Consider the following 57671-nt stretch of genomic DNA (forward strand, 5'->3'; position numbering starts at 1 on the left):
GAGTAAGCAGCATTAGGTTTCACCCAAAATTCAATCGTAAAATCCTGATTAGCTCCAAAATTAAAAGGAATCTGGCTTGCTGGCTTTGCATAAGTTCCTGCCGGGAAATTCAATTGATTGAATGTTTTATTGGATTCCAGAACAGTTTTGCTGATCTGCTGAGGAGTAAATCCAGGATTGGAATATACCGTAAAAATATTTCTTTCAGAAAGATTTCCTCCTCCATGAGAACTTTCAATAGCACCGTGATCTGTTGTCAATACTACCAGCCAGTCTTCGTTGTTATAAGAAGGCCTGTTTTTCATAGCTGCAACAATTTCTCCAATATAAGAGTCCGTAGTCTTAATAGAATTGACATATTGAGAAACAGTAGATGAGAATCCATAAGAATGTCCGGCATGGTCTACATCATCAAAATCTACAAAGAGAATATCCGGATTATCATTCTGTAAAGCTGTAACAGCTGCGTTTTTCACTGCAAGATCCGTTGCGAAATTACTTTTTACATCAGCGGTTTGAATGATGTTGTCGTTAATAGGCGACCAATGAGCCAGAGAGATAGTTCTTAAGCCAGGGTTGTAATTTTCTGCTCTTGTCAGAAAATCAGGGTAATTGACATAGTTCGGGCTTGTGAAATTATTGTCCTGAACATTATGTTTGGTGTGCCATACGCCGGTCAGCATGGTGCTCCATCCGTTTCCGCTCCAGGTTGTAGCAGCACAAAGCCCGTCGGTAGAATAGATCGATTGGCTGATAAGGTTTTGAATGTTGGGAGTAGGTGTAGACATCATGACATCTGCACGGCATCCGTCAATACCAATAAAAAGAACTTTTTTAGTCTGAGCTCCAAGGAAACAGCTCATTACAACAGCCATTGAGAATAGTTTTGTTTTCATGGGGAAAAGGGTTTTTAGAATTGTGAAAGTTTACAAATAGTAATTTATTTTTAATTATTGTAAAATTAGTTTACTATTTGTAAACATTCGTGAACTGAAAGTTAATTAATTGATAATTAAAAAGATCACCGAAAAAAGCTTAGATATTAACCACAAAAGCCACAAAAGAAAAATGACTCTGTTTATTTTAAGTTACATGCTTTGTGAATAGAAGATCAAAAAAGGTTTCTGGAAATATTGGTTATAACAAATACCTAATGATCCGTACTACATTCCCCTCCTCCGGAGGGGTGTCAAATTGGAAATTTGACGGGGTGGTAAAAACACAAACATTTCCAATAGAAAAACCATGAAAACATTTGTGTCAAGAAGTATTTAAAAATAATCTGAAAAAATGGATTAAAGGATTCCCTCAGCTTCAGAAATCGTATTCAGAATATAATCAGGAGCTGCCTTTTCAAGTTCTGATTGGGTCTGAGCTCCGGAAAGAACCGCCACTGTTAATCCGCAACCAGCATTTTTGCCCTCTTCAATATCAATCACAGAATCCCCTGCTTTTAATACTTTATGAGCTTCAGTGATATTGAATTTCTTCATGGCAAGATGAATCATTTCAGGGCTCGGGCGGCTTTCTGAAACATCATCAGCGGTAATTAAAGCATCAAAATGAATACTTTCTTTCCAGTTGAGTTTATCTAAAAGCTGATGGGCTATTTCTGAAGTATAGCCTGTATTCAAAACGATTTTCTTGTTTTGAGCTTTCATATTCAATAAGAAATCTTCCGTTCCGTTGATGGGTTTTACATCCAGATTTTGATAAGATTCTTTCAGTTGTTCAGAAAAATTCTCAAAAATAGCAGAAGCATCTTCTTCGTTCCCATTGATTTCTTTTAAAAGACTTGTGATGGCTTCCAGTTTTTCCATTCCGGCACAGCTGGATAATACTTTTTCCAGGCTTACCACATAGCCATAATCATTCACAGCGTTGGTAAGTGTTTTGTAAACTACATTATCCTCATCAATTGTTGTTCCGGCCATATCCAGAACGAGTAATTCTATATTTTTCATGTAAATGTTATGCGTAAATTTTTTCAATATTAAATTTGGAAAAGCCACCGCTTCCCGTCATTCCTTTTCCTCCGATCCCTGTTACAATATGAATATTGGCAGAAGGGCTGTGCTCAAAAATATCTTTCGTTTTGCACTGAGAATAGATTCCGAACCATCTTCTCTGAATTTCATACGTAGGAAGATCAATAATTTTCTTAGCCTCATGAATCATGAATTCATCAATCTCCATATTAAGATCATACCCCAAATCATCTGCATTTTTGGCATCTGCATATTCGTGAGAATCTCCTATAATGACAGAACCATCCAGAGTCTGTTTGAATAAAATATGAACTCCGTATTTCTTCTCAAACGAATTAGGATCTTCTAAAGCCTTGATTTTCTGAAAAGAAGGACATTCGCTGAAAGATTCATACCTTCTTACAGAAAGTCCAGTAAGGATATTTCCCTGAAGTGAATAGATTCCTTGTGGTTTGGTCTGAAGCATCTGCAGCTTACTCACTTCCAGATCACTGTCATTGAATACTTTAGTATATAAAGTTTTAAACTCGTGTCCACCGCAGATTATGATTTTGGAAGCGTTAAATTCCGTTCCATCAGCCGTTACCGCTGTACATTTCTGATCATCTTCATGGGTTTCCAGTACAGATGTATTGTAGAAGATCTGTAATCCCATTTTTTCCTGAAGCAGCTTGTGAAGCTTTACAATCATATCTGCAGAATCTACGGAAAGTTCCTGTGGGAAAAACAGACCTCCTTTGCAATAGTCTGAACGAAGACCATCAAACTTCTTGATGCAGTCGTTTTTAGATAATAAAACAGATTCATAATCATTATTTCTGTTGATTTCATATAGCTCTTCAATCAATTGAAGCTCTTCATCATTGGAAGCAATATAGATGGAGCCATTTTGCCTGATGGTAAGGTCTGCCTGATTATGAAGTTCATTGTATATGGCAAGACTTTCCCTTCCGAAATTCTGCCATTTAAGATCCATTCCGGAAGGTACTACCTGTCCGAAATTTCTTACCGTGGCACCCTGGGGAATAGAATTTCTTTCCAGTAAAGCTACCTTAAGATTTTTCTTCAGCGCATGATAAGCATGGAATGTTCCTAAAATTCCGCCTCCTACAACGAGTAAATCAAATTTTGTTGTCATTTTGCAAATATTTATAAGATTTTCGACGTATCGAAATTGATGAATTGATTAGATTTAGATTTGGGTTTTGACTTTTTTCTGAAAGCCAGAAGAGCAATCACGGAAAGAACGAAAACCGTTATGGTGATGATATAATTTAAGTTAATATAAAAATGTAACCACGAAGTTTTGGCCGAGCCAAAGTTTTTATACAGAAGAATCAAAACACTTCCCAGGTAACCAAAAGAATCTACAATATAGATCAGAAAACCTACATTTCCTTTGATTTCAAAGGCGGCGATCATCCGGTCAAAATAAATTCCGTTGAAAGGAATATAGCAGATATACATTCCGAAGCCGGAAATTGTCATCCATAAAAAAGGCGACAGAGAACCCTGCTGAAACAGATACGTAGAAAGTCCTACCGTAAGAATTCCTGCAAAAAGAATGTAATGATAATAGGCAAATGCCTTTTTATTATTCTTTACTTTTACCATAAAGCTTAAAATCACCAGAACCATTACGGCGATAGGAATTTCCGTTAAAGTGAAAATAGAACTGTCAAAAGTAAAGTTCAGTCCGTCCCAGATTTCACGATTAAAATTATCTCTGAAATCCCTTAAAACGGTTAAACTGATATATAAAAATATGATGCACACAATTGGAACAAAAAACTGTTGGATCAGGGCTTTTCTTTCTTTACCATTCAACGGCTGTCTCTTGTTTTTAAGCAAAATATCTTCTTCTGAAGGTTTGGGAATTCTTTCAAGAAGCAGCCCGAAAAGAACCAATGGAATTATGAAAACAAGTCCTGCTGAAAATGGCATCCAGAATTCTGAAATGGAGAAAGTATCCATTAGAAATTTTCCTACTGATTTTGTAAACCCTGAAGAAACCACAAAGCTTGAACATAAAAACAATCCGATGATTTCAGTGGCTTTCCGTCCTTCAATATACGAGAAAACAATTCCCCAGATCATTCCCAGTGGAATACCGTTGATAAACATAAACAGAATATTGTAAGGAGCAGGAACGGCTGCAAATCCTAACAATGCAAGCTCTGCAACAGTAATAAAAATAAAAAGATAAGTAAGTCTTTTCTGGGGTTTCAGCTCGGAAATAAATTTGATCCCGATGAATTTGGAAACAAAGTAGCCTACGGCCTGTGCAATGATAATCAGAATCTTATAATCTACCCCAAAATAAGAAAGTCCTGCGAAGGAAGTTACGGTAAAAGGTTTCCTGAAACCGTACATGCAGAAGTAAACACCGAAAGCAGCAAAAGCAGCCTTCAGTGTTACCAGTGTTTTTTGATTGATGGTTCTGGCCATGGTTCTGGTTTAGAAATTCAGTTTTACTCCAAGATTGAATCGGACTCCATAATATTCCACCTGTTCCGGACGGTCTTCGCTTTTACCGAAGTGATAGATCAGTGGTTTGTTCAGGATATTATTCACATCCGCATATAAAGTCAGGTATTTGGTAAACTGGTAAGAACCTCCGAAGTCCAGATTACTATACTTGCCATAGTAAGAATCATTGGTATCTTCCTCGGCATATTCTACAGCATATTTTCCTTTATAATTGTAAGCCAGCCTTGCATTGAATCCTTTTTTCTCAAAGAAAAGCTGCGCGTTGTACAACTCCTTTGCCTGATAGGGAAGGGCTACCGTTCTTCCGCTTGGCTTTTCCATTTCGGAAGTCATGAATGTGGCATTCAGCTGTACTCCGAAATACTGTAAAAACCCTGGAAGGAAATCGAATCTCTTATTAATTCCAAGCTCAATACCTCCCAGCCATGCAGCTTTTCCGTTATTGGGAGCGGTAAACTGTACTCCGTTGTTTCCGTTATAGTTTCCGATAAAAGAGTCCTGGAAAATAGGATCCGTAATGGATTTATAAAAAACGCCACCGCTTAGAATCCCTACGTTGGAAAAATAATATTCACCCATCAGGTCAAAATTCAAAGAATAGGTAGGGTTAAGGTTGGGATTTCCGCCTTTGAACTCGTTATCTGCTTCAATATAAGTTCCTCCCGGAGTCAGATCGCCAAAATTTGGTCTTGAAAAAGTTCTTGTCGCTGCAAAACGAAGATTAGCTTTATCATTTAAAGTATATTTTAAATGAATCATCGGAAGAACAGCCAGATAGTTTTTGGTGTTTTCTACCGGAGTCAGTACATTATCATTCACACTGTATCCCTTTACTTTGGTATTGGTATTTGATAATCTTATTCCTCCTAAAATGATGATTTTATCATTCAGTTTGTACGTTGCCATTCCATAAGCATCCGCATGTTTTTCAAACACATCAAAGTTTCTTCCTAGTGCTTTATTGTATTCCAGGGCTTCAGAATCTGCAGTATTGATCTTCAGATTACCCTGATTCTGGTACCAGAACTGATTCATTCCATTGGTGGAAAGTACGGGTCCGAAAGTATTGCCGATGTGTGCGTTCATTTCACTTAAATATTTAGGTCCGTTGGGCTGTGTTGTGATGTATTGTGAGAAATCAGACAGAAGAGGCGCTGTTCCGCTGGTCCAATTGTAGAAAATATCAGAGAATCTTGCATTACGTTCTTTATCTCTGTATTTAAAACCATATTTTAAAGTCAGTTTATCAGAAGCATTGATTTCATGGTTGAATGCTGCTACGATTTTATCCTTTTCCTCTACAAAAACCTTATAGAATTCAAGATCTGTAAATCTCATCTGAGAAGCGTCCATTTTAAAGTTCGGATCACTGTAGAAGCCAAACAATGCATCCGGATTTTTATAATCTAATTTTCCACCATCAGCTTTCCAATAAGCTCTGGGGCCATTTCCATGATTGGAAATATAATCAGGATTGATGCCTACACCAGATTGAGTGTACTTGATGACATAGTAAGAATTGTTTTGCTTATCAGGGATATTTCCATACTTGAATTGGTTGTTGTAGTAAGATAAATCCCAGTCGATTTTTCCTTTATTGAATTGATGAACTGCTCCCAAAGAAACAGAAGTAAGTTCTGTTATCAGTAAATTGTGGATATTCTGGAGCTCTACTCTTGCTGTATTATTAGCACTGCTGAATTTATCAAAACGGATTCTGTGTTTATAGTGGGTTTCATCATCCGATAAAGTACCATACATTCCTTTTAAATAGAAGGTTGTTTTTGGAGATAATACGTATTCGAAAGCAGTATTGATTCCTGTTGTTTTTCTGACTCCGTTATAATCGCGAAGTTCCAGCCTGAAAACTCCTTCATCGCCACTTCTTCTAGCCTCAAAATTATCTGTAGACCAGTTTCTTATGAAATGCGCAAAGTTGAATAAATACCCGAACTTTTTATTCTTCGTTCTTCCCCCATACAAAAATCCAAGGTTGTAAACTCCTTTATCAGACTTTGCATTATAACCGCTTCCCACAGTAGCTTTAAACTCTGTTTTCATCGGTGGAGTTTTGGTGATAAAATTGACACCGCCGCCTATTCCGTCAGCTTCCATATCTGGGGTAAAAGACTTGTTTACATGTACATAGGAGATCAGTTCTGTAGGAAAGAAATCAAATGCCGTTGCTCTGGAAGTCGTTTCTTCCTCTGCGGTGGGAAGTCTGTTTCCATTAATGGTTGTGGATGCCCAGAATGGCGGAAGTCCTCTCAGGGAAACAAATCTTCCTTCTCCCTGGTCTCTTTCAATAGAAACTCCCTGCACACGCTGTACGGTTTCTGCTGCATTTCTGTCCGGTAGCTTTCCGATTCCGTCTGAAGCGATGACATTGGTGATATTAATGGCATTTTTCTGAAGATTTAAAGCTCTCGCTTCCGTATTTTTTAACGTTCCGGTAACGACAATTTCGCCAATATTTTTTCTCGGTTGGGATAGTTTGATAATTCCTAAGTCAACCGTTTGTTCCGGTTTAAGATCTACATTGATATCTGAAGATTCATAACCAATGTAGCTGATTTGTAGAGTGTACTGGCCTTCTTTGATATCATTGATGGCAAATTTCCCTTCAATATCAGTCGTTATATTTTTAGATAAGCCTTTTATTTTGACTGTGGCCCCGGGGAGAGGCTGGCTGTCGTCAAGCACAGTTCCTATAATTAACTGTTTTTGCGCTGAAACAAAGACTATGAGACAGACAAAAACAAGGGTAAATAATTTCTCTAATTTTGTTTTCATTTTTACATATATTAAATTTTTTATGCAAATCAAGCTAATAATTTTAATATATATAAATATTTTGTGTTAAGTATTGTTTAACAAATAAGTTCTGTTTGTTACGTTTATTTTACCTTTAAATGTATTAATGCCATCCTTTAAAAACAGATCTAAACAATTTTTAAATTCACTGTTTCAGCATTTTCCACAAATATTTCCTGAAAATAAAAGGAATTGAAATTTCCCAAAAGCAGGCTTGATTTGGTTCATATTTCGTTCATCTTGGAAGAATGACGAAAACCAGAAGTTGCATATTTGTAAACTTTTGTGTGTGCTGTAAAGTCAAAAATTGAAGAATAATGTAAAAATTGAGATATGATGTAAATGCAAAGTTTAATAATTATAATGCTAAATTATAAGTGTGCAAAGGTTACGACGTTGTCGTTGAAGAAGCTTGATTATTATATGTGTATTTATAAGGAATCTACACTACAATTGTTATTCTGAATGAAATGAAATGTAATGAAGAATCTCGCGTTATTGAATGCAAATAAGAGATTCTTCCTTCGTCAGAATGACAAAAGAAAAATAGTAAAAGCTTTGCGTTAAAAAAATGAATAGTTAAGCCGTATAAAAATAAAGAACAAGCATTACACAGCTTTCATTGCTGATGCTTACCGGAACGTGAGGAAACTTTCCGTTGAAATACAAAGAATCTCCTTCTTTTAAGATGACTTCTTCATTATCAATCACATATTTCACTTCTCCTTTCAGAATATATTTAAATTCCCAGGCATCCGTAATGACCTTTTCCCTTTTAGAATTAGGTTCAAGCGTCAGCAGAACGGCCTCAAAACCTAAAGAATGAAGGCTCTTGCTGAAGATGTGCATATATTTAAACCCCTCAGCTTCCACTTCTTTTTCTATAATTTGCTGGCTCTCCTTCGGGACATAAATGAATTTGGCATTGGACTTTTTTTCAACTCCTTCAAAAAAATAACTGGCATCAATCTCCAGCGACTGAATCAGATCCAATAACACAGGTAGTGAAGGAATCGTTCTTCCGTTTTCAATTCTGGAAACAAGTCCGTTGCTCACATTCGCTTTGAAGGCCAGCTCATTAATGGTTAAATTATTCTTTTTTCTAATATCCTTTAATCTCTTGCCGATACCTATTAAAAAGTCATTCATACTGTGTGTAATTTAACCTGAATTATATTCAAACAAAGGTAATATTATTCCATAGAGTTTGGATACAGGAGGGAATCAATTCATTGAAAATTATTATTTGCTACTTGACTCTCTGATATTCCTCGCTTTTTCTCCCAGGAAAATTTCCCTATTTTTGTAAAACTCCTTATTTCATCTATGAAAAAAATTATTCTTATCGAAGACGAAACCAGTGTGGTGTCCTTTATTAAAAAGGGGCTTCAGGAAAATGGATATGAAATTTCTGTAGCTTTTGACGGCCGTACAGGAGTTCAGCTGGTGCAGGCTAACGATTTTGATCTGGTAATTTTAGACATTATGCTTCCGGAAATGAACGGTCTGGATGTGTGCAAAGAAATAAGAAAAACCAATCAGAGCGTTCCTATTTTATTTCTGACTGCTTTGGGAACTTCTGAAAATATTGTTCTCGGCCTGGAAAGCGGTGGAGATGATTATCTGGTGAAGCCTTTTAAATTCATTGAACTGGTAGCCCGTGTAAAGTCTTTACTAAGGAGAAGCAACAACAACGGTCCACAGGAAATTGCCGAACCGGAGCCTGATAATGAACATGTATTCCAGTTTTCGGATCTGATGGTGAATGATTATACCAAGAAAGTAACCCGAGCCGGAGAAGATATTTCTCTTACTTCCACAGAGTATAAACTGCTGCTGTACTTCCTGAATAATCCGGAAAAAGTAATTTCGAGAGCAGAAATTCTGGATGCGGTCTGGGGCGTAAACTATGAACTGGGAACCAACGTGGTAGATGTTTATGTTAATTATTTAAGGAAAAAACTGGACAGCCAGGATGATAATAAACTGATTCATACCGTTATAGGAATGGGTTATGTGTTGAAAAAGACATAATGAATGTTTAACAGAGTCATTACAAATCAAACCAAAACGATGGTACTTTTGATGCTGGTTTTTACCGCCATCATTTTGCTATTCAGTGGTTTGGTGTATTTTTCTATCGTTAATTTTTCACATCAGAGGTTTTATGAACTGCTGAAGATAAGGACGGCAACCATTGTTCAGATCGAAAAAAGTAAAGATCATCTCGACCTTCCTGAAAACTATATTCTCAGCAACCTGAATGATGAGGAACTTCCGATGGAAAGAGACTATGTTTTTGCTGTTCCTGCCGATTCCAATTTCAAAAAAATATCTCAGGAAGTTCATATCCCCGATTATTTCTTTAAAAATATTATCAGAGAAGGAGAATCCAATTATAATGATGAAGAATTCTATTATATAGGACAAAGTTTCAGATATGATGATAAAGATTATATTGCCATCGCTTCTGCCAAAAACCATTATGTTGTTTATTATCTGGGCTTTTTAAAGAGAACACTGCTTACCTGTATTGTACTGTCTCTGTTTTTCAGTATGATTTTTTCTTTTTATCTGTCCAAAACCTTATTCAGGCCGATCTTAAAAATTACAGGAAAAGTAAAAGAAATCAGTTCTGAAAACCTTCACTTAAGATTGGAATCACATCCTGATAATAAAGAGCTTAATGAGTTGGTAGATACCTTTAATGATATGCTCAACCGCATTGAAACGTCTTTTGAAACCCAGAACCACCTGATTGGCAATGTTTCCCACGAATTGAGGACGCCTCTTACATCCATCATGGGAGAAGCCGATGTTGCGCTTTCTATCAGCAGAACGGCTGATGAATACAAAGAAACCCTCGGAATCATTCTGGATGAAGCTGAAAAGCTGGATAAAAAGATTAAAGCACTCTTAATGATTGCCCAAACCGGATTCGACGGGAAAATCCAGAAAATGGATAAGGTGAGAATTGATCAGCTTCTTTGGGACGTTATTGAAACCTTAAGGCGAATTGATTCCCGAAACAATATCTATCTTGATATCAGCATGCTTCCCGATAATCCTAAGAAATTAAAAGTTCAGGGGAATGAGCAGCTACTGCATCTTGCAGTGGCCAATATCATCAGTAATGGCTGTAAATATTCTAATTTTCAGCAGGTTAAAGTCTCTCTTGGCGCCACCAATACAGATGTCTACATCATTATAAAAGATAATGGGATCGGAATTCCTGAAGTGGAAATGAATAAAATCTACGATCCGTTTTTCAGAGCTTCCAATACCAATAATTATGAAGGCTACGGGATCGGACTTCCACTGGCAAGGAATATCGTCAGAATGCACCACGGTGAACTGATTGTAAGCTCTCACGAAAACCAGGGAACAACGGTACAAATGCGTTTTCCTAATTTCTACAGCACTCAGAAGGGGGAACAAGCCAAAGTGTAAACCAGAATAACAATAGGCAAAATCGCAAATTGACGAAAAAGCGAAATGGCAAAAATGCAAAGAGCTTTTCGCCATATTAATTCCCGTTAACAATTTTCTAATCTTATTTTAATCTCTTTAATCACATTTTAATTCCATTCCAAAGATCTTCTAATATGGTCGTTCTAGTTTTGTATCATCAAAAAAGATAAACACAATACAAAATAATAAGAACATGACTAAAACAATTTTAATTGCAACAGATTACTCTCTTGAGTCATTGAATATATTGAAAAAAGTACTTAAAGAGAAAGAAGCAGCAGAAGATCAGAACCAATATAACATTTTTCTGACTTCCGGGTATGATTCCGGAGATTCTATCAGAGATCTTTTGTTCAGTACCAAAACATCGGTATTCAATAAAATAAGACCTGCAGAATTCTGTGATGCTTTGGGAATTATCAGCAATAAATATCCTCATCTGGTCAATAAAATCATCTGCGACATTTTCACAGGAAGTTTCCAGAGAACATTCAACCAATATGTAAAGGCGGAAAACATTGAGGAAGCTTATTATTCTCCATCCATCAAAAGCAGAGGAAACGGAAAATTTGATCTGATTCCTTATATCAGGAAATGCAAAGAACTGAAATCTCATGAAATTACGGTCGAAGTAAGAGAAAAACTTCCGGAAAGAGGAAGGCTGGCAGAGATTTTTGTAGAAGTCTGAAAATTAAACACAATTTAAAAAAATAAAAAATGTTAAGAAATTATAGTAACAGCAGGACATTGGGAGACAACATCAGGTTGGGAACGCTGACTGCCTTCACGGCAGGTACTATAAACATTGCTTCCCTGTTGATATTCCTCTCTTTCACGTCAAACGTAACAGGACATTACGCTATTTTAGCGGCAGAAATCAGTAAAGGAAACTGGACACAGGTAGGAGTTGTAGGCGGATGGATCTTTTTGTTCTTCTTCGGAAGCTTCCTGTCCAACTTTATTGTTATCAATTTTAATAAGAAAAGTAAATATTTCGCCCATGCCATGCCGATTGTGCTGGAAATCATATGTCTTCTGTTTGTAGGAATATACGGACAGTTTTATTACCAGAAAACATTGGAAGAAACAGAATATTTAGTGGCTTTGATGCTTTTTGCCACCGGACTTCAGAACGGTCTTACCGCAAGTATTTCCAACTTCTCTGTGAAAACGACCCACCTTACCGGAACCACTACCGACCTGGGAATTCTGGTATCCATGTTTACCCAGAAAAAATACAGAAAAAACGGGGAGCTGATTGGCAGGGCAAAACTTCTCATGAGTATTATGCTTGCTTATGTAATGGGCGCTGTATTCTCGGGGTTAACATATTACTATCTGGAATTCAGAGTATTCTATGTGATCAGCATATGTCTTCTGATTGTCATCGGATATGATGCTTATAAAATTCATATTCGTCATTTCAACACAAAATACAGATACAGCAGGATTTATAAAAAACCTAATCTCTTTGCTTATCTGTATGATAAAATCCATGGAATTCCTAAAAGAGAAAAGAAAAGAAAGCTTGTCTTTGAGGATTAAAATATAAAACACACTATTAATTTTTTGTATAAACTAGCTGTAAGTGCCCTTATTTTATCATAGAATAGGGGCATTTTTCTTAAAAATTAATTTAATTATGTAAAAATGACTTGTTTTTGTCCTGTTTTTAACGATTGTTGAAATAAAGATTTCCGGATTGGAGCAATAAACTTGCTAACGCCCTTCATTACAAACATTAAAAAAACCGGTTGGGGATAAATAGGCAAAAATGTTGATAATTAAATATTAAATCACGATTTTAGTATTTTAATTCCCGTTTTCATTGACTATTTTTGTAAGTTGATTTACGTTTTTATGTCAGATATTATTCAGCTTTTACCGGATCATGTAGCCAACCAAATTGCAGCAGGAGAGGTGGTGCAGAGGCCTGCATCCATCGTGAAAGAACTTTTGGAAAATGCTATTGATGCAGATGCAACGAAAATTGAACTGATCATCAGAGATGCCGGGAAAAACCTTATCCAGGTGGTGGATGACGGAAAAGGAATGTCTGAAACAGATGCCCGTATGGCGTTTGAAAGGCATGCTACCTCAAAAATCAAAGGAACTGAAGATATCTTTAAGATAGCCACCAAAGGATTTCGTGGTGAAGCGCTGGCTTCTATAGCAGCAGTTTCCCAGGTGGAGCTCAGAACAAAACAGAAGGATACTTCCATTGGTACCAATATCTATATCGAAGGAGGGGTTTTCCAGTTTCAGGATCCGGTTCAGACAGCAGACGGATCAAATTTTTTAGTAAAAAATCTTTTCTACAATGTTCCTGCAAGAAGGAAATTTTTGAAAAATAATAATATTGAATTCAGACACGTAATTGATGAATTTCAGCGTGTTGCACTGGCTCATGAGAATCTGGAGTTTTCCCTTTTTCATGATGATGAAGCTGTTTTCAGACTGAGAAAAGGAAGCCAGATGCAGCGTATTGTGGATGTTTTCGGAAGAAAGCTTCAGCCGCTTCTGATTCCTATTAAAGAAGACATTATCTGGTGTAAACTTCATGGTTTTGTTGCTAAACCTGAAGGGGCCAAGAAAGCAAGAGGCGAGCAGTTCCTTTTTGTTAATGGAAGATACTTCAGAAGTGCATACTTCAATAAAGCAGTACAGGAAGCTTTTGAAGGCCTGCTTCAGCCTGGATATGTGCCATCCTTTTTCCTTTTTCTGGAACTTGATCCGGAGAAAATAGATGTTAACATCCATCCACAGAAAACTGAAGTGAAATTTGAAGATGAGCATCTTATTTTTGCTTTGCTTCGTTCAACCATTAAGAGATCTTTAGGGATTTACAATGTTTCTCCAAGCCTGGATTTCGACAGAGATCCCGAACTGGATGAAATGATGAATAAACCTATTCCGAGCAAAGGAAATGGAGGAGGATCCGGCGGAGGTGTTTTCAAAATGCCTGAAATCATTGTAGATAAAGACTATAATCCGTTTCTGGAAGAGAAAAATGTAGTACATCCGGAGGAAATTCAGAACCTTACGGAAATGTACCATCAGAATATTACAGCAGAGCCTTCAAAGATTAACCTGTTCGAAGATGAGGATTTTGATGAAGATCTGATGAGGCTTCCCAATGGATACTGGCTTTTTAACAAAGGAGATGTCACTTTAATGCTGGATCTGGGAAGAATGCACAGACTGTTGGTTTCTGAAGGAAACAAATCCACCAGAAAATCAAGCACAAACAGCCATGCTCTTCTTTTCTCTCTGGAGTATCATATGAATGAAATCGAAAAGACAAAATACAATTCGATCAAAAAATATCTCCCGGAATTAGGGTTTGACATGAAAATTGCTCATGAAAGTGTACTTCGAATAGATTCACTTCCGGAAGGGCTGAAAGAAACCCAGGCCATGAAATTCCTGGAGAACCTTTTTGAGATCCTGGATTACAAGACGGAAGAAGAATTCATGCAGTATTACCATAACCAATGGAATAAAATGCAGTCGAAATCCAGATTTGACTTTATTTATAAAAAAGATGCGGAACAACTGATCAAAGACTTTACAGCATTAGGCTTCCCGGAATTTTTACCGGATGGCAAAAGATGCTTTTATGAAGTTCCGTTTAATGACTTTAAAAACAAATTTTAAAAAATATGTTTAACAATATACCACCCATTACAAGGAACATTATTATTATCAACATTATTGTTTATTTGGTTGCTAATTTTATGCTTCCGAATTTATACGATACACTTTCTGGGTTTTATCCATTCTCTCCCAATTTTAAATCCTGGCAGGTTATTACCCATATGTTTATGCACGCTCCATTTAGAGAGCCTGGGGGTATAATGCATATTTTATTTAATATGTTTACATTATTTAGCTTTGGACCTATTCTGGAGCAAACATTGGGAGATAAAAAATATCTGATACTATATTTCGCAAGTGGACTAGGCTCGTTTTTCTTATTCAATCTTTGGAATTTTGTAGAAGCTCAGCAAATTATTTCTGGTTTACAAGATATGGGACTTAGCGCGGCCGAAATTTATCCAAAAGCCGCACTTGATTATGTGGGAAGTCTGAAGATCAGTGCTACAACAGTTGAAGGACAGGAATTATCCAGTCAATATTATAACCTGCTTATATCTCGTATGATGGGTGCTTCCGGCGCTATTTTCGGAGTAGTAGCAGCTTTTGCCACATTATATCCCGATGCTAAAATCGGAATTATGTTTATTCCTGTTCCGATTAAAGTAAAATATCTTTTACCAATTATTGTTGTAATTTCAATATATCTTGGAGTATCAGGAAACGGAGGAGGCATTGCCCACCTTGCTCACGTAGGAGGAGCTTTGGTTGGATGGCTTTTGGCAAGGATATGGAAAAAGCATTTATACAGATTCAACTAAAGTAACATTGTGAAGATTTTCCGACTCATAGTATTTATTATCCATCTGGGAATTTTGTTTCTGCTGCTGGGTAGTTTACTGAACGCTTACGTACCGCCAAAGATTTTTCCATGGTTTAATCTGCTGTCATTAGGATTCCCGGTTCTCATGATTTTATATATGATCCTGACCATATTCTGGGTATTAAGCTGGAAAAAAAGGGCTTTTGTATTTATGTTGGCGGGTTTGGCATTTATGAATCCTGTAAAAAGATGGGTTAACTATTCTGATCAGAAAGGAAACGCTGAAATAAAAGTGATTTCTTTTAATACAAGGGCTGGCAGAATAGGAAACAAAGAGGTAGGACCGTACCTGAAATCTCAGGATGCTGATGTTATTCTTTTACAGGAGGACGCGGGTATTAAATATCAGTTTGATGGTTATCAGAAAGCAAATCCCGGAGGCGGCTTAACAATTCTGACCAGGCATAAAATCATTAAACAGCAGATTATTGATCCTCAAGATGAAGAGGTAAGAATTCCCGGTGTGCTGGCTGATATAGAAATTAAAGGCAAAAACTACAGGTTCATTGATGTCTATCTCAATCCATTTCGCTTTCAAAAAGAGATGGTGAAACTTAACGGAGATACCGATAACGACGAACAAAAAATAAAAGATGTTGTTAAGAGACTCATTCCTACCTTTAAAAAACATCAGGATCAGGTAGCGCTTATTCGTGAAGTAATTGACAATTCGCCTTACCCTGTTATCCTTACAGGTGATTTCAATTCTGTTCCCAATTCTTACGAATATTATCATTTATCTGATGGGCTTGACGATGCATTTCTGACTGCAGGAAAAGGAAGTGCAACCAGTTTTCACGATTATAAATTCCCCATCAGGATCGACTATATTTTTTCTTCAAAGTCATTAAAGGCAATATCTTACGAAATTGACCGTTCTGTAAGTATTTCAGATCATTATCCTGTCGCAGTAACATTTTCTACGGAGAATAAATAATCATAAAAAGAGTTAAAATTGTCTGCTTGGTAGGATTTTTGTTGAAAGAAAATCGTACCAAGACCGTTTTTTCATGAAGTCGAACCAGATATTACTATTTATACATATCGTTGTTGCTGTTTTGCTGTTATGCACATTGGGGAATGCATGGATTCCACCAAACATTTTAGGCAACCTGAATCTTCTGTCTCTTGGTTTTCCTTATCTGATACTGGCACATGTAATTCTAACGCTGATCTGGATCTTCAAAAAAGAAAAAATAGCCATTGCTTTTGTATTAGGTACATTTATTTTCTATAATCCGATCAGACGATGGATCAACTTTTCCCCAAAAACAGAAAATTTAAAAACAATCCGTGATATTAAGGTATTGACTTTTAATGTGAAATATGGAGAATATGGCTGGGATAAAGTAAAAGATTATATCAAGGCACAGGATGCAGATATTATTCTTGTACAGGAAAAAGATACAAACCGTGTTATACAGCGTGATCTTATAAAATACCCGTCGGTTATTCTTAAAACCAAGCATAAAATTGTAAGACAAGCAGAGCTTATTGACGAGAAAGCACGTGGAAATTCATTTTATGCTGATATAGACATTAATGGAAAAGTAATCCGAATTATTAATGTGTATCTTGAACCCTTCAGACTTCATAAATCTATGTTTACGAAACTTGATAAACTAGGTTTGGGAAATGTATCAACGCTACTTTCTCATATGACTCCTACATTTCAGGCACATGAAGACCAGGTAAAAAGAATCAGAAAAATGATAGATTTATCTCCTTATCCTGTTATTCTGGCCGGAGATTTTAATTCTGTTCCCAATTCATATGAGTATTATAACCTTGGAAAAGACCTTCAGGACGCATTCCTGGTTGCCGGAAAGGGCAGTGCCAGCAGTTTCCATGATTATAAAGTGCCTTTGAGAATTGATTATATTTTCAGTTCGAAATCAATCATTCCGCTAAGCTATAAAGTAGACCAGTCTGTGAAATTATCGGATCACTATCCTGTAATTGCGGAATTTCTATTAAATTAGTTCCATGAAAAATTTACTGGCTGCGATTTTTATTTTTATCATTCTTTTTACTGCTTGTTCGAAGAAAGAATCACCGGGATTCGGGGCTGAGCAGGAAGTTAAAATAAGTTATGATACTACTGCTGTCGATTCCTTTTCTACAGGAGCCGTTTCAGTGGATATTGCACGCAAAATACGAATGTCTTCTCCCCAGTATATTGATTCTGTAAAACAGGCTAAAAAGCTTCAGGACGAAGAAAATAAAATTAAAGCCGAGCTCGAAAAAGAAAATAAAGCAAAACAGGAAGAAGAAAAGAAAAAAGCAGAAGCCGAAAAGAAACTAAAAACAGCAGAAAAGACGGCTGCGCAGGAAACTAAATCAGAATAAATCCAGATTCCATTAAAAAATAAACAATATGAAAAAACAAATTTTAGCTGCACTGGTGATCTCAGTATTCACGGTAGCATGTACAAAATCAACAACAAAAACAGAACAGGTAGAAAATCCTGACGGATCAGTTACCACTACAACCACTACCACTACAGAAACACCAAACGTTGTGGATACTGCAAAGATCAACAACGCTAAAGAAGATGTGAAAGATAAGGTAGATGAAGCGGGTAATAAGATTGATGATGCCGCACAGAAGGCAAAAGATAGGATTGATGCCACTGCAGATAAGACAAAACAGGATCTTAATAAAGCGGGTCAGGATATCAAAGCTGAGGCCAACAAAGTAGGGCAGGATGCAAAAGAGGCTGCCAAAAAAGGGGCTTCGAAAGTAGAAGAAGCCGCGAAAAAAGTAAAAGAAGATTTAAGCAAATAAATAATAAAAGCCGTAGTTCAACAGAATTACGGCTTTTTTATATGCAATTGAGAGTTAGGAGTCTTTCTCTCTTATTTATTCATTTCCAATAATGGATCAATATATTCTCTGTCATTGCTTAGTCTTGGTACCTTATTTTGTCCGCCTAGCTTTCCTTTAGCTTCCAGCCAGTGATAGAACAGATTTTCTTTGGCGATATGTACAATCGGCCTTTTCAGAGTCATATTGTTGTATCTTTTCGCTTCATAGTCTGAATTGATGGTCTTTAAGTGTTTGTCAAAAGCATCAATAAAGTGTTCCAGATCATCCGGGTGCTGGCTGAATTCAAAAATCCATTCATGAGCGCCTCCTTCGTTTCCTTTCATGAAAACCGGTGCTCCCGTGAAATCTGTGATCTGTGCTCCTGTTGCTTCGCAGGCTTTTGCAAGAGCAGATTCTACATTGGTAATCATCAGTTCTTCCCCAAAAGCATTGATATAGTGCTTTGTCCTTCCTGTTATTTTTATTCTGAACGGATTGATTGAGGTAAAGACAACGGTATCACCAATCAGGTATCTCCAGAGTCCTCCATTGGTCGTGATCACCATTGCATAATTTTTTCCTAATTCCACATCTTCCAGGCTTACGACCTTAGGATTTGAAAAATGGAACTGATCCATTGGAATAAACTCATAAAATATCCCATAATCCAGCATTAAAAGCATCTCATCACTGTCTGATCTGTCCTGGATACCGAAGAAGCCTTCGGAAGCATTGTAAATTTCGTAGTAATTGATGTTTTTTCCGATGATCTGTCTGAATTGTTCCCTGTAGGGCTTAAAGCTGATTCCACCGTGAAAAAACACCTCTAAATTAGGCCACAGCTCCGAAATACTTCCTACATTGGTTTCCTTTAATACTCTTTGCAGAAGAACCATCATCCAGCTTGGTACTCCAAGAATACTTCCCACGTCTTCATTTTTTACTTCGGATGTAATTGCTTTAAGCTTACTTTCCCATTCTCCCATCAAAGAAACTTTCTTGCTGGGAGTAGTGGTAATTTCTACCCAAAACGGAAGGTTGTCGATCAGGATCGCAGATAAATCTCCAAATTTTGTATTAAAATCCGCATAAAGCTCGGAACTTCCACCTAAGCGTAAGTTTTTATAATTAAAAAGCTGGTTTTCGGGATGGTTGTTGGCATAAATCGAAACCATGTCTTTTCCGGCTTTCATGTGGCAGTATTCAAGGCTTTCGGCAGAGATCGGAATGAATTTGCTTTTAGCATTGGTGGTACCCGATGATTTGGCAAAATGTTTAATAAGCCCCGGCCAGCTTACGTCTTTATGTCCCTGTCTTGCTTTTTCAATAAAAGGTTCCATTTCTTCATAGGTAACAATAGGAACTTTGTTTTTAAAATCCTGATAACTTGAGATAGAATTGAATCCGTATAATTTACCATATTCCGTATCTTCCGCATGAAACAGCTGAGAAAAGAGTATACCTTTCTGGGTTTCAATCGGATGGTCTATAAAATTCTGTATCTGATCAATCCTTTGACGGATAAACCAGTTAACTACGGTATTGAAAAGTGCTTTGGTTGCCATTTCAACAAATATAATGATATTTGAATTTTCAGAAAATTTTTTACGGTATTAAATAAAAAAACCGTTACAAAATTTGTAACGGTTTGGTATTTAGTTGATTGCTTATTAGCAATATTCGTCGTATGCTGCCTGAAGGTTAGCTGCAATAGCTCCTGCAGGGTTCCCTTCAATGTGATGTCTTTCCAGCATGTGAACCAATTCACCATCTTTGAAAAGCGCTACACATGGAGAACTTGGAGGGAATGGAGCAAGGTGTTTTCTTGCTTCTACTACTGCTTCAGTATCAAATCCTGCAAATACAGTCGTTAAATGATCTGGCTTTTTATCTCCTGTCAAAGAGTATACTACTCCTGGTCTTGCAGCACCTGCCGCACAACCACATACAGAGTTGATAACCAATAATGTGGTTCCGGACTGCTTCAAAGCTTCCTCTACCTGAGCCGGAGTTGTTAAATCCTGAAAACCTTTATCTGTAAGCTCTGCCTTCATAGGCATTACTAAATCTGTTGGATACATATATTTTGTTTTTTATCCCTACAAAGTTAAGCAATTCTTTGCGTTTGTTCAATATATAAAAACTATCAATTGATTAGTCATATAAAATTAACCGACTATTAATATTGTAATAATATTCTAAAAAACGTGAATTAACTATAGGAATATTGAAATATTATTATTAAATTTGAAATGATTCTGAAAAACAAACGACCGTGAAAAAACATTTAAAAGCTTTCCCTCAAGCAATCAACCACTTAAATACTCTCTGAAATATGATAGTAGCTTAATTCTTTTTCAGTTTAGAATTAAAAACTGATCAACAAACTTTAATATCCAAAGAAAGTGAAGCCCGGAACTGAAGAGTTCCGGGCTTCTTAATCAAATCGATATGCAAAGGTTGTATATCCTAAGTTATGGAATGAGACATAGTTTTGCAGGATTGAGATCAACTCAAAATCCCAAAACTAATCGCATTAAGAAAGGAGCTTTTTAGCCATCTCGGAAATGCTTTTTCCGTCTGATTTTCCGGCTAATGCTTTTGATGCAACTCCCATTACCTTCCCTAAATCTTTAACGGATTCAGCTCCGGTTTCAGAAATAATATTTTTAATTTCTGTTTCCAATTCTTCAGCAGAAAGCTGTTTTGGCAGAAACTGCTCGATAACTTTCATCTGAGCATCTTCGACTTCTGCAAGGTCATTTCTTCCCTGTGCCGTAAATTGGTCGTAAGAATCCTTACGTTGTTTTACCATTCTCTGAAGAATAGCAATTTCCTGTTCTGCTGTTACTTCGGCACCGATAGCCTCTGTTTTAAGCAGTAATATCTGAGATTTTACAGCACGCAGAGAATCCAAAGCCACTTTGTCTTTAGCTCTCATTGCTGTTTTTATAGCTTCGTTTATGGTATTTTCTAAACTCATTTTTTATATGCTTTATGCTTTATGCAATAAGCAGTAAGCTTTTGGATTCGGCCAGAATAGCCTATAGCTTACTGCGTATAGCTTATAGCGTTTAGTCTACATCTTTATTTAAAAATCTGTTTTCTCTGATCTGCATGGATCCATTGTTATCAGACAGGTAAGTATTGATATTCTGGTCTGAAGCATTGTTTCCGTCGATCGAAATATTTTTTCTTTTAAAAGCCGGAATAGATTCGAATTCACTTGTGCTGTCAAAATTCTGGTAGCGCGAGTTGAATTCTTTTAATTTATTTCTTCTTTCAATAACTCTGTCCTGATCAATCGTTTTATTCACGAAAGTGAATTCTGATTCTTCAGTTTTTGGAGTTTCAATTTCTGTTTTGTTTTCAAAAGCTGGTCTCGTTTCAACTTTTGGCTCTTCCTGTTTCTGATAGAAAGTTTCAATCTTTTGAGCTGGTTCAGCTACAGCGGCATTTGTAGGTGTATTAAACTCTGCTTTTGGCTGTCCGAAATCCGTATTAGGTTCATTTCTGATAGGCTCATTTACAAAGAAACTGAATTCAACAGGCTTTTCATTTGAAAACGAGTTGTTAAAAGGAGTTCCGGATTGTGGTTCTTCTTTTTTATTTTCAAAATCAAATGAGAAAGACTGGATCTCAAGATCATTAGGATCTTCACTCTCCTCATCAATAGAGAATAAGCTGTATTCTTCTTCTCCTTCCTCCTCATTTCTCCAGTTCTGTTCCGGAGTATTTACCGTACCTTCCTCTTTATCAAAGAATTTTATTTCAGTTCTTGGCTGTTCTTCTTCAATAATCATTTTTTTTTCAGTAGACGTCACATTGAACGGAGTGTCGTGTTCTTCGTCATCAAGTCTGAAAAGGTTTTTCCCACCAAAATCATGCGTTGCTTCAGGAGCTGATTCTCTTTCTTCTCTTGTTTTGAAAGGAGAATTTTTAGGTGCTTCAAAACTATCATTAAGACTGATTCTGATTTTCTCTGTAGGCCCTGCAAATTTTTTATTGTCATTAGAGAATCCAGTGGCGATCACAAGAACGCTTACCGCATCTCCTAATTCTTCATCTGCACCTACCCCGAAAATGATATCCGCTGTGTTTCCAGCTTCTTTCTGAATGTGGTCCATGATAATACCGATCTCATCCATGGTCACTTCCTCAGCACCACTTCTGATCAATAATAATACGTTTTTAGCACCTGTAATCTTGTTATCATTCAATAATGGAGAATCAAGGGCTTTTCTTACCGCTTCTTCAGCTTTATTTTCACCTGAAGCTGTTCCTGTAGACATCAATGCAGTACCTGAATTCTGAAGTACAGATTTAGCATCTCTAAAGTCAATGTTTACATCAAAGTAACCGGTAATAACCTCTGCCATACCTTTCGCAGCATTGGTTAACACTTCATCGGCTTTTGAGAATCCCTGCTTGAATCCAAGGTTTCCGAATTGCTGTCTTAGTTTATCATTGTTGATGACAATAAGTGAGTCAACATTGTTTCTTAATTTATCAAGACCGTTTTCTGCCTGTTCCAGTCTTCTTTTCCCTTCAAAGCTGAAAGGAACCGTAACAATACCTACGGTAAGAATTCCCATGTCTTTCGCTACTTTAGCAATGACAGGAGCGGCTCCGGTACCTGTACCACCACCCATTCCGGCAGTGATGAACACCATTTTGGTGTTTTGACCCATAGCAGCTTTGATATCTTCAATACTTTCGATGGCTGATTTTTCTCCTACTTCAGGATCGGCACCAGCTCCAAGACCTTCTGTGATAGAAGTTCCCAACTGAACTTTATTGGCTACCGGGTTATTATCTAAAGTCTGAGCATCCGTATTACAAATCACGAAATCTACTCCGTGGATTCCTTTCTCGTACATGTGCTTCAGAGCGTTATTTCCACCGCCCCCTACACCGATTACTTTTATAATGGATGAATTTCCTTTTGGTAAATCAAATGAAAATCCTTGTGTACCTATATTTTCCATAACTATACTTTTAATAATTGATAAGTGATAGATGATAATTGATGAATGATATTCGTCTTTAATTTAATAAATATTAATCTATTTCAGGTATCATTGATCATTAATCTTTTATCATTTATATTTATTTACTCTACTTCTTCAAAGAATTTTTTTACTTTTTCCATAAGCGACTGCCCGAAGGTCAATTTCGCTTTTCTGTTCTCTTGCTTTTCATTTTCGAAAGACTGCTGCTCCTGAACCGGGGCTGCCTGCTGAACAGGTTGAGCTGTTTCTGCCTGTGCTGCAGTAACTTCCGGTTTGGGTTGCTCTGTAACAACTTCTACAACTTCGTCAATATTCTGTTTTTTGTCTCTGATCTTTAAACTTTCCATCAGTAATCCGATAGAGGTAGCAAATTCAGGGCCTTTCAGATACTGATTTTTATCATTGGCGATATATTCATTCGCAAAACCGATTCTGCTGTCGAAACCTGTCGTATAATTGGCCAGCTGACGAAGGTGTTTCAGGTTTGAACCACCACCCGTAAGAACAATTCCGGCAATCAGTTTTTTCTTTTGTTCAAAAGCACCGTAAGCTTTCAGCTCTGTATTCACCATTTCCAAAACTTCTTCTACTCTTGCATTGATGATCTGCGCTAAAGTTTTTAAAGAAATCTCTTTGTCCGGTCTTCCGTGAAGTCCGGGAATGGTTACAAAAGTACTGTCTTTTTCTAATTCGGGAACAGCCGAACCAAACTTTACTTTCAGTTGTTCTGCATGTTTTTCTATGATGGAACAGCCTTCTTTGATATCTTCGGTAATAATTCCGCCTCCGTATGGAATCACACAGGTATGACGGATGATATTATCTTTAAAGATCGCAATATCTGTTGTACCACCACCAATATCAACAATGGCTACACCGGCTTCTTTTTCTTCTTTTGTTAGGACAGCTTCTGAAGATGCCAATGGCTCTAAAGTAAGGGCTTCCATTTCTAATCCGGCTTCACGAACACATCTTGCAATATTTCTGATGCTGCCCATTTGCCCAACTACAACGTGGAAGTTGGCTTCTAAACGTTTTCCGTGCATTCCGACAGGTTCCTGAATTTCCCCCTCGGAATCCACTTTATATTCTTGAGGAAGTACGTGGATAATTTCTTCTCCGGGAAGCATAACCAGCTTTTTTACCTGATCTTTTAATGCTTCGATGTCGTCGTCTGTAATAAATTTGTCAGGATGTTCACGCATAATATAATCGGAGTGCTGCAGAGAACGGATGTGTTTTCCTGCAATACCTACCGTAACTTTGCGGATAGGAACTCCGGCGCTGGATTGTGCTTCGGAGACTGCAGCCTTGATTGAATTAATGGTTTGTGAAATATTATTCACAATACCTTTATGAACACCAAGACTCTTAGCTTTTCCTACACCGAGAACTTCTATCTTCCCGTGTGCATTCCTTCTTCCGACAATCGCGACTATCTTCGTTGTCCCGATGTCCAGACCTACTGAATACTCTTGATTTTCCATTTTATATCGATTTGATTTTTTTCTACTTTTTTATCTATAAGGATAGTTTCCTATTTGTGTATTAAATGCCCTGAGGGACTTATTCTATTTTTACTTTTGCCTTAGGCTTGGACTGGGCCTTGACGGGTGGCTTTTTCTCCGCCTTTTTCGTTTCTTTTGTATGGGTTTTCGGCTTTGTACCCTCTTTCGGTTTTACTGTTGAGGAACCGGTTTTTTTTACCTCTGCAATTTTGGGGTTACCCTCCGTCTTTTTAGCGGCTGTTGGGGAAGGAACTTTTGCCAGTTCCATCTTTCCTGCCTTTAAAATACTGTCATTTTCTTTAAAATAAGGGTTTAAAGTAGTGACAATCTGATTCTGATATTTTACAGAAACCATGCTGTATTTCTGAGGGTCCTGATACACAAGGTATTTTTCCACAAACGTTTTAAATCCTCTTACTTTAAAATCAATATTATCAAGGTCTCCGATCTCAACTCTGTAGTTTCCTTCGCTGGTCAAAAGACTGTAACTGTCTTTACTTTTAGAGATTCCGATAAAATATTTTTTACTGAAATCATCTTTGTCAATCTTTTCTACCAGTTCTGCCAGTTTTTCATATTCATCCGGATGTACGTTTCCGGTTACCAGCATACATGGGTGCGAATAGGTTCTTGAAATTGGGAATTCAATTCCTTTTTCGTCCACATAAAAGTCTTTTCCGTCTTTGTTTAATCTGAAGACCGGAACCCTCTGTTTGATATCCAGGTTCAGTTTTCCGTTCAGGTTCAGATAAACATTGGCACTGTCTACTGCCGGTAAGGAATTGATCTTTTTTTCTAAAGCAGGAATATTAAGATCGCCTACTTTCCCTGATGGATTTTCTTTTTTTACAATTTCCCTGATGTCTTTTTCATCAACAAAATACACCGGTGTTTTCTCACTCATTTTTACAGAAATCTTATTGTCCGTAATCTGCTCACGGCTGAATCTCCTCAACGAGAAGCTCAGTAACAATCCCAGGATAATTACGGTGACAACAATTTTTAATATTCTGTATTTATTTTTCATACATTTTTTGTATTCATGTATTTATGTAAAATGTATTCATGAATACGTAAATACATTATTACTTTTTACAATTTATTTATCCATTCACAAATAGGATCATACAGGGTGTCTATATTTCCTGCACCTACAGTAAGAAGGATGTCAAAATCTTTTTCTTTTATTTTTTCAAAAGCATCGGATAAAGGCGATACCTCTTTTTTATCTAATGTTACTTTCTCCAGCAGCCAGTTTGAAGTGATTCCTTCAAAATTTTCCTGAAGTTCTCTTGCAGGATAAATATCAAGAAGAATGAGTTCATCTGCCTTACTTAAGCTTTCCGCAAATCCGTCTGCGAAATCTCTTGTTCTGCTGAAAAGGTGAGGCTGGAAGGCTACCAGAAGTTTTTTATCCGGATAAAATGTTCTGATTGAGCTCATTACAGCATTGATTTCTGTAGGGTGGTGAGCATAATCATCAATGTAAATTTTACCGTTTTGATAAATATGTTTGGTATATCTTCTTTTAATTCCCTTAAAATTGGCAATTGCTTTTTTCAGCGTATCAAAATCTGCGCCTAAATTATGCAGGATAGCCAGTGCTGCAGTGGCATTTTCCACATTATGAATTCCCGGTATTTCCCAGACAAAATCTTTCACTGTTTCAGTGGGGGTATGGAAGTCAAAATAAATCTTATCATGTTCCATACGCAGATTGTCTGAATAATAATCTGCCGGCTCATTCACTGCATAGGTTTGGTGCCCTCTGCCAATTTCCAGACCTTTTCTTACAAAAAGCTGTTTGTCCTGAGGTACTAAAGCTGCAAAGTGTCTGAAACCTTCTTCGATATGGCTCTTATCTCCATAAATATCAAGATGGTCTGCATCTGTAGAAGTTACTACTGCCCAGTCCGGAGAAAGGTTCAGGAAGCTTCTGTCATACTCATCTGCCTCTACTACAGAATAGGTAGAACCGTTGTACAGGAAGTTGGATTTAAAGTTTTCAGAAATTCCTCCCAAAAAGCATGAGAAAGGAAGATCGGCCTCTTTACACAAATGGGCTACAAGGGTAGACGTGGTGGTTTTCCCATGAGTTCCTGCAATGGCAATACAGTCTGTATTTTCAGTAATTAAGCCTAAAACTTTAGCACGTTTTAAAACTTCAAACTGATTTTGATTGAAATAATCCAATATTCCAAGCGTTTTGATAGCCGGAGTATAAATTACCAACGTATCTTCTTTCTGAAGGGATGTGATCCTTTCATCAATAAGATCTTCAAAAACAATATCAATGCCTTCATTCATCAGATTCTGAGTAAGCTTTGTATTGGTTTTGTCGTAACCCAATACTTTTTTTCCGGATGCATTGAAATAGCGTGCCAATGCACTCATTCCTATACCTCCGATTCCAACGAAGTAAAAAGTCTGATATGTTTGTAAAATGTTCATTTATATTTTAATCTTTAACCACTCTTGAATAAGCTCAGAGTTGTATTACTATATTTTGTATTAGGCTTTAATCAACTAACATCCACGCCCCTTTAATAAATTATATTTTAGCTGTGTGACCCTTCGACAAGCTCAGGGTGACAGCTCTAATACTAACTGTTTTATTTTACTCGTGTCAGGCTGAGCTTGTCAAAGCCTTCTAATCTTTCATCCTATTTTTTGATAGCAGTGGTAATAAATCCCAGTTATCATTTATTATTGCTTCTTTCTTTTTCCTACTCCAGCCTTTAACTTGTTTTTCAAATCTTATAGCTTGATTAACATCATTAAACTCATGGTAGAAAACAAGTTCCACAGGTTTTCTTGTATACGTGTAACTTTCAGAATTTAATCCGTCATTATGGTCGTTAATTCTTCTTTCCAAATCATTGGTAAAGCCTGTATAGTAAGAATTATCGGAACATTTTACAATGTATACATAATATATTTTCATTCATTAGTGTTTGCTTACTGGCCCTTCGACAAGCTCAGGGTGACACCTCTAATACTAACTGTTTTATTTACTCATGTCAGGCTGAGCTTGTCGAAGCCTTTCCTAACTATTTTATTACGTTAAAAATCTCGTCTACAATCTCTTTTGCAGCATTTGGCTTGGCAAAATATTTCAGATTGTCGGACATTTCTTTTCTTATCCTTTCATTTTCGCAGATTTCTGATAATGTATTCCAGAATTTTTCCTGCATTTCAGAGTCTTTTACCATTCTGGCAGCATTTTTTTCAACCAGGTTTATGGCATTTTTGGTTTGATGGTCTTCCGCTGCAAAAGGGAAAGGTACCAAAAGCACCGGCTTTTGTGCTACAGCCAACTCTGAAATGGCAATAGCTCCGGCTCTGGAAACAATGATATCAGCTGCAGAATACGCCAGTTCCATGTCTTTGATAAATTCTTTCAAATGAATGGAAACTGGAAGCTGGAGGCTGGAAGATAATTCTTTGTAATCCAACTTTCCTGTTTGCCAAATTAATTGATATCCTTTTTCTTTCAGATTCTCAATATTTTCTTTCCAGGCATTATTCAATGTTCTGGATCCCAAAGAACCTCCTACAGAAAGAATCGTAAGTTTATCTTTATCCAATCCCATTTTCTCTTTTGCCTGAGCGGTTTCCTGCATTCCTGAAACAATATTCTCACGAATCGGATTTCCCAGAAACTTTATTTTCTCTGTAGGAAAGCCTTCTACTTTTGGGTAGGCTGTGAAAACGGCTTTGGCTTTCTTGCTTAAAATTTTATTGGTTACCCCAGCGTGAGCGTTCTGTTCCTGTATGAAAATCGGAATTCCCATTTTGCTAGCTTCATAAAGAGCAGGTCCACTGGCAAATCCTCCTGTTCCTACAGCAAAATCAGGAGCGAAGTTTTTGATAATCTTTTTAGACTTTGATAAACTTTTCAGAATCTTAAAAGGAAGTCCCAGGTTGGATAACAGATTACCTCTGTCGATTCCTGCGATATCAATTCCTTCAATTTTATAGCCTGCCTGAGGAACTTTTTCCATTTCCATTTTTCCATTGGCACCAATGAACAAAAATTCTGCATCAGGAAATCTTTTTCTGATCTCATCAGCAATGGCAATGGCAGGGAAGATATGTCCTCCTGTTCCTCCGCCGGATAATAATATTCTTAATTTTTTGTCCATTTTAAGCGATATCGTTTATTTCTGCTATACTTTGTTTTTTGCCCATTCCTTCTTCATCATAAATCTGAATTCTTGAGCTTATATTTAAAATAATACCTAACTGTAAATAGGTCACCAGCATGGATGTTCCTCCATAACTAATTAAAGGCAGCGGCTGTCCTGTTACCGGGATGAGGTTTACAGCAACGGCAATATTTACCGAAAGCTGAATGAAGATCATTACCCCGAGACTGAGCACGAGCAACGATCCGAAAAATGCCGGCATTTTACTGGCGATCATCACAATCCTGATCATCATAATCAGGTACAAACTGATCAGAAAAGCGGCTCCAATCACCCCATATTCTTCTACAATCACTGCGAAAATAAAGTCGGAGGCAGATTGCGGAAGCATTTGTTTCAATGCACTTTTCCCTGGCCCCATTCCAGTAATTCCGCCGTGTACAATAGCTGCTTTGGCCTGCATTACCTGATAATTTTTTGCTTTTACACTTTCATCATCTACATCTGCTGTTTTGGCTTTGCTTGATGTAAAGGTTTCAATACGGCTCATCCATGTGTGAACACGGTTTCCACCGATCATATTGGTATTTAAGGCAATCAATAAAAAGAACACAATGGCTACAAATGATGCGGAGATAAATCCTGCAATGTATTTCCAGTGAAGCTGTCCTATTATGAGAACCACTACGGAAACCATTAAAATCATTAATGCCGTTGAACCGTTATCTTTGGCTACCAATACAAAAACAAGCAGGATAGGCCCGAAAATATACATGATATTCTCTATCGGAAGCCTTTCCCTGGTGATCTTTTTGGTCAGATACCTGCACAGATAGATGATCAGCATTAAAAAGGCAAATGATGAAGGCTGGAAAGAGATTGGTGTTCCCGGAATTTTCAGCCATCTGGAAGCACTTGCTCCATCAATGGTTTGTCCGGTAAACATGGTGACAATCAACAGAATAATCATCAGGCCGAGCAGGATACTGCTGAGCTTTCCGATGTATTCATATTTTATAGTTCCTACCAGTCTCATAATGGCTAGTCCCAGAACTACAAAGAACATATGTTTGATAACGTGGCCTGTTGTGGTCCCGTTATTGACAATGTATTCGAGATTTGAACTTGCAGAGTATACCGGGAAAATAGAGAAAATGGAGATCACAAGGATGACCATCCAAAGTACTTTATCGCCCTTTAGAAATTCAAATCTGTTTTCTGTGTTCTGTTCGTCCATATTTAATGCTATTGGCTAATGGCTAATGGCCATTGGCATTTAATACCTGTTCTTTAAACTGGCGTCCTCTGTCTTCATAGCTTTTGAACAAGTCAAAGCTTGCGCAGCACGGGGATAATAAGACCGTATCACCTTTTTTTGCCAGTGATTTTGAAATTCTCACGGCTTCTTCCATGCTTGAAGTATCATAAATAAGCTCTTTTTTATCTTTAAAGAAATCGATGATCTTCTTGTTATCTATTCCAAGACAAACAATTGCCTTTACTTTTCTTTTGACTAAATCTTCAATTTCGGTATAGTCATTTCCTTTATCTAATCCACCAACAATCCATACGGTTGGCGTTTTCATGCTTTCTAAGGCATAGTAAGTTGCATTTACATTGGTTGCTTTACTGTCGTTGATGTATTTTACGTTATCAATTTCAGTAACGAACTCTAATCTGTGCTCTACGGCCTGGAAGGTCATCAATGAATGTCTGATGCTTTCATTGTTGATTTTTAATATCTTACCGGCAATAGATGCTGCCAGGCTGTTAGCTACATTGTGATTTCCCAGCAGAGACAATTCATCAACTTTCATTGCGAATTCGTCTTTCATTTTTACCACAATTTCATCATCATTCACAAAACCTCCTTCCGTTAATTTCTCTTTGGTTGAGAAAGGAATCATTTTCGCCTTTATTTCAAGCTTTTCAAGAAGATTTTTACTCATTTCATCGTCCTTGTTGTAGATGAAGAAGTTATCATTCTCCTGATTTTCTGTGATTCGGAATTTGGCCAATGCATATTCTTCATAATTGTAGTTGTACTGATCCAGGTGATCCTGAGACAGATTCAACAATAAAGAGATATAAGGTCTGAAATTCTGAATATCATCCAGCTGGAAAGAGCTCACTTCCAATACATAGTATTCATGGTTTTCATCCGCCACCTGCTTCGCAAAGCTGTATCCGATATTTCCTCCTAAACCTACATTCAATCCGTCATTTTTCAGGATGTAGTAGATCAGTGAAGTTGTGGTTGTTTTTCCGTTGCTTCCGGTAATGGCAATGATCTTTGCATCTGTAAATTCTGAAGCAAATTCAATTTCAGAGGAAAGTCTGATTCCTTTTTCATGAATTCTATTGATGATATCAGCCTTTTTCGGAATTCCCGGGCTTTTTACGATCCAGTCAGCATTTAAAATCCTTTCTTCATCGTGGTTTCCTTCTTCAAATTCAATTTCATTTTCGGTAAGAAACTGCTTATAGTTATCCTTAATGGCTCCTTTATCTGAAAGAAATACTTCCAGACCTTTCTTTTTAGCCAGATAAGCAGCTCCGCATCCGCTTTCTCCACCTCCTAAAACAACTATTTTCATATTATAAAAGCTTTATGCTATAGGCTTTAAGCTTTAGGCTTATTGCTTACAGCTTTTATTTTTTATCTCATTTTTAATGTGATCAGACATACAATGGCCAATATTACTCCGATGATAATCATTCGGTTCACGATTTTACTCTCGTGGAAACCTTCTTTCTGATAATGATGGTGTAATGGTGACATTTTGAAGAGTCTGTTGTTTTGGGCATATTCCAGCCCGTATTTTCTTTTTCTGTATTTGAAAACAACTACCTGAAGCATTACAGAGAGGTTTTCAATTAAGAAGATTCCGCATAATACAGGAATCAGCAATTCTTTTCTTAAAATAATGGCTAAAACAGCAATTACGCCTCCCAGCATTAAGCTTCCGGTATCTCCCATGAAAACCTGCGCAGGATAAGTGTTGTACCAGAAGAATCCAATTACAGCACCTACCATTGCGACTGCAAAAATGGTGGTTTCTCCCATGTTGGGAAGGAACATGATATTGAGATAGTCTGCAAAGATGATGTTCCCGGAAAGGTACGCGAAAAGAGCCAGCGTGAGCAGTATAATAGCACTTGTTCCTGCTGCAAGACCATCAATTCCGTCGGTGATGTTAGCTCCATTGGAAACGGCTGTTACAATGAAGATTACAATGGGAATAAAGACAATCCATGCCCACTCATGGGCATCTTTATCATTCATCCAGAATAAAATTCCACTATAATCGAATTCATTATTTTTGGCAAAAGGAACAGTGGAAACGGTAATTTTTTCTGTAGGCATAAAGTTTTGCTCTACATTGTTCCTGTTCACTACTTTAGCATCTGCATATTTTCTTTTAACGGTAATATCCGGGTGGAAATACATTGTAATTCCGACAATTAGCCCTAATCCGACCTGACCAACAATTTTGAATTTACCACTTAAACCGTCTTTATTTTTTTTAATTTTCTTTAAGTAATCATCAAGGAAACCAATAGCACCCATCCAGAACATAGAAACCAACAACAGCACAATGTACACATTGGTAATTCTTGTAAACAGCAATACCGGAATGATGGTTGCCAAAATAATAATAAGCCCTCCCATGGTAGGAGTTCCTTCTTTTTGTTTCTGCCCATCCAATCCCAGATCACGCACCAATTCTCCCATTTGTTTAGTTCTCAGGTAATTGATTACTCTTTTTCCGTAGACAAGAGCAATAATCAATGAGAACAGTACAGCCATTCCGGCACGGAAGGAAATGTATTTTAACATTCCTAATCCCGGAACGTGAATTCCATGGTTGGTTAGATATTCGTATAGATAGTATAGCATAGTTTCAATTGTTAATAAATGATCATTGATAATTGATGAATGATTGAACAATTATTCTTTCAGTTATCATTTGTAATTTATTTGCTCATTAATTTCCAAAGCTCATTAATTACTTCTTTGTCGTCAAAATGATGTTTCACACCATTGATCTCCTGATAGTTTTCGTGGCCTTTTCCGGCAACTAAAACGATATCTTTAGGTTCTGCAAACTTGATGGCCATTTTTATGGCTTCTTTTCTGTCCGGAATTGAAGTGTATTTGCTGAAGTTCTGTGGTTCAACGCCTGCTTCAATTTCTTTGATGATCTGTGCAGGATCTTCTGTTCTCGGATTGTCTGAAGTGATGATTGCCAGGGTTGATTTTTTAGTGGCAATATTTCCCATTTCAGGTCTTTTGGAGTGATCTCTGTCTCCTCCGCAGCCGAATACGGTGATTAATCTTTCGTTTTTGGTTCTGATATCGTTGATGCTGTCCAGAATGTTTTCCAAAGCATCCGGAGTGTGTGCATAATCTACGATAAAGAAAATTCCCCCATCGGATTTGAAGGTTTCAAATCTTCCGGAAACCCTTTTTAATTTGCTGATAGCCTGAAGAATTTCGTCCTGCTCAAATCCTAGTTCAGCAGCAATTCCGAAGACAAGCAGTAAATTATATACATTAAATTTCCCGGTCAGTGTCGTCCAGAATTCTTTTCCGTTGAAGTTCAACAGCATTCCGTTGAAATCCACTTCCAATAATTTTCCGTGATAGTCTGCCGTGGTTTTCAAAGCGTAAGACTTCTTTTTAGCCTTGGTGTTCTGAAGCATGACATTCCCGTTTTTGTCATCCACATTGGTGATGGCAATGGCGGTATCTTCTAATTGATCGAAGAATCTTTTCTTTGTTTTTAAATATTCTTCGAACGTTTTATGATAATCTAAATGATCATGAGTAAGGTTGGTGAAGCCCGCTATTTTGAAGTGTAATCCTTCAATTCTGTTTTGGGAAATTCCATGTGAGCTTACTTCCATGAAAGCAAATTCACATCCTTTTTCTACGGCTTCAGCTAAAATCCTGTTGATGGTAATCACGTCAGGTGTAGTGTGGGTAGCCGGTATAATTTCTTCACCAATTCTGATTTCAACAGTAGAAAGTAACGCAGCAGGATAACCCAGGTTTTTAAAAACATCAAAAAGAAGGGTCGAAACGGATGTTTTTCCGTTAGTTCCTGTAACTCCTATCAGTTTTAATTTCTGAGAAGGATTTCCATAGAAGTTTGAAGCAAGATGACCAAGGGTTTTAGAAGAATCTTTTACCTGAACATAGGTTACATTTTCCACCAATGTTTCAGGGAGTTCTTCGCAAACAATTGCGGAAGCTCCTTTTTCAATAGCAGAGGCAATGAATGAATGCCCATCCACCACTGTTCCTCTCATGGCAATATAAAGAGAGTCTTCTGTAACCTTTCTGCTGTCGATCACCAATTCAGTTACCTCACGGTTGCTATCGCCGTGGATTTCCATTACTGGGATTCTGTTTACTAATTCTGTTATAATCATCTTTATCAATAAGGCTTTGCCTTATTTCGGTTTAAATGGTTCTTCCGAACCTCGTTTTTAATTTTGCAGAGATAAATAAATTCTCTGGTTTTTACTTATCGTGGTGCCTTCCAGAGGGAATTGTTCTTTGATTCTTCCTACTCCTTTATAATCGACACGGTAGCCTAAGTTTTCCAACTGCGGGATTACATTTTTTCCGATTAATCCTACCACATTAGGCATCTGTTTATCATTGACCGCTACTTTGACATTAGGCTCCACCATTTTGCTAAGGTTTACCTTTTTGTCTACAAGCATTTCTTTTTCAATATTCTGAGGCGTTTTCAGGAATGTTTTTCCTGCAATTTCCTTAAACACCGGCGCTGAAACGGAACCTCCATAAAATCCTTTTGCGGTATTGGGTTCACTGATCATGACATAGCATGTATATTTTGGGGCATCAGCCGGATAGAATCCTGCAAATGATGCACGGTACTTCATTGGGCCAGGCAGCCAGTATTCAAATCTTGCGGTTCCTGTTTTTCCTGCCATTTTCAGGTTAGGAGTAAAGATGCTTCGTCCGGTTCCTTTTTCTACTGCTTTGGTTAATGCACTGGTCATCATTTTAATAGCTTTCTCCGAAGCCATTTTGTTTACCATTACTTCAGGTTTTGCGCTGTACATCACTTTTCCGTCTTTCATGATTTTATCAATGAATAAGGGCTTAAGCATTTTTCCTCCGTTGGCAACTCCGTTGTAGAAGGTTGTCAGCTGCAGCAGGTTGATGTTGGAAGAATATCCGTAAGAAATAGAAGCCAGTGTTGCGGCATTCCATCTTTTATTTTGCGGTGTCACGATCTTCGGTTTTGTGATTCCCGGAAGCTCGATATCCATCTTATCGAATAATTTCCAACGTTTCAGGTGATCAAGAAAAATCTGTGGCTTTTCAGCATAATACTTTGTGATCAGTTTGGCTGTTCCTACGTTACTGGACTTCGCCAACACATCACTGATATCGTATGTTCCTCCTCCGTGGCCGTCAGAGATTCTCTGTTTTGCATAGACCCAAACTCCGTTTCCTACGTTTACCGTTGTGTTTTCATCGATAAATCCATCGTCCATTGCTGCCAGAAGCGAAATGGTTTTAAAAGTAGATCCGGGCTCGATATTATCTTTCAGCGCGTAGTTGTAAGAGTCTTCGTATTCTCCTTCTTCTGTTCTTCTTAAATTAACAAGAGCACGTACTTTTCCGGTTTCCACTTCCATGACAATTACGGTGCCGTGTTTGGCTTCGAAATTAATCAGCTGTTTCTCAAGGGCAGAGTGTGCAATGTCCTGAATTCTAAGATCTAAAGTCGTATAAACATCCTCACCGTCTACCGGTTCCTGAACCTTCCAGAAGTCGATAGGTTTCCACTGGGAAGAATTGATTCTTTGTTCGAGTCTTTTGCCGTCTGTCCCGGTTAAATATTTTGAGAAAGCACCTTCCAGCCCGGATTTAAGTTCTCCGTTGTCCATACCGATGGTTCCGGCTCCGATTTCTGATGTTGCTAACTCTCTTTTATAGTTTCTGTCAACGATAAATCCTCCTTTATTTTTACCTTTTTTGAAGATTGGGAACTTTCGTATTCTGTCATATTGATCAAAATCAAGTCCTTTCACCAAAGTGTAATACTGGTTTTTCTTTTTCTTCTGCTCGTCAAACTTTTGTCTGAATTCACTTCTTGGTTTTCCGAACATTTTGCTCAGAGAATCAGTAAGCGCTCCGATGTTGTTGGAGTACACGGTATCTTTCATCGTCTTGAAGTCAAGATAGATGTCATATCTCATTACCGTGGTGGCAAGGATAGAGCCGTCAGAGGCAAAAAGGTTTCCGCGGGCCGCTTTTAAAGTAGCTTCACGATAGTTTTTATTAATGTAATCATCTTTTATTTCCTGGACATTGGTATTCTGAAGGATGACAATCCTCGCCAAGAACATGACAAACACGCACAAAGCTACCACTGCAAAGAGGTAGCCCCATCGTAACGTTTTCTTACGTTTATTGTCGTATTCATTTTGCTTTTGCATCTGTACTATCCAGTTTTATTAGCAATTTGTGAGGGTGGTTTTCCAGGGTCATCAATGAATCCCGTGCAACCTCTTTCCCCAGCTCTGATTCCATTTTTACTTTGATCAGCTTACTTTGGGCGTAAGCGTTTCGTGATTTGTATTCTTCCGTTTCTTCCTTTAAGGCGTTTACAATTTTTATTTTTTTATTGACGAGATGGTTGGTATAAATCATTGCCATCATCAGAACAAACAAGAGGAGAAAATACTTGTAATGTATTTTGATCTCATCACGATTCAGAAAGTTTCCTTTTATAATGTCTATAAAAGTGAGTCTTTTCTGAGGGCGATTTGTTGTTCTTTTTGCCAATTTATTATGTCAATTTGCTTCGCAGTGAATTTACTTCGTGTCAATAGTCAATTTTATTTTGCCAAATGATTCACGATTCACTCATTCACATTTATACTTTAATTCCCGTTCTCATCTTGGCACTTCTTGCTCTTGAGTTTTCTTCAATCTCCTTTTCATCAGGAATGATCGCTTTACTCTTGATCAGTTCAAATGCCTTTTTATAATTTCCGTAGATATCTCTTTCCGGTTCTCCTTCGAACATTCCGTTTTTCAAAAATCTCTTTACCAGACGGTCTTCCAGAGAGTGGTAAGAAATAACCACTAATCTTCCTTCCGGTTTCAACACATTAAAAGCCTGAACCAACATTTCTTTCAATACTTCAAGCTCCTGGTTGACTTCAATTCTTACTGCCTGGAAGAGCTGGGCATAGAACTTATTCACTTTGTGAGGCGGAATGTAGCTGAACAATTTTTTCAGATCTTCCGTGGTTTCTATACTTTTTGTTTTTCTGTGGTGAACAATCTCTCTCGCCAGCTTTCTTGCTTCTCTCAATTCTCCGTAGTGATAAAAAATGTCTGCAAGTTCTTCTTCCTCATATTCATTAATCACTCTTTTGGCATCAAGATTCTGCATCACATTCATTCTCATATCCAAAGGAGCATTGCTTCTTGTGGAGAAACCCCTGTCTGCTTCATCAAACTGATGCGAAGACACGCCTAAGTCTGCCAAAACACCATCCACCTGTGAGATGCCATACATCAGCAAAGAGTTTTCCAAAAATCTGAAATTCTGATTCACTAATGTAAACCTTGGGTCATCAATTGTATTTTTAAGTGCATCCAGATCCTGATCAAAGCTGAACAATCTCCCTTTATCGGAAAGTCTGCTCAGGATTTCTCTTGAGTGGCCTCCGCCTCCAAAGGTGCAGTCCACATATATTCCGTCAGGATTCGTCACCAAATCATCAACACTCTGCTTCAACAAAACGGGGTTATGATACATGCTTAATTGTGTTTTTTATTTACTACTAATCAATTAATAACCTACTGCTATTATTCTTCATCGAAAGAGCCCATCACATCTTCGGCAAGGCTTGCAAAATCAGCTTCGTTGGTGGCAATTACCTTTTCATAGGCTTCTTTATCCCAAATCTCAAAGAGTTCTCCTGCACTGGTGATCACAATATCTTTCTGAAGATTTGCGAAAACCGTCAGGTCTTTCGAGATCTGTAATCGTCCTGCATTATCCAACTCTACTGTTTTTACTCCTGCCGTAAACATTCGTATGAAATCAGCATTCTTTTTTATGAATCTGTTCAGTTTATTAATTTTACCCATCAGTTTGTCCCATGCATTCATAGGATAAACTTCCAGACAAGGTTGGAACACAGATCTTTTGACTACAAACGCCTTATCGTCGAAGTTTTCCATCTGTTTGATTAAAGATGAAGGAACTTTTAAGCGGCCTTTGTCGTCAATTTTACACTCATATGTCCCAATGAAATTTTTCATTTGGGACAAATTTATATAATAATTTCCAAAATTTCCCACTTTTTCCCACTTTTTGACTCAATGTTAATAAGTTTTATTAAAGATTGAATTTCAATAATGTAAAATACTGATATGAAGAGACTTGTTGAAAGTGTTATTTAAGCCATAATAAAGAGGTTCTGAAAAAAAAAGTTAAAAAGGAGAATATTATATTATTTTTATCTTAAATTAGGATTATCAAAATTTTTTTGAGGTTTAATTTGTATTTTTGCAGGGCTTTATTAAGGCGTTTTATGATATTTAGTACAAAAAAAGAAAAGAAATATTCCTATGTAGAAGCGGGAGAAGGACATCCATTAGTGCTGTTGCACGGGTTAATGGGTGGTTTGAGTAATTTCGATAAAATGGTAGATTTTTTTTCGGATAGAGGCTTTAAAGTATATGTTCCTCAGCTGCCGATCTATGATCTGCCGGTACTCAATACGAATCTTACCACGATTGCAAAATATATTATCAAGTTTATAGAAAGTCATATTTCCGGTCCTGTAACTATTGTAGGAAACTCAATGGGTGGGCATGTAGGACTTATTTTGACTTTAGCAAGACCTGATCTGGTTAAGAATCTTGTTCTTACTGGAAGCTCCGGTCTTTATGAAAGAACTTTCGGAGATAGCTTTCCAAGAAAAAATGACCGTTCTTATATCAGAAAGAAAACGGAAGAAGTTTTCTATGATCCAAAGGTGGCCACAGAAGATCTTGTAGATGAAGTTTTTGCAGTCGTTAATGACAGAATGAAGGGAATAAAGACGGTAATGCTGGCAAGAAGTGCCATCAAACACAACATGCTGAATGATCTTCCGAAGATTGTGACACCTACCTGCCTGATCTGGGGTAAACAGGATAATGTTACTCCACCGGAAGTGGCAGAAGATATGCACAAGTTTATTCCGAATTCCGATTTATTCTGGATTGACAAATGCGGCCATGCTGCCATGATGGAAAAACCGGATGAATTCAATGAAATCCTGTACAACTGGATAAAAGATAAAGTTTAAAACATATAATGACCATTAAGAGCTTTTCTTAATGGTTTATTTTTCTAAAATACATTCAAAAATGATTATCAAAACAGCAGAGTTTGTAAAGAGCAGTGGAAAATGGCAGGAATGCCCTGAACCCAATATTCCCGAATATGCTTTTATCGGAAGGTCGAACGTAGGAAAGTCATCACTGATCAATGCCATGATGAATCATAAAGATCTGGCCAAGACATCGCAGACTCCCGGGAAGACCCAGCTGATCAATCATTTTTTAGTGAACGAGAACTGGTATCTTACCGATTTACCTGGATATGGTTATGCAAAGGTTTCAAAAGTCCAGCGAAAGGATTTTGAAAAGCTGATCACCAATTATATTCTGAACAGAAGAAATCTGGTCAACCTTTTTGTATTGGTAGATGTAAGGCATACTCCGCAGAAAATCGATCTGGAATTTATCCAGTGGTGTGGTGAAAGCGGAATACCGTTTTCGATTGTCTTCACAAAGGCAGATAAACTGAAACCGAATGCCGTTATCAAAAATGTTGAGGATTATAAAGCTGAACTTCATAAAACGTGGGAAGATCTTCCCGAATTGTATATCACCTCAGCAGAAAAGAAAGAAGGAGGAGATAAAATTCTTGACTTTATCCAAAAGACCAATGAGTTTTTAACTAATAATAATATAAGTTTCGATGAGTAATATGATCTGGAAAATCAAAACATTTGATGAGTTTACTGTTCCGGAATTATATGCAGTACTGAAAGCTCGTATTGATGTTTTCGTTATCGAGCAAAATTGTCCTTATCCTGATCTGGATAATTATGACCAGAAAGCCGTTCACATCTGGGCTGAAGAAGAGGGACAGGTGCTGGCCTACTGCCGGGTTTTTGATAAAGGGATAAAGTATGATGAAACTTCTATCGGAAGGGTTCTGACCACAGAGCTGGCGAGAGGTAAAAGTCTGGGTAAACAGTTGATACAATATGCCGTAGAAACCATAGAAAACCGTTTTCACACTTCTGAAATCAAAATATCCGCACAGGATTATCTTTTAAGATTTTACAGTGGGTTCGGATTTGTAGATACAGGGAAAAAATATCTGGAAGATGATATTCCGCATACGGAAATGATAAGAAAGTAAAAAGGTATCTCAGACGAGATACCTTTTTCGAACTGTATAAAATTATATTGGGTGTTATTAGTTTTTTTCATCATTTCTTACATCAAAAGTAAGTATATTGTGAAAAAGAACCTTACGGAAAACCGTAATTGACTTAAATTATTCCCAGATCTTTACAAAAAGCAACAAGCTGTTCATTACTTGTTATCTGAAGATCTTCTTTCATACTGTTGAGTTTTTTCTCTACGCTGCTTAAGCTGTTGGGCTTAATATCGTTATTCTGAAGATAAACTGGTATATTTTTCTGTAAAACTCCCTGCGATAAGAGAGACACCAAAGTGATGTCATAGTTGGAAAACTCATAATTGTTGAGCTTCTTTACTTCCTGTTTAAGATCCAGGGAAAGATAATTTTCATTCACATAGGTAGAAGCGATGGCTTTTTTCAGTTCTTTTGAATCATTTCTGGCCTTACGCACAAAACCATTGATTTTGTATTCATTAAAGAGGCTATCTATAATCCCGGATCTGTGCTCGGCTGAAAATACAATAACTTTCAGTGAAGGATGAAGCTCTCTAACGGTTTTTATCAGTTCTTTTCCATCTTTAAGATTCTGTATATTATGGTCTTCTTCAAAAGAAAGGTCTGTAATTAACAAATCATAAAGATCATCTTCACGAATAGATTTTTGAATTTTAGCTAATGCATCATCACAATAATAAACATAATCTGTGTTGGAAATATGAAGGTCTTCTAATGTTTTCTGTACAGAAATACTGCTGCTTTCGTGATCTTCAGCTATTAAAATTTTTTTGAACATTCTTTTTCTTTTTTAAGAAGCAGGAAATGAAATATAAATTTTCAATCCCTTTTCGGTTTCAGTGTCAAAAATAATTTCTCCATGAATAGTTTCAATACGGGAATCCGTATTTGTTAAACCATTTTTGTAGATAATTCCTCCCGGAATACCGATGCCATTGTCTGTATACTGAATTTGTATGATGTTATTTTTTCTTTCAAATTTAAAGGCAACAAGGGTGGCATGACTGTGTTTTTTCATGTTGATAAGAAGTTCCCGCATCACCTGATAGATTTCTTCCCGGGTAAAATCATTCAAGGTCTTCCATATAGTTTCGTCGTTTCCGGCAAGATAAGTTTTTACATTTTCATTATTAAACGATGCAATAAGGGTAGATATTCTTTTACTGAATTCCGGCTTATTTTCAGAAGCGGTCTTCTCATAAGAAATATCCCTGGACTTTTCGTAGACAAATTCCAGCTCATCAAGTACTCTTTCTTTGTCAAAATCTTCCTGATTTTCGATCTTCGTCATCACCTGGTAAATCCCATTGGCCACCACATCATGTACTTTTTTGGAAAGATGAAGTTGATTTTCTTTTATTCTTAATTCATTTTCCCGCTGCAGCCCTTTTTTTCTTCTCTTGTAAACAATCCAGCCGCCAATCAGAGTTAAAGACAGAATTCCTAAAACTACATTCTGCTTCAGAATCCTGTTTTGTTTTTGAACAGTAATAATTTTTAACTTTTGGTTTTCTGCGTTCTTCTTTTCTACATCAAATTCTATTAATGCAAATCTGTTTTTTGCTTTATCTTTAGATAGCTGGATGCTGTCATTCAGATACTGATATTCTGCAAAATAGTCTTGTAAGTTGCTTTTTGTATCACTTTTTACCAGAAATTCGATGGCTTCTATCCTGTCACCTGGGTTTTTGATTACTTTTGCTAAAAGATATTTTTGATGGTTATGATACAAGGCTTTTGATTTATCCGAGTGTAAGTAATACTCAGCAAGATGAGAATGACTGGATATCATACCCGCTTTATCGTTGATTTTTTGTCTGAGAGCAAAAGCTTTTAACAGATTGGGTTCTGCATTGTAGTTTTTGTTTTCAAGCCAGCTTATATAACTGTAATTATCTAAAATCCGGGCATAATCAATCTCATTTTTTTGCAGGTTTTTTTCCTTAAGAAGAGATTGATAGATATGAATTGCCTTCGGATAATTTTTCAGTTTTCCGTAGGTGTCTGCAATGTTATTTTTAATAGTGATTTTCTGAGAATTATCCGAACTCAGCTGTAAAGCTTTATGATACCAGTTGAGAGCCTCAGAATAATGCTTGAGATTTTTTTCAGATATTGCAAGGTTATTATAAATGGAAGGAAGATAGGCAGAGTCTCTGGGCAGTTTTAAAAAGGACAATGCATCGATAGCTCTTTCATTACTGCTAAGGTAATCTCCGATATCATTGAGGATAATAGCCTTGATAATTAAACACGATGCAATATCAGCTGAATCATTTTTTAGCTTATAAATGCTCTCTGCTTTAGATAGAAGGGTAAATGCCTTTTCATTATCATTATTATATAAAGCTGCCGCTTCATTATACATTTTGTCCGCTTCAGTGGAAGGGGCTTTTACCGGAGGATTTCTGTTTTCAGAAAAATTGCAGCTAATGAATAAAAGAAAAATTCCTACAAATTTAAAACCGGGATACATGATAGTAATTGATAACAACTAAAGATATTAAAAAAAGGACAATTTTCATTGCCCTTTTGTTTAATTATTTTTTTGGAGGCAAAATCTGCCCTGTTTCTCCACTGGTGTCTTCTGGAGCCATTCCTGTTTCGGTTGTAAAACTCATTGTAGAGGATTCGTAGTTATTGTTATCAGTTGCTGTTGTATTGGCATTATTATCTGAAAATGCTAAGCCTAATAGCATCATTATAATTTGGATCATTTCCTTTAAAATTTTCGAAATTGAAATCGTATTTCTTCCTCTCACGATGCATTGATCATGAGCTGTACACTGTTAAAATTTCGAAGCGCTTCTTAATTTTTTAGGGAAGTGAACCTTTAAAAACGGAGGCGAAACATCTGCTTCCCGATCCGGAGTTTAATCTCTGTTTTCTCTGGTTTTTTTGAAATCAGTTTTTGGTCATGTTTTGTTGATTTCTAAGGCAAATTTGCGGCAAAAAAGAATAGAGATGTTAGACAAAACATAGACATCAATAGACAGTAGTGAAGTGTGGAGTTATTACGGAAATCCGTAATGAGGTATGACTGAAAATCATCTACTTTGTAATGCCCGAAAACACTGTTTATGTCCAAGAAAAAACTACTGATTAATGAAGTATTTGAGCAGGCAAGAAAAGAGTCGGAGAAAACCACAAAAAGTGGATTGGCTTCTTATCTGCATCTTTGTTTTATTGATAATCTGAAATTCTATGATATTTCAGAGAAAACATTCATCCGATATTATGAAGACTTTGTAGAAGGGAACAGCTGCAGGAATATTGAGGCAGAGAGGCTCAACAAGATGAGCCAGTATATAGGCTATAAAGACTTCACTGATTTTTCAAGAACTTTTATCAGAAATGATGAAAAAAAGAATCTGACCACGGTAAAAATAAGTGTGGATCAGGATGAGGAGGTTATATCAGAGAGGCTGTCTAAAATCAATATTAATATCATTAATGAGCAACACTTTAAAATGCCGGAATTTGCCAGACAAAATAGTTTTGGTCTCTTAGGGATATTAATGCTTGGAGGATTTTTGATCGGAAATTATTACTGCTCATCAGGAAACAGAAATGTATATGAACCATTCGGTTTTTTGACTCTTCCCGCAATTGAAAAGAATTGTATGTACTGGGATCAAAATGAATATAAGCTTGCCGATTGCAATGAAGAAAATCTTGTATTGAATATTGTTCCTAAGGATGATATTCAGATTAAGTACTTTAAACGGGTTACAAGAAAAGATACACTTACAGTAGAAAATGCTTTGGGAAAAATGTGGTATTCAAAAGTCAGAGGAAAAGTTGAGTTTTTTACTATGGATGGAGTTGATCCGGAAAACAAAAAAGAATTAAAACCGGCCACAGAATACATCATCAGAAAATATTCGGGTAAAAATGAAATGATACAGGCAGAATAGAATTCCTTCACCAATATTTAAAATTCAACAGGAATGTTTCCCGGTATACGCATGTTTGCATCAAACAAGAAGCGAAGAGGTTCCTCTTCGCTTCTGTTATTTTTATATTGATTGTAAATGTCCGAATTACATTTTGTTTTATTCTGCGTTCAGCATTCCCAGTTCTCCGAAATGCTTTTTGAACTTCTGGATTTTTGGTCCCACTACAGCGCTGCAATACGGCTGTGTCGGATTTTCATTATAATACCCCTGATGATATTGTTCTGCCGGCCAGAATTTGTCGAATTTCGTTAATTCCGTTACATAGGTACCTGCCCATCTTCCCGATTCCTGAGATACCTTGATGGCTTCTTCAGCTTTTGCTTTTTCTGCATCATCTTTATAGTAAATAACAGAACGGTACTGGGTTCCGATATCATTTCCCTGTCTGTTCAATTGAGTAGGATCATGAAGGAAGAAAAACACATCCATCAGCTGTTCATAAGAAATAACTGACGGATCATAAGTAATCTGTACCACTTCCGCATGTCCGGTTTCTCCTGTACAGACTTCCTGATAAGTCGGATTGTCTTTATGTCCACCTGAATATCCTGAAATAGCAGATTGTACCCCTTTCAGCATATTGAAACAGCTCTCCACGCACCAGAAACATCCGCCTCCGAAAGTAATCTGTTCTAAATTATTATTGTCCATTGTAGGTAATTATATTGTTTTATGATCTCTTCCTTTATCCGGAAAAGCAGATCAAAAATAGGAAAAACTTTTTCATTTAAATACGATTTTACGTCTGAAACGTAAATTACGATGATAGATGTGACAAATGGTTTCAAAACACAAATAAGACCAATGTTTTCACAAATAGCCACAAGAAAATACAGGATAATCATCTGTAAAAATCCGAGCGATCTGTGGGAAATACTTTCACTACAAGATGTGAATGGCAGATATCCGGAACATTTTAAAGCAGCTGGTATTAGCGATGTCATGCTGAGCTTTGTCGAAGCATATTAATTGCGCTAATTTAATCTTAAACACAAATAAGACCAATGTTTTCACAAATCACCACAAGAAAATACAGAATAGTCATCTGTGAAAATCTGTGCGATCTTTGGGAAAAACAAAAAAAGCACCCTAAAAGGATGCTCTGAATTATTTACAATAGCGTTCAGTTATTTTTCCCAAACCAAAGCACTTGCCCCAAGAATGGCAGCATCTGCTTCGTCAAGCTCACTGAATACCAGTTTTACCTTATTTCTGAAAATAGGAAGAAGGTTTCTTTCCATATGCAGTTTAGCAGGCTTTAAGATAAAATCTCCCGCTTTGATTACTCCTCCAAACAGAAGAATAGCTTCCGGTGAAGAGAACATAACAAAATTAGCCAGGGCTTCACCCAGTTTCTGACCTGTATATCTGAAAACCTCAATCGCAATAGGATCTTCCTTGATAGCACATTCGTATACTGTTTTAGAATTGATCGCATCTTCAGGATATTGGTTCAACATGGATTCCGGGAATTCTGCCCTCATTTTTTTGGCTGTAATGGTAATTCCCGTAGCAGAAGCATAGGCTTCCAGACTTCCTTCTGATCCCGTGCTCCAGTGCTTTCTACCACCAGGTTTTACAATCGTATGACCCAATTCTCCGGCAAACCCGTCATGTCCATAGATTAAACTTCCATTGGCAATGATTCCGCTGCCTACCCCTGTTCCCAGTGTAATCATGATGAAATCCTTCATTCCTCTTGCTGCTCCGAAAAGCATTTCTCCAAGAGCTGCCGCATTGGCATCATTGGTTACTGTACAAGGCAGACTGAATTTTGCCGTCATCAGTTCAGCGAAAGGAATAACGCCTTTCCAGGGAAGGTTAGGAGCCAGTTCTATCGTTCCTTTGTAGTAGTTTGCATTAGGTGCGCCTACTCCAATTCCGTCAAAGTGTGCTTCAGTTCCATACTTTTCCATCATTGGATAAACATGTTCATATAAAGCATCAATGAAATCCTCAACTTTGTCATAAGCATCGGTTCTCAGGTTTCCTTTATCCAGAACTTCACCACGGTGGTTTACGATTCCGAATTTAGTATTGGTTCCGCCGATGTCAACTCCAAGGGCAACTTGTTTTGATAAATCTATTAATGACATTTCTATTATTAAATTCTAGGCGCTAAAATTATAAAAAAGATTGTATTAATGGATTATTAATAGGGTTTTATTTAATATGTTAAACCGTTTTTACTGTTTTTTTCTTTTTTCTGCCCCACCAGATCATAAATCCGGTAACCGGAAGCGAGGCACAAATGATACTTACAATAAATGCAATGATCTTGGTAGGAAGTCCCAGAATAGCACCTACGTGAATATCATAATTGGCGTTCACAACCTTTTCTCCGAAGTTTTTGTCTTTCGGGTCATGAGTGTGCAGCAATTCCCCTGAGTTTTCATCAAAGATTAAGCTGCTGCTTTTATGGTACGAATAAGAAAGATGCTTTACGTATACTTCAAAGTTGGGGTGCTCGTGGTCATCCATATGCGGATGTCCTAAATCAATGGCGAAACCATAAGATTCAGGATATTTTGTCTGTACTGTATTGATGATTTTATCCAGTGTTCCTTCTGTTCTCAATTCGATAGGTGCCTTTGTTTTAATATGTGAGAAGTCGGGATATTTTGTTTCTCCACCGGAAAATATCACATAGATCATCGCCTGCACCACAAAGAATGCATAGAAAAGTCCGGTGATGGAAAAGACCAGAGCAAAGATCGATGCGTAAAATCCCAGTACATTATGAAGGTCGTAGTTTTTTCGCTTCCAGCTTTTAATATTTTTCCATTTGAAGGCAAAACGCTGTTTTCTGGCTGCTTTGTTCTTGGGCCACCATAGAATGATCCCGGAGATCAGCATGATAATAAAAATAATAACAGGAATTCCCACTACATAAGTTCCCCAGTCCTGTTTCAAGAGGTAGCTCCAGTGGATCATTTTTACAATATTGAAGAATCCGTATTTCTCATCATAGACTCTCAGTACTTTTCCGGTGTATGGGTTTACATAAGCCTGTTTATAAATGGGAAATTCATCAAAATAGTTCCAGGCATCCGTATTATGTTCATACCAGAAGAACATATAGGACATTTTTTTATCAATAGGAACATTTACCCAGTGGATAGGGTATTTCTCTTTTATCTGTTCCGCAACAGCCTTTTCCATTACTCTGATGGGAAGGACCTGTTTCTGCTCTATATTTTGCTCGTGATGGTAGATGACATCTTTTCGGGTGATATTTTCCACTTCATCCTTAAAAACGTACAATGCTCCGGTAATAGAGATAATAAAGATCAGAAATCCTATTCCCAATCCGAACCACAGATGCAGTTTGGCAGACCATTTCTTAATGAACCCCGGCTTCTTTTTATGATGATGTTTTTTCTTCATATAACAATAAAAGTAAAGCAAATATATGCTTTACTTTTTATTTAGTTTAATTAAAATCTGTATTCAACCATGAATGTTCCTCTCAGTCCAAGAGCATTGGTAAAATCACTGTCTCTTGCTGTCCACCATGAAATGGCAGGCTGGTACAGTTTGTTGAAAATGTTTTCAATACCTAATGATACTCTCCAGTTGTTGTTAACCTCATAACTGGATTTGAAATTGAAAACAGTATACTCAGGTACATATCCTTCACCATAAGCATACAATCCTGTCTTGGCATTAGGTTCAAATCTGTTTTGCTGGAAAGAGTGAAGCATATCAAGACCAACGGATAAAGCTGGAACAGGTCTGGCCTGAACATATGCCAATACTTTAGGGGCAGAAATTCTGCTGTTGTTGATCTTTGTTGAATAATCACCGTCATCTTTTACAGAAGTAATTCCTTCCATCCAGCTGTAGCTTCCGCCAAACTGAATCCATTTTACCGGAGTAAAGTGTAAGAATCCTTCCACTCCGTACACGATTTCAGGAGATCGCTGAATCATTAATGCTCTGTCCGGACTTTGTACGAATGATGCTCCCAGTTTCGATGTGCTTACATAAGAAGTTAATTCATAATTCAACCAACTGGAAAGCTGTCCTGTTGCTCCCAATTCGTAATTATTAACGATGATCGGTTTCGTTTCCAGATTTTTGATCGTTTCAGAAGTTGAGGTTCTTAAAATTCTTCCTAACTCATTGATAGAGTAGGCCTGAGAGAAGCTACCAAAGAGGTTGATATAAGGCTCAATATTATAGCGGATACCAATATTTCCTACCAGTGCATTGTAGCTCAGTTTTCCACCTGCAACAGGAATACTTTTCGTGAAAGTTCCGTCACTTTTAAGGGTAGAAAGGGTATTGAAGTCATCTACATTTACTTTGATGTTTTCGTAACGAAGTCCTCCTTTGATGGTGAACTTTTTAAACAGATCTATTTTTGCCAGTACGAAAGGTGCAATATTGGTCATGTTCATATTGGGAGTCCAGAAACGTCCGTCTTCCAGTTTTTGTACCGTTTCATCATTCAGAATATCGGCTCCGTAGATAATTTCTCCCTGAGAATTGGCTGAGTTCCAAAGCTGGGTATCAAAATTGAATCTTGCTCCTGCCTTTTTTGAAATTACATTCGACTGCCCGCCGTTGAAAAAGGTGTCGCTGTAGCCGTAAACGGTTTTAAAATCCTGATAATAAAGGTTGATATTCAAAGACGTTCCTGCAAACAGGTTCTTGTTGTCGTAGCTTACTCTTATGTTGTGGTTTTTAGGAGTTCCCTGGGGAGTTGTTTCCAAACCTTTCCCAATTCCTTCACCAATCGTTGGCTTGATGCCGTATTTTCCTGTTTTTAATCCTACATTCAGATCTGATCTTGATGAATAGCCAATGTAAGAAGCCTCAATTCTCTGATTTTCGTTGATGTCATAACCTATTTTCAACAGTCCGTTGTAGTTGTCCATCTTCGCAATGCTATAGGTAGGACTTATCAAAACACCATCACCGTCTTTTGTATATCCTGTTCTTTCGTAGGCTAATGAAAGGGTATAATCAAACTTGTTGATCTTTCCGGATAAAAGCTGACTGGCTCTTACTCCTAAAGTACCTCCATAAGGCTGCCCTGTAAGCCCGATCTGTGAAATCCCGGAGATTTTTTTATCTGTTTTGCTTCTTTTTGTAATATAATTGATGATCCCTCCGTCTGCTCCGTTACCATAAATGGAAGAAGCTCCTTTGATTACCTCTATTCTTTCGATCGCTGAAGGGTCAATGGTTCTTAAATCTCTTGCTCCGTTACGAAGTGGGGTAGACTGTGGAATTCCATCAATCAAAACCAGAACCTGACGTCCTCTTAAGGTCTGTCCTGTATTGGATGTCTGTCCCGAATTGGTTCCTAAACTGGGAACGGTATACTGCAGGATGCTTGTGATATCTGAGTTAACGGTCAGCTGAGACTGAATCTGTTTCTCTCCTACCACCGTTACGGAGCTTGGAACTTCTTTTATGCTTTCCTTTTTTCTGGAAGCAGTCATGACAACCTCGTCTACATTTTTAGTTTGTAAACTATCTTTTACCTGAGCAAAAACAGTGGCAGTTCCTAAGCAGGCAGCTGATAAAAGCACTTTTTTCATTATATTTTCTTTCCTTTTTTCTTTCTTTTTCCCCACCAGACCAGAAATCCGGTTACAGGGAGCGATGTACATGTGAGGCCGGCTATAAACCAGATGACTTTTCCAATGATTCCGAAGTAGGAACCGGTATGGATGTCATAATTGGCGTTGGAATATTTCTCGGCAGTATTGAGATTGTGATGAGGTTTATTGGCGAGCAGTTTTCCGGAGTATTTGTCGAATGTCAGGATGTTTCTTTCACTGTATCTTCCATCCATCCCATAAACCGTTACCGGAAGATTCTTCAGTTCTTTTCCTTTTTTATTCTTTCCGTTCAAAGTAATTCTGAAGCTGGATGATTTTGCGTACAGCTTTTGAGTTTGTGTCGCAGCGAGATCAAAAACAGCTTCATTCTTTGCCATCAGAGAGTCCGGGGATTTTCTTTCTTTTTCCTTTGGCAGTTCCCATGAACCAGACAGTGCAAAAGTAAAAGTGTTTTTTACATAGGGATAGGCAAAATATAGTCCGGTAACACTCAGAAGCAGCGCAATAAATGATGCATAGAATCCAAGAACATTATGAAGATCATAGTTTTTACGCTTCCAGTTTTTTACATTTTCCCAATTGAACCAAAAACGTCCTTTTCTTGCATTTTTGTTTTTAGGCCACCATAAAATGATCCCTGTAATCAGCATAATGACGAAAATAACAGTTGGGATTCCTACAGTATACGGTCCCCATTCTGAATTAAGCAGAAGTCCCCAGTGGATATATTTCAGAATATTGAACACATCATACTTTTCATCATAAACTGCCAGGATTTGCCCGGTGTACTGATTCACATAGACTAGTTTGTTGATGTGTACCTGCTGAAAATAATTCCATCCCTTTTTGCTTTTGTCATAGTATTCAAACTGATAGGCTTTTGTTTTGTCTAAAGGAATTTCTACAGCACTTACGGGATATTTTTCATTAAGTTCCAGCGTAACTTTTTCACGAAGCAGATGAATAGACAATGGCTTTTTTCCGATATCCTCCTTTTTCAGGTAAATGGCTTCTTTGCGTAAGCTATTCTGTATTTCATCCTTAAAAACATATAAAGTCCCTGAAAGAGAGACTATAAATACAATGATTCCAACAGATAAACCCAGCCACAAATGCAGCTTTGCAGACCATTTTTTTGCGGGAGACACTTTCTTTTTATGATGATGCTTTTTTCTCATAGCAAAAAGTTAACCCCATGAGGGGCTAACCTTTGATTTTTTAAAATTTGTATGTAACAGATCCCAGTACATTGATTAACTTCTGTGGATTCGCTGTTGTATATCCAATCCAGTAATGCTGACTTGTAAAGTTGTCAACTTTTACTCCAACTCTGAATTTTCTGGCGTCGTAAAATGCATTGGCATTCATTACAAAATACTTAGGAAGAGTGAAAGTAGATACTCTGCTGGTTGCAGGATCTAATTGATTAAATATCTTGTTGGCATTAGCAAAATTTCCTCCTACTCCGAAACCAAGCCCTTTTAAATTTCCGTCCAGAAACTGGTAACTTGCGTTAAAATTAGCCAGCCATGGAGAACCTGCTGTAGCAGGTCTTAAGCCTGTAGCCATATCCGTAGTATCATTATAGGAAACACCACCTATTAAAGAGAATCCCTTGATTAAATATGCATTTACTTCCAATTCAACACCCTTACTTTGAATTTCACCTGCCTGAGTTTGTACTGATTTACCTGCCCCGGTATATTGTCCGGTAGCTACCAGCATATTTTTAACTCTGATATCATAATAACTTACGGAAGCATTAATTTTTCCATTGATCAGATTGGCTTTGAAACCTCCTTCAAACTGATTCGCTCTTTCCGGATCCGAAAGGGCTATACTTCCTGCAAGATCGGTGGTAAAATATCCGTTGCTTTTAAAACTGTTCTGATAATTTCCAAAAATTGAAAATTTGTCTTTAATAATCTGGTAAACTACACCAGCCTTAGGAGACCATGCAGATTGATTATAAGGGTCTACCGTGGACATAAAATATTTACCTTCCTTTGCATTATTGTTTTCATATCGGAGCCCCAATACAATGTTTAATCCTGAAAGTGGAGTAAAAACGTTGGAAATATATCCACTGTAAGTATTAAGATCTCCATCACTATCAAAATGCCCAACCTTGTTTGGGTCATTATATAAATCACCTAATGTAGTTCCGTTAAAACCAGAATAATCACCACCATTAGCCGGTACACTATCAAAATTTCCGCTCGCTAAATAAATATATCTTGATCTGTCTTTTGTTTTCAGATAATCAAAACCAGCTACGGTTCTGTTTCTCATTCCATTCCCGAAAGTGAAGTCAAAGTTAAAATTCTGCTGTATCTGGAAATATGATTTTCTACTATCTCTGGTCGCCTGGTCATTTCTGTCCACAAGAAGATTATTGCTGGCATCTACTCTTGCAGCGAAATAAGGTCCGAAACCATCTGAGTAACTGCTCGAAGAGTTGATGTTGGTAGATGATTTAATATGCTCGTTGATCTTATAATTTACCTGACCGAAGATATTATTTACTCTTGCCGTAGTATAGAGGTCATTTCCAAGATAAGATTCTCTGTAATTAAGTCCCTTTTTTTCAAGGTCTTTCATATTATCAATTCCTCCAAGGTTTTCAGGTGTCAGATAAAAGAAGAAAGGTTCACCAACCGCTCTGGTGTTGAACATTTCATATTCAACATTGAACTGAAGTTTATCATTTACATTATAAGTTAAAGATGGAGCAAAGGCAAAATAGGTGTTTTTAGCATCCGTTTTCTGAAATGTTCCTTCGTTTGTATAAGCTGTATTGATTCTGAAAAGCAGTTTATTATCTTTTGTAAGTGGAGCGTTGATGTCGGCTTGTGCTCTGTAAGTATTGTAACTCCCTCCAAAAAGACTTACCTGTCCTTCGAATCTTTCATATGGTTTTTTCGTAATTCGGTTAATTAAACCACCATAAGAAGCAACATTACTTCCGTATAAAGTTCCGGAAGGTCCTTTTAAAACCTCCAGTCTTTCAATATTAATGGCATCAATTGTAGTTGTAACCGGTGATACCAAACCGTTTCTCATTGAATTGTTGGAAGGGAAACCCCTTAAAACAATAAAAGAACCTCCGTCTCCGGCTCTGCTTGTTGCCGTCCACATTTTCTGAATCCCTGTAACATTTCTGTAGGCATCATCAACTGTAAAAATAGTCTGATTTTCTAAGACTGATCTGTTAATTGAGGAAAAAACCTGCGGATCTTCAATCGCTTTTAAAGGCATTTTGTTAGAATACTCACTATCTTTTTTGACATAGGTATTAATAATTACTTCATCAATATTTTTAGTGTTGGCAGAATCCTTTTTCTGAGCAAAAGTTAGTATAGAACCTAACATTGAGGCACAGATCAGTACATTTTTCATGAAACTCAAATTTTCTGCAAATATATTATTTTTAACTGTTCTAAATAAATAATAATATTGATATTTATCATAAAATTATTATATACTGAATAACAAAAAACCGCTATGGCCAATGCCAGAGCGGTTTTTAGATGATATTATTAAATTTTTCTTACGCTGGAATTTCTCCTTTATATAAGAAAGAAATAATTTCTTTGTTTAATTTATCGATCATTTCACTGAATAAGTGGAAAGATTCCTGCTTATAGATTACCAGTGGATCTTTCTGCTCATACACAGCTCCCTGTGATGATCTTCTCAAGTCGTCCATTTCACGAAGGTGAAGCTTCCAGTTTTCATCGATAATCGATAAAGTGATATTCTTTTCAAAATCATTCACTAAACTTTCACACTGAGTATCATATGCTTCTTTAAGATCAGCTACAATAGTCATTGTTTTGTGTCCGTCTGTGAAAGGAACCTGGATCATTTTGAACATTGAACCCTGATTTTGGTATACATTCTCAATGATAGGGAATGATTTTTCTTTCAACAGATTCAGCTTCATTCTATAATCCTCCTGAGCTGCTTTGAATAAGATATTGGTCAGATCCTGAACATTCTTATTATTAAAATCACTTTGTGAAACCGGAGATTCCATCGTAAATGTTTTAATGATTTCATATTCAAAATCTTTATAATTTCCTGAAGCTTTCCCTTTCGCAACGATAGAATTAGCTACATCAAAAATCATATTGGTGATGTCATACTTCAAGTGGTCTCCGAAAAGAGCATTCTTTCTTCTCTTGTAGATTACATCACGTTGTTTATTCATTACGTCATCATATTCAAGAAGTCTTTTTCTTGTTCCGAAGTTATTTTCTTCCACTTTCTTCTGAGCTCTTTCAATAGACTTACTGATCATAGAGTGCTGAATTACTTCTCCCTCTTTGTGACCCATTCTGTCCATCATTTTAGCAATTCTTTCAGAACCGAACAAACGCATTAAGTTATCTTCAAGAGATACATAGAACTGAGAACTTCCCGGATCTCCCTGACGTCCCGCTCTACCTCTTAGCTGTCTGTCAACACGTCTTGAATCGTGTCTTTCTGTACCGATGATGGCTAAACCTCCTGCATCTTTTACTTCTTTAGAAAGCTTAATATCGGTACCACGACCTGCCATGTTGGTTGCAATGGTTACAACTCCCGGCTGTCCTGCTCCAGCTACAATTTCCGCTTCTTTTTTGTGAAGCTTCGCGTTCAATACCTGGTGTGGGATCTTTCTTAATTGAAGTGCTTTTGATAGTAATTGAGAAATTTCAACAGAAGTCGTTCCTACAAGTACAGGTCTTTTCTGTGCTGTTAATTTTTCAATTTCTTCGATTACAGCATTATATTTTTCTCTGTTGGTTTTGAAAACCAAGTCTTGTTTGTCATGTCTTAAAATAGGACGGTTGGTAGGAATTACCACAACGTCTAATTTGTAGATTTCCCAAAGCTCTCCAGCTTCGGTTTCAGCAGTACCTGTCATCCCCGCAAGCTTGTTGTACATACGGAAATAGTTCTGAAGCGTGATGGTTGCAAAAGTTTGAGTAGCTGCCTCAATTTTTACATTCTCTTTCGCTTCAATTGCCTGGTGAAGACCGTCTGAATAACGACGTCCCTCCATAATACGTCCTGTCTGCTCATCAACGATTTTTACTTCACCATCAATCACCACATACTCATCATCTTTTTCAAATAGTGTGTAAGCTTTCAATAGCTGGCTCATCGTGTGAACTCGCTCAGATTTTTCGGCAAATTCAGCGAAAAGTTTTTCTTTAGCTTCGAATTCTTCTTCTTTGGAAAGATTTTTAGCTTCTACTTCAGCAATCTCAGTTCCGATATCCGGAAGTACGAAGAAGTTAGGATCAGAGTTTCCTTGAGACATGTATTCAACACCTTTGTCTGTAAGGTCAACCTGATTGTTTTTCTCCTCGATCACGAAGTAAAGATCTTTATCTACAATCGGCATATCACGGTTGTTGTCCTGCATGTATTGTGCTTCAACTTTCTGAAGCAATGCTCTGTTTCCGCTTTCCGATAAGAATTTGATTAATTGTCTGTTTTTTGGAAGACCTCTGTATGCCTGAAGTAATTTGAAACCACCTTCTTTTGTATTTCCTGCAGCGATTAATTTCTTCGCTTCATTGAAAATAGCAGAAACGGTTTTCTTTTGTACTTCAACAATTCTGTCGATAGAAGGCTTAAGAACATCAAACTCCTGTCTGTCTCCTTGAGGAACCGGACCTGAAATGATCAATGGCGTTCTTGCATCATCTACCAATACAGAGTCCACTTCATCCACGATAGCAAAGTTAAGTTCTCTTTGTACCAGTTCTGAAGGTGATGTCACCATGTTGTCTCTCAGATAATCGAAACCGAATTCGTTATTCGTTCCATAGGTAATATCCGAGTTGTATGCTTTTCTTCTTCCGTCCGAGTTCGGCTGGTGGTTATCAATACAATCGATAGACATACCGTGGAACTGATAAAGAGGTCCCATCCATGCCGAGTCTCTTTTTGCAAGATAATCGTTCACCGTTACAACGTGTACCCCTCTTTCAGGAAGTGAATTTAAATAAATAGGTAATGTTCCTACCAAAGTTTTACCTTCACCGGTTGCCATTTCGGCAATTTTACCACTGTGAAGAATAATCCCTCCGATAAACTGAACATCATAGTGGACCATATCCCAAACTACAGGAGTTCCGGCAGCGTCCCATGAGTTTTTCCAAACAGCTGTGTCTCCCTCAATACTGACGAAATCTTTCCCTGCAGCAGCCAGTTCTCTGTCCCAGTCACTAGCCGTTACACGGATTTCTCCATTCTGAGCCCATCTTCTTGCCGTTTCTTTGATCAATGCAAAAGCTTCGGGAAGAATCTGAACCAGAACTTTTTCTTCAATTTCGTAAGATTCTTTCTTTAAAGACTCAATTTTTGAGAAAAGAGCTTCTTTCTCGTCAACGTTGGTTGAATTTTTTATCTGCTCTTTTATCTGTTCTATTTGAGCGGTGATCTTGCTGGTTGCAGATTTTATATTCTCTTTAAACTCAGCCGTCTTTTGTCTCAACCCATCATCCGACAATTGTTGGATGTTAGGTTCTACTGCTCTGATTTTTGTTACAACTTTTTTTACTTCTTTTAGGTCCTGCGCTTTTTTGTCTCCCAAAAACCCTTTAAGAACTTTGTTTAAAAAACTCATAAATTTTTTGCTTTATGCTTAATGCAAAATGCTTTAAGCGTTTTAAATAACACTTATCGTGTAAATTATATATAAAAAGGGCAAAAAAGCTCTAAGCACGCAGCCTAAAGCTTATCGCTTTATTAATATTCGTCCTCGTTCCAAAGGAAATCCTCGTCAGTAGGATAGTCACTCCATACTTCTTCGATAGATTCATAAATTTCTCCTTCGTCCTCAATGGCCTGAAGGTTTTCTACTACTTCCATTGGTGCACCAGTTCTGATTGCGTAGTCAATAAGCTCTGCTTTTGTCATTGGCCAAGGTGCGTCACTTAGATATGAAGCTAATTCTAATGTCCAGTACATAATTTTCTAATTTTTTGCAAAAGTATAAAAATAGGTTGTATAATAAACTTTTTTATACTTGATTTTCAATTCTTTTTATAATATTTTCTTATAAATGGCTGTCACAAACTAACTGGCAGCTATGTCAGCCATTTACTTATTGTCGTTTTCTCAAAAACCATTCCACAAATTTTTTTATGCCATTTTGGAAGTCTGTGGCCGGATTATACCTTATCAAATCCTTTGCTTTTGTAATATCGGCATTCGTTTTTGTGACATCTCCCGGCTGCATTGGCAGAATTTTTTTGATGGCAGATTTTCCCAATGTCTTTTCAATAGTAGTCACCATTGCAGACAAAGTGATTACCTGGTTTTCACCCAGATTCACAATTTCATAAATTCCTGAATTGTTTTCCAGATAAAGAATAGATTTGGTAATTCCATCAATGATATCATCTATATAAGTGTAGTCTCTGGCAGTATTTCCGTCACCATAGAAAGGAATTTCCTGATTTTCCGAAATAAGCTTTGTGAACTTGTGTATGGCAAGGTCAGGTCTCTGTCTTGGTCCATATACTGTAAAAAACCTGAGCTGGATCATATCTATATGGTATAGATTATGGTAAACATGTCCTATAATTTCTCCGCTTTTCTTGGTAGCAGCATAAGGAGAGATAGGATTGTCTACATTATCTGTTTCCGCAAAGGGAATTTTCTCATTGTTTCCATAAACACTTGATGAAGATGCACAGATGAATTTTTTAATATGGAAATCCTTACACAGTTCCCAAAGATTCATAGTACCTCGTACATTCACTTCCTCGTACTCCAGAGGACGTTCAATAGAAGGGCGAACACCGGCAAGTGCAGCAAGATGGATCACCATGTCAATATGATGATTCTTAAAGATGTTTTCAAGGCCTTTTAGGTCCCTGATATCCTGCCAATAGAGGGA

General features: G+C 37.2%; 49 protein-coding genes (2 of these 49 only partly in view). 14 read left to right on the forward strand and 35 right to left on the reverse strand.

Features of this window, described 5'->3' with window-relative positions; genetic code table 11:
* The 6 genes from JNG87_RS05470 to JNG87_RS05495 form a co-directional block, all read right to left on the reverse strand.
* Window positions 1–896, reverse strand: the 5' end (the start) of a protein-coding gene (locus JNG87_RS05470) for an alkaline phosphatase family protein (RefSeq protein WP_202842266.1). The gene continues 958 nt to the left of window position 1, outside the view; the window shows 896 of its 1854 coding nt (coding positions 1–896); it begins with the start codon at window positions 894–896; the stop codon falls past the left edge of the window.
* Between the two features lie 399 nt (window positions 897–1295).
* Window positions 1296–1964, reverse strand: coding sequence for an HAD-IA family hydrolase (locus JNG87_RS05475; protein WP_202842268.1), 669 nt, complete (start codon window positions 1962–1964; stop codon window positions 1296–1298).
* A gap of 7 nt (window positions 1965–1971) precedes the next feature.
* Entirely contained in the window at window positions 1972–3126 is a 1155-nt protein-coding gene (locus tag JNG87_RS05480) for a TIGR03364 family FAD-dependent oxidoreductase (protein ID WP_202842270.1), read from the reverse strand.
* 11 nt (window positions 3127–3137) lie between these two features.
* Window positions 3138–4436, reverse strand: a complete 1299-nt coding sequence (locus JNG87_RS05485) for a DUF5690 family protein (protein ID WP_202842272.1) — start codon at window positions 4434–4436, stop codon at window positions 3138–3140.
* 9 nt (window positions 4437–4445) lie between these two features.
* A complete protein-coding gene (locus JNG87_RS05490; protein ID WP_202842274.1) occupies window positions 4446–7271 on the reverse strand; it encodes a TonB-dependent receptor in 2826 nt (941 codons plus the stop codon).
* A gap of 600 nt (window positions 7272–7871) precedes the next feature.
* Window positions 7872–8441, reverse strand: coding sequence for a helix-turn-helix domain-containing protein (locus JNG87_RS05495; protein ID WP_202842276.1), 570 nt, complete (start codon window positions 8439–8441; stop codon window positions 7872–7874).
* A 177-nt stretch (window positions 8442–8618) separates the two neighbouring features.
* On the opposite strand from JNG87_RS05495, the gene JNG87_RS05500 reads away from it, so the two are divergent.
* From JNG87_RS05500 to JNG87_RS05545, 10 genes are all read left to right on the forward strand, one after another.
* The gene (locus JNG87_RS05500) at window positions 8619–9326 is read left to right on the forward strand and encodes a response regulator transcription factor (protein ID WP_047377977.1); all 708 of its coding nucleotides are present in this window, start codon (window positions 8619–8621) and stop codon (window positions 9324–9326) included.
* A gap of 3 nt (window positions 9327–9329) precedes the next feature.
* Window positions 9330–10742 (forward strand): sensor histidine kinase, encoded by a 1413-nt coding sequence (locus JNG87_RS05505; protein ID WP_110011304.1) that lies wholly within the window; start codon window positions 9330–9332, stop codon window positions 10740–10742.
* Between the two features lie 214 nt (window positions 10743–10956).
* Entirely contained in the window at window positions 10957–11451 is a 495-nt protein-coding gene (locus JNG87_RS05510) for a hypothetical protein (RefSeq protein WP_202842277.1), read from the forward strand.
* A gap of 29 nt (window positions 11452–11480) precedes the next feature.
* Window positions 11481–12308 carry a YoaK family protein gene (locus tag JNG87_RS05515; protein ID WP_137904592.1) on the forward strand — a complete coding sequence of 276 codons (828 nt, stop codon included), beginning with the start codon at window positions 11481–11483 and terminating at the stop codon, window positions 12306–12308.
* 315 nt (window positions 12309–12623) lie between these two features.
* Window positions 12624–14420 carry a DNA mismatch repair endonuclease MutL gene (gene mutL, locus JNG87_RS05520; protein ID WP_202842279.1) on the forward strand — a complete coding sequence of 599 codons (1797 nt, stop codon included), beginning with the start codon at window positions 12624–12626 and terminating at the stop codon, window positions 14418–14420.
* Between the two features lie 5 nt (window positions 14421–14425).
* Window positions 14426–15181 carry a rhomboid family intramembrane serine protease gene (locus tag JNG87_RS05525; protein WP_202842281.1) on the forward strand — a complete coding sequence of 252 codons (756 nt, stop codon included), beginning with the start codon at window positions 14426–14428 and terminating at the stop codon, window positions 15179–15181.
* Between the two features lie 234 nt (window positions 15182–15415).
* Window positions 15416–16180 carry an endonuclease/exonuclease/phosphatase family protein gene (locus JNG87_RS05530; protein WP_410668091.1) on the forward strand — a complete coding sequence of 255 codons (765 nt, stop codon included), beginning with the start codon at window positions 15416–15418 and terminating at the stop codon, window positions 16178–16180.
* Between the two features lie 73 nt (window positions 16181–16253).
* Window positions 16254–17225, forward strand: a complete 972-nt coding sequence (locus tag JNG87_RS05535; protein ID WP_202842283.1) for an endonuclease/exonuclease/phosphatase family protein — start codon at window positions 16254–16256, stop codon at window positions 17223–17225.
* 4 nt (window positions 17226–17229) lie between these two features.
* Window positions 17230–17592 carry a hypothetical protein gene (locus JNG87_RS05540; protein ID WP_202842284.1) on the forward strand — a complete coding sequence of 121 codons (363 nt, stop codon included), beginning with the start codon at window positions 17230–17232 and terminating at the stop codon, window positions 17590–17592.
* A gap of 28 nt (window positions 17593–17620) precedes the next feature.
* Window positions 17621–18031 (forward strand): hypothetical protein, encoded by a 411-nt coding sequence (locus JNG87_RS05545; protein WP_202842286.1) that lies wholly within the window; start codon window positions 17621–17623, stop codon window positions 18029–18031.
* A gap of 71 nt (window positions 18032–18102) precedes the next feature.
* Here the strand turns inward: JNG87_RS05545 and JNG87_RS05550 are convergent, their stop codons facing one another.
* From JNG87_RS05550 to mraZ, 17 genes are all read right to left on the reverse strand, one after another.
* Window positions 18103–19617, reverse strand: coding sequence for a GH3 auxin-responsive promoter family protein (locus tag JNG87_RS05550; RefSeq protein WP_202842288.1), 1515 nt, complete (start codon window positions 19615–19617; stop codon window positions 18103–18105).
* Between the two features lie 105 nt (window positions 19618–19722).
* Complete coding sequence (locus tag JNG87_RS05555) at window positions 19723–20133, reverse strand: BrxA/BrxB family bacilliredoxin (protein WP_047099553.1); 411 nt, start codon at window positions 20131–20133, stop codon at window positions 19723–19725.
* A 455-nt stretch (window positions 20134–20588) separates the two neighbouring features.
* Complete coding sequence (locus JNG87_RS05560) at window positions 20589–21035, reverse strand: GatB/YqeY domain-containing protein (RefSeq protein ID WP_062672649.1); 447 nt, start codon at window positions 21033–21035, stop codon at window positions 20589–20591.
* A gap of 91 nt (window positions 21036–21126) precedes the next feature.
* A complete protein-coding gene (ftsZ, locus tag JNG87_RS05565; RefSeq protein ID WP_202842290.1) occupies window positions 21127–23040 on the reverse strand; it encodes a cell division protein FtsZ in 1914 nt (637 codons plus the stop codon).
* A gap of 125 nt (window positions 23041–23165) precedes the next feature.
* Window positions 23166–24551: a cell division protein FtsA gene (ftsA, locus tag JNG87_RS05570; protein WP_120232264.1), complete on the reverse strand. Its 1386-nt coding sequence runs from the start codon at window positions 24549–24551 to the stop codon at window positions 23166–23168.
* Window positions 24552–24630: 79 nt separating this feature from the next.
* A complete protein-coding gene (locus JNG87_RS05575) occupies window positions 24631–25599 on the reverse strand; it encodes a cell division protein FtsQ/DivIB (protein ID WP_202842292.1) in 969 nt (322 codons plus the stop codon).
* A 65-nt stretch (window positions 25600–25664) separates the two neighbouring features.
* Window positions 25665–27023: a UDP-N-acetylmuramate--L-alanine ligase gene (gene murC, locus JNG87_RS05580; protein WP_202842293.1), complete on the reverse strand. Its 1359-nt coding sequence runs from the start codon at window positions 27021–27023 to the stop codon at window positions 25665–25667.
* A 199-nt stretch (window positions 27024–27222) separates the two neighbouring features.
* The gene (locus tag JNG87_RS05585; protein WP_202842295.1) at window positions 27223–27516 is read right to left on the reverse strand and encodes a GIY-YIG nuclease family protein; all 294 of its coding nucleotides are present in this window, start codon (window positions 27514–27516) and stop codon (window positions 27223–27225) included.
* A 106-nt stretch (window positions 27517–27622) separates the two neighbouring features.
* Complete coding sequence (gene murG / locus JNG87_RS05590; RefSeq protein WP_202842298.1) at window positions 27623–28717, reverse strand: undecaprenyldiphospho-muramoylpentapeptide beta-N-acetylglucosaminyltransferase; 1095 nt, start codon at window positions 28715–28717, stop codon at window positions 27623–27625.
* Between the two features lies 1 nt (window position 28718).
* Complete coding sequence (locus tag JNG87_RS05595; RefSeq protein ID WP_202842300.1) at window positions 28719–29957, reverse strand: FtsW/RodA/SpoVE family cell cycle protein; 1239 nt, start codon at window positions 29955–29957, stop codon at window positions 28719–28721.
* A gap of 22 nt (window positions 29958–29979) precedes the next feature.
* A complete protein-coding gene (gene murD, locus JNG87_RS05600) occupies window positions 29980–31317 on the reverse strand; it encodes a UDP-N-acetylmuramoyl-L-alanine--D-glutamate ligase (RefSeq protein ID WP_202842302.1) in 1338 nt (445 codons plus the stop codon).
* Between the two features lie 62 nt (window positions 31318–31379).
* Complete coding sequence (gene mraY, locus JNG87_RS05605; protein ID WP_114819545.1) at window positions 31380–32621, reverse strand: phospho-N-acetylmuramoyl-pentapeptide-transferase; 1242 nt, start codon at window positions 32619–32621, stop codon at window positions 31380–31382.
* Window positions 32622–32698: 77 nt separating this feature from the next.
* A complete protein-coding gene (locus JNG87_RS05610) occupies window positions 32699–34159 on the reverse strand; it encodes a UDP-N-acetylmuramoyl-L-alanyl-D-glutamate--2,6-diaminopimelate ligase (protein WP_202842304.1) in 1461 nt (486 codons plus the stop codon).
* 57 nt (window positions 34160–34216) lie between these two features.
* A complete protein-coding gene (locus JNG87_RS05615) occupies window positions 34217–36208 on the reverse strand; it encodes a penicillin-binding transpeptidase domain-containing protein (protein WP_202842306.1) in 1992 nt (663 codons plus the stop codon).
* Window positions 36192–36557, reverse strand: a complete 366-nt coding sequence (locus JNG87_RS05620) for an FtsL-like putative cell division protein (RefSeq protein ID WP_002981890.1) — start codon at window positions 36555–36557, stop codon at window positions 36192–36194. The genes JNG87_RS05615 and JNG87_RS05620 overlap by 17 nt, the downstream gene beginning before the upstream one ends.
* A 91-nt stretch (window positions 36558–36648) precedes the next feature.
* Window positions 36649–37542 (reverse strand): 16S rRNA (cytosine(1402)-N(4))-methyltransferase RsmH, encoded by an 894-nt coding sequence (gene rsmH / locus JNG87_RS05625; RefSeq protein ID WP_202842308.1) that lies wholly within the window; start codon window positions 37540–37542, stop codon window positions 36649–36651.
* A gap of 50 nt (window positions 37543–37592) precedes the next feature.
* Window positions 37593–38051: a division/cell wall cluster transcriptional repressor MraZ gene (mraZ, locus tag JNG87_RS05630; RefSeq protein WP_110011282.1), complete on the reverse strand. Its 459-nt coding sequence runs from the start codon at window positions 38049–38051 to the stop codon at window positions 37593–37595.
* A gap of 272 nt (window positions 38052–38323) precedes the next feature.
* Between mraZ and JNG87_RS05635 the strand changes: the two genes are divergently transcribed.
* From JNG87_RS05635 to JNG87_RS05645, 3 genes are all read left to right on the forward strand, one after another.
* Window positions 38324–39085 (forward strand): alpha/beta fold hydrolase, encoded by a 762-nt coding sequence (locus JNG87_RS05635; protein WP_047426276.1) that lies wholly within the window; start codon window positions 38324–38326, stop codon window positions 39083–39085.
* A 61-nt stretch (window positions 39086–39146) separates the two neighbouring features.
* Window positions 39147–39770, forward strand: a complete 624-nt coding sequence (gene yihA, locus JNG87_RS05640; RefSeq protein ID WP_202842310.1) for a ribosome biogenesis GTP-binding protein YihA/YsxC — start codon at window positions 39147–39149, stop codon at window positions 39768–39770.
* Complete coding sequence (locus JNG87_RS05645; protein WP_202842312.1) at window positions 39763–40212, forward strand: GNAT family N-acetyltransferase; 450 nt, start codon at window positions 39763–39765, stop codon at window positions 40210–40212. Before yihA ends, JNG87_RS05645 begins: the two co-directional genes overlap by 8 nt.
* 133 nt (window positions 40213–40345) lie before the next feature.
* Here JNG87_RS05645 and JNG87_RS05650 read toward each other — a convergent pair whose 3' ends face one another.
* The 3 genes from JNG87_RS05650 to JNG87_RS05660 form a co-directional block, all read right to left on the reverse strand.
* Window positions 40346–41011 carry a response regulator gene (locus tag JNG87_RS05650; protein ID WP_110011280.1) on the reverse strand — a complete coding sequence of 222 codons (666 nt, stop codon included), beginning with the start codon at window positions 41009–41011 and terminating at the stop codon, window positions 40346–40348.
* Between the two features lie 12 nt (window positions 41012–41023).
* Complete coding sequence (locus JNG87_RS05655) at window positions 41024–42709, reverse strand: tetratricopeptide repeat-containing sensor histidine kinase (protein ID WP_202842314.1); 1686 nt, start codon at window positions 42707–42709, stop codon at window positions 41024–41026.
* Window positions 42710–42773: 64 nt separating this feature from the next.
* A complete protein-coding gene (locus tag JNG87_RS05660; protein ID WP_202842316.1) occupies window positions 42774–42950 on the reverse strand; it encodes a hypothetical protein in 177 nt (58 codons plus the stop codon).
* A 363-nt stretch (window positions 42951–43313) separates the two neighbouring features.
* Here JNG87_RS05660 and JNG87_RS05665 point away from each other — a divergent pair, with 363 nt between their 5' ends.
* Window positions 43314–44150: a hypothetical protein gene (locus JNG87_RS05665; protein ID WP_202842318.1), complete on the forward strand. Its 837-nt coding sequence runs from the start codon at window positions 43314–43316 to the stop codon at window positions 44148–44150.
* A gap of 138 nt (window positions 44151–44288) precedes the next feature.
* Here JNG87_RS05665 and msrA read toward each other — a convergent pair whose 3' ends face one another.
* The 9 genes from msrA to JNG87_RS05710 form a co-directional block, all read right to left on the reverse strand.
* Window positions 44289–44843 (reverse strand): peptide-methionine (S)-S-oxide reductase MsrA, encoded by a 555-nt coding sequence (msrA, locus tag JNG87_RS05670; protein ID WP_202842326.1) that lies wholly within the window; start codon window positions 44841–44843, stop codon window positions 44289–44291.
* 476 nt (window positions 44844–45319) lie between these two features.
* Window positions 45320–46288: an ROK family protein gene (locus tag JNG87_RS05675; RefSeq protein WP_110011275.1), complete on the reverse strand. Its 969-nt coding sequence runs from the start codon at window positions 46286–46288 to the stop codon at window positions 45320–45322.
* A gap of 79 nt (window positions 46289–46367) precedes the next feature.
* Window positions 46368–47579 (reverse strand): PepSY-associated TM helix domain-containing protein, encoded by a 1212-nt coding sequence (locus JNG87_RS05680; protein WP_202842328.1) that lies wholly within the window; start codon window positions 47577–47579, stop codon window positions 46368–46370.
* Window positions 47580–47629: 50 nt separating this feature from the next.
* On the reverse strand, window positions 47630–49744 hold the full coding sequence (locus JNG87_RS05685; protein WP_202842330.1) for a TonB-dependent receptor: 2115 nt from the start codon (window positions 49742–49744) through the stop codon (window positions 47630–47632).
* A complete protein-coding gene (locus tag JNG87_RS05690; RefSeq protein WP_202842332.1) occupies window positions 49744–50946 on the reverse strand; it encodes a PepSY-associated TM helix domain-containing protein in 1203 nt (400 codons plus the stop codon). Before JNG87_RS05690 ends, JNG87_RS05685 begins: the two co-directional genes overlap by 1 nt.
* Before the next feature lie 40 nt (window positions 50947–50986).
* Complete coding sequence (locus JNG87_RS05695; protein ID WP_202842335.1) at window positions 50987–53167, reverse strand: TonB-dependent siderophore receptor; 2181 nt, start codon at window positions 53165–53167, stop codon at window positions 50987–50989.
* A gap of 151 nt (window positions 53168–53318) precedes the next feature.
* Complete coding sequence (secA, locus tag JNG87_RS05700) at window positions 53319–56393, reverse strand: preprotein translocase subunit SecA (RefSeq protein ID WP_202842337.1); 3075 nt, start codon at window positions 56391–56393, stop codon at window positions 53319–53321.
* 122 nt (window positions 56394–56515) lie between these two features.
* Entirely contained in the window at window positions 56516–56737 is a 222-nt protein-coding gene (locus JNG87_RS05705) for a DUF2795 domain-containing protein (RefSeq protein ID WP_002662059.1), read from the reverse strand.
* Between the two features lie 136 nt (window positions 56738–56873).
* Window positions 56874–57671 carry the 3' portion of a GDP-mannose 4,6-dehydratase gene (locus tag JNG87_RS05710; protein ID WP_202842339.1) on the reverse strand. 231 nt of this gene lie beyond the right edge of the window, so 798 of the gene's 1029 nt are visible here — the last part of the coding sequence; its start codon lies beyond the right edge, outside the window; its stop codon occupies window positions 56874–56876.

The organism is Chryseobacterium cucumeris (assembly GCF_016775705.1).
Classification (GTDB): Bacteria; Bacteroidota; Bacteroidia; order Flavobacteriales; family Weeksellaceae; genus Chryseobacterium; species Chryseobacterium cupriresistens.

What these genes read in the sequence shown, in the direction of transcription:
- JNG87_RS05475 (WP_202842268.1), bottom strand. Translation starts at nt 1,964, where the DNA reads ATGAAAAATATAGAATTACTCGTTCTGGATATGGCCGGAACAACAATT.
- JNG87_RS05480 (WP_202842270.1), bottom strand. Translation starts at nt 3,126, where the DNA reads ATGACAACAAAATTTGATTTACTCGTTGTAGGAGGCGGAATTTTAGGA.
- JNG87_RS05485 (WP_202842272.1), bottom strand. Translation starts at nt 4,436, where the DNA reads ATGGCCAGAACCATCAATCAAAAAACACTGGTAACACTGAAGGCTGCT.
- JNG87_RS05490 (WP_202842274.1), bottom strand. Translation starts at nt 7,271, where the DNA reads ATGAAAACAAAATTAGAGAAATTATTTACCCTTGTTTTTGTCTGTCTC.
- JNG87_RS05495 (WP_202842276.1), bottom strand. Translation starts at nt 8,441, where the DNA reads ATGAATGACTTTTTAATAGGTATCGGCAAGAGATTAAAGGATATTAGA.
- JNG87_RS05500 (WP_047377977.1), top strand. Translation starts at nt 8,619, where the DNA reads ATGAAAAAAATTATTCTTATCGAAGACGAAACCAGTGTGGTGTCCTTT.
- JNG87_RS05505 (WP_110011304.1), top strand. Translation starts at nt 9,330, where the DNA reads ATGTTTAACAGAGTCATTACAAATCAAACCAAAACGATGGTACTTTTG.
- JNG87_RS05510 (WP_202842277.1), top strand. Translation starts at nt 10,957, where the DNA reads ATGACTAAAACAATTTTAATTGCAACAGATTACTCTCTTGAGTCATTG.
- JNG87_RS05515 (WP_137904592.1), top strand. Translation starts at nt 11,481, where the DNA reads ATGTTAAGAAATTATAGTAACAGCAGGACATTGGGAGACAACATCAGG.
- mutL (WP_202842279.1), top strand. Translation starts at nt 12,624, where the DNA reads ATGTCAGATATTATTCAGCTTTTACCGGATCATGTAGCCAACCAAATT.
- JNG87_RS05525 (WP_202842281.1), top strand. Translation starts at nt 14,426, where the DNA reads ATGTTTAACAATATACCACCCATTACAAGGAACATTATTATTATCAAC.
- JNG87_RS05530 (WP_410668091.1), top strand. Translation starts at nt 15,416, where the DNA reads ATGAATCCTGTAAAAAGATGGGTTAACTATTCTGATCAGAAAGGAAAC.
- JNG87_RS05535 (WP_202842283.1), top strand. Translation starts at nt 16,254, where the DNA reads ATGAAGTCGAACCAGATATTACTATTTATACATATCGTTGTTGCTGTT.
- JNG87_RS05540 (WP_202842284.1), top strand. Translation starts at nt 17,230, where the DNA reads ATGAAAAATTTACTGGCTGCGATTTTTATTTTTATCATTCTTTTTACT.
- JNG87_RS05545 (WP_202842286.1), top strand. Translation starts at nt 17,621, where the DNA reads ATGAAAAAACAAATTTTAGCTGCACTGGTGATCTCAGTATTCACGGTA.
- JNG87_RS05550 (WP_202842288.1), bottom strand. Translation starts at nt 19,617, where the DNA reads ATGGCAACCAAAGCACTTTTCAATACCGTAGTTAACTGGTTTATCCGT.
- JNG87_RS05555 (WP_047099553.1), bottom strand. Translation starts at nt 20,133, where the DNA reads ATGTATCCAACAGATTTAGTAATGCCTATGAAGGCAGAGCTTACAGAT.
- JNG87_RS05560 (WP_062672649.1), bottom strand. Translation starts at nt 21,035, where the DNA reads ATGAGTTTAGAAAATACCATAAACGAAGCTATAAAAACAGCAATGAGA.
- ftsZ (WP_202842290.1), bottom strand. Translation starts at nt 23,040, where the DNA reads ATGGAAAATATAGGTACACAAGGATTTTCATTTGATTTACCAAAAGGA.
- ftsA (WP_120232264.1), bottom strand. Translation starts at nt 24,551, where the DNA reads ATGGAAAATCAAGAGTATTCAGTAGGTCTGGACATCGGGACAACGAAG.
- JNG87_RS05575 (WP_202842292.1), bottom strand. Translation starts at nt 25,599, where the DNA reads ATGAAAAATAAATACAGAATATTAAAAATTGTTGTCACCGTAATTATC.
- murC (WP_202842293.1), bottom strand. Translation starts at nt 27,023, where the DNA reads ATGAACATTTTACAAACATATCAGACTTTTTACTTCGTTGGAATCGGA.
- JNG87_RS05585 (WP_202842295.1), bottom strand. Translation starts at nt 27,516, where the DNA reads ATGAAAATATATTATGTATACATTGTAAAATGTTCCGATAATTCTTAC.
- murG (WP_202842298.1), bottom strand. Translation starts at nt 28,717, where the DNA reads ATGGACAAAAAATTAAGAATATTATTATCCGGCGGAGGAACAGGAGGA.
- JNG87_RS05595 (WP_202842300.1), bottom strand. Translation starts at nt 29,957, where the DNA reads ATGGACGAACAGAACACAGAAAACAGATTTGAATTTCTAAAGGGCGAT.
- murD (WP_202842302.1), bottom strand. Translation starts at nt 31,317, where the DNA reads ATGAAAATAGTTGTTTTAGGAGGTGGAGAAAGCGGATGCGGAGCTGCT.
- mraY (WP_114819545.1), bottom strand. Translation starts at nt 32,621, where the DNA reads ATGCTATACTATCTATACGAATATCTAACCAACCATGGAATTCACGTT.
- JNG87_RS05610 (WP_202842304.1), bottom strand. Translation starts at nt 34,159, where the DNA reads ATGATTATAACAGAATTAGTAAACAGAATCCCAGTAATGGAAATCCAC.
- JNG87_RS05615 (WP_202842306.1), bottom strand. Translation starts at nt 36,208, where the DNA reads ATGCAAAAGCAAAATGAATACGACAATAAACGTAAGAAAACGTTACGA.
- rsmH (WP_202842308.1), bottom strand. Translation starts at nt 37,542, where the DNA reads ATGTATCATAACCCCGTTTTGTTGAAGCAGAGTGTTGATGATTTGGTG.
- mraZ (WP_110011282.1), bottom strand. Translation starts at nt 38,051, where the DNA reads ATGAAAAATTTCATTGGGACATATGAGTGTAAAATTGACGACAAAGGC.
- JNG87_RS05635 (WP_047426276.1), top strand. Translation starts at nt 38,324, where the DNA reads ATGATATTTAGTACAAAAAAAGAAAAGAAATATTCCTATGTAGAAGCG.
- yihA (WP_202842310.1), top strand. Translation starts at nt 39,147, where the DNA reads ATGATTATCAAAACAGCAGAGTTTGTAAAGAGCAGTGGAAAATGGCAG.
- JNG87_RS05645 (WP_202842312.1), top strand. Translation starts at nt 39,763, where the DNA reads ATGAGTAATATGATCTGGAAAATCAAAACATTTGATGAGTTTACTGTT.
- JNG87_RS05650 (WP_110011280.1), bottom strand. Translation starts at nt 41,011, where the DNA reads ATGTTCAAAAAAATTTTAATAGCTGAAGATCACGAAAGCAGCAGTATT.
- JNG87_RS05655 (WP_202842314.1), bottom strand. Translation starts at nt 42,709, where the DNA reads ATGTATCCCGGTTTTAAATTTGTAGGAATTTTTCTTTTATTCATTAGC.
- JNG87_RS05660 (WP_202842316.1), bottom strand. Translation starts at nt 42,950, where the DNA reads ATGATCCAAATTATAATGATGCTATTAGGCTTAGCATTTTCAGATAAT.
- JNG87_RS05665 (WP_202842318.1), top strand. Translation starts at nt 43,314, where the DNA reads ATGTCCAAGAAAAAACTACTGATTAATGAAGTATTTGAGCAGGCAAGA.
- msrA (WP_202842326.1), bottom strand. Translation starts at nt 44,843, where the DNA reads ATGGACAATAATAATTTAGAACAGATTACTTTCGGAGGCGGATGTTTC.
- JNG87_RS05675 (WP_110011275.1), bottom strand. Translation starts at nt 46,288, where the DNA reads ATGTCATTAATAGATTTATCAAAACAAGTTGCCCTTGGAGTTGACATC.
- JNG87_RS05680 (WP_202842328.1), bottom strand. Translation starts at nt 47,579, where the DNA reads ATGAAGAAAAAACATCATCATAAAAAGAAGCCGGGGTTCATTAAGAAA.
- JNG87_RS05685 (WP_202842330.1), bottom strand. Translation starts at nt 49,744, where the DNA reads ATGAAAAAAGTGCTTTTATCAGCTGCCTGCTTAGGAACTGCCACTGTT.
- JNG87_RS05690 (WP_202842332.1), bottom strand. Translation starts at nt 50,946, where the DNA reads ATGAGAAAAAAGCATCATCATAAAAAGAAAGTGTCTCCCGCAAAAAAA.
- JNG87_RS05695 (WP_202842335.1), bottom strand. Translation starts at nt 53,167, where the DNA reads ATGAAAAATGTACTGATCTGTGCCTCAATGTTAGGTTCTATACTAACT.
- secA (WP_202842337.1), bottom strand. Translation starts at nt 56,393, where the DNA reads ATGAGTTTTTTAAACAAAGTTCTTAAAGGGTTTTTGGGAGACAAAAAA.
- JNG87_RS05705 (WP_002662059.1), bottom strand. Translation starts at nt 56,737, where the DNA reads ATGTACTGGACATTAGAATTAGCTTCATATCTAAGTGACGCACCTTGG.